Below are 46,987 nucleotides of genomic sequence, written 5' to 3'. Positions count from 1 at the left end.
CGCCCACTCCGCCCCTGCCGCTCCCGCCGGCGCCGCCCTGGCGCCGGCGGGAGCGGCAGGGGCGGAGTGGGCGGGCGTGCTGGCGGCCAGCGCCAGGCCAGCGGCGAGCTGTGCGAAATTGAAGCGACTGTTCATGGCGTCCATCCCGGTTCAAGAGGGGTCAGAAGCATTCCTGGGAAGCGTGCAGGCCATTGATGACCTTGACGCATTCGCGTTGCGGCGCCGGCGCCGGACGCGGGGTCTGCAGGCGCGGCCGCGGAGCCGGCACCGGCATCGCCACCGGCCGCAGCGGCGTGGCGGCCGGCAGCAGGTTCTGCTTGGTGGCGCCGGCGGTCTGCGCCGCGGCCGGATCGACCTGGTTGCGCAGGGCCAGCGACAGGGTGCCGACGCTGCGCGCCAGGTCGAGCTGCTCGGCCTGCTCGGGCGTGACCTCGAGCGTGACGGCGTTCACCACCTTCGGCTTGGAATCGTCGCGGTTGACTTCCTGCGCCACGGCCAGCACCAGGATCCGTTCCAGCACGATCTTCGAGATGCTCTGCTGGCGCGGGCCGGCGGCCTGGCCCTGGGCCTGGGGTGGCGGCTCGGTCTCGGTGCTGACGATGATGTCCACGTAGTTGCCCGGCAGTGCGAAGCCGGCCACGCCGATCACATCGTTGACGCGGACCGTGATGGCGCGCTTGCCTTCGGTGATCAGGGCCGACAGCCCGCCCAGGGTGCCGGCCGGCGCCAGCTTGGCTTCGCTCACCGGGTCGCCCATCAGGATGCTGGTCTTGATCACCCGGCCGCTCAGCTTCTGCGGATCGTCGAACGCGCCTTTCGGCACGCTGTGGGCCGGCCACTCGACCAGCTTGAGCATCTCGGGCGTCAGGCGCTGCCCGAGGCTGATGTCGGAAGCCGCGACCACGATCTTGCTGGCAGTGGCCGCGGGTTGCGTCAGCAGCCATTTCGAGGCCATTACCACGGCTGCCAGTCCGAACAGGATCGCGAGGGTCATCACGATCACGGCACGCTTGTTTTTCATCGCATCTCTCCCAGGTTGCTTGGCTCCAGTGCCGCCCTGGGGCCGAACAGGCTGCTCCAGGCCTGGGCCACGCTGTCCGCGTCGAAACGCGGCTCGCGGCCGGCAAAGCCGGCGAAATCGGCGATCCGCGACAGCAGCTCATGAGGCCAGGCTGCGAGCAGTGGACGCCGGGTGCGGCGGTGCAGTTCGTTGATCAGGTAGTCGATCGTGTGTTCGTCGGGCTCGATGCCGCGCAGCCGGCACTGGCGCCACACCAGGGCGCGGTATGCCGCTTCCGACAGCGGACCGAGCGCGATCCGGTAGCCGATGCGGCGCAGGCAGGATTCGTCGAGGACCGATTCGGGCGCCAGGCTGGTAGCCAGCACCAGCGCGACGTCGAACGGCAGCGCGTGGCTGGCGCCGCCGGGAACCGCGACATGGTCGACGCCGCGCTCGAGCGCTCCCAGCCAGCGCTGCACCACCTCCGCGGCCGGCACGCGCTGGCGGCCGAGGTCGTCGAGCACCAGCAGGCCGTTGTTGGCCAGCAGGTGCTGCGGTGCGCACAGCACGCCGCTGGGGGCGTCGCTGCGCAGCTCGAGCATGTCGCGCGCCAGTTCGGCGCCGACGTGCACCAGCGGACGCTGGCACAGGGCCCAGCGCGCGTCGCAGCTGCGCCGCTCTTCCGCCAGGCGCGGCTGCAGCGGCGCCGCATGCAGGGTCGGGTCATACACCTGCACGATCTCGTGATTGACCAGCACCGCATAGGGAACCGCGACCGGGTCCGGGCGCAGCCGCGCGAAGCGGTGGGCCAGGGTGGTCTTTCCGCTGCCGGACGGGCCATACAGCATCAGCGGACGGTTCGAATGCAGCGCCGCGCCGATCAGCTCGCGCACCGCGGGTTCGATCCCGTCCTCCGCCAGTACGGCCTTCAGGCCGGCGGGCGTGACGCGCGGGGCGTCAGGATGGCGCAGCGACTGGCGCTCGACCATCGTGCGGTAGATTGTCAGCGCCACCGGCGCCGGACCGACGTAGCGCGATTCGGCCAGGTACTCGGCGGCGGCGCGCTGGCCGAAGGCGGTCAGCTGGTAATGCACGTCGATGTCGGAATCGCCGCACCAGGCCACTTCGGCCTGCTGCTCCGCGACCAGCTGCTGCAGCACCTCGCGCACCACGCTGATCGACAGGCGCAGGCGGCCGGTCAGCAGCGAAAGCGGGGTCTTGCCGCTTGCGTGCAGGGTCTTGACCACCAGGGCGATGACGAAACGGGGTTCGAGGCCGGTGTCGCGCACGGTGCGCGGCTGGCGCGGCAGGATGGGCCCCGGCTCGCTGTCGGGCCCGCCGCCGTTCGCAAGCCGTCCTTCGGGGACGGCCGGCGGCGCGCACGCTGATAACACTTCCATAGGGAAACCTCCTGCGGGGGTGCGGATATTTCTTACACTTGTTAAATTGATTCTAGCCATCAGCTTCCTTGCGCCATTTGACGGTCAGCAAGGAAGAAGACATGGAGAAAATGTCAAGCCTGACTGCTCAGCAAAACGTAGATCGTGCCGGCCGCGATCGCCACGCCATACGGCATCGACCCGACGCTTTCCGCTGCGTCGCTTCTAGGCAAGCGCCAGACGGCGCGCCGCACGATGCCCCCCAGGTTCGCCAGCGCCAGCCGCAGCCGGCCCCGGAAGACGATGATGGCGAGGGCCATGACGCCGCCGGCGCACCAGGCGATGATCGCAATGTGGAAGGCGACGGCCGGTCCGGTGAATGCGCCCACCGTGGCCATCATCTTGACGTCGCCGGCCGCCATGCTGCGCAGCAGGTAGAAGGGCAGGAACAACAGCAAACCCAGCAGGGCGCCGCCGAGACAGGCCAGCAGGGCGCCGGCAGGATCCGGCGAGATCGCGTGCAGGACCAGTGCGCCGACCAGGCCGGCCAGCAGAAGCAGATTCGGGATGCGCCGGCTGACCAGGTCATTGATCGCCGCAGCGGCGACCAGCAGCAACAGCAGCGTATCGAGATAAGGTGCGACAAGCATGGTTCGCTCCCCCAAAAAAAAGCCCCCGGGGCCGGACGGCACCGGGGGCTTGCGCAACGATCAAGGACGTTTCTTGAGCTCGGTGCCGATGTAGTTGAAGATACCTTTGAGCTCGGTGCTCATCGCAGTGGCTGCGCCTGCAATCGCGACGCCGACCAGTGCAGCGATCAGGCCGTATTCGATGGCCGTCACACCGCCTTCATCAGCGACAAAAGCTTTGATGGCAGAGGTAATGGTGTTCATGAAAAACTCCTTATGGTGGTTGAAAGACGTACTGCTGGAACTACTGGACTTGCTTCACGACGTACTACACGACGTACTGCACAACACACTTCACGGCATTCCCGACAGGGCCGCTGCCCTGGTCCCGGCTGGCGCCAGGGCAGCGGCGCCCATCATGGAGCGGGCCGCTCCGCAAGCTTGGTACCGACGTAGGTGAACAGGGCCTTGAGGTCCGTACTCATCGCGGTCGCCGCAGCGGCGATGGCGACCCCGACCAGTGCAGCGATCAGGCCGTACTCGATGGCCGTCACACCGCCTTCGTCGGCGAGAAAGGCCTTGGCGGCGGAGGTAATCGTGCTCATGACAACTCCTTGTAATAGTTGATAAACAGGTTGAAGACTCACTGACGGACGGGGCCCCGTCTTGTGCTGCCTTTGCTGCGTCAGTCAGTGAGTTCACTGTAACGAATAGTGCCGTGTGGCAAGTTGACTTTGGGCAAGCTTTCCATGTGGAAATTAAAAAGAGCGGCTTGTGGGCGTGACGTCTTTGTCTTCGCCAAGCTTCTGCCGAACGACGCGCAAACATCGATAAATCTTGTTAAGAATAGTTGCCTGGAATACAAAAAAGCCTTATCCTGTTTCCTTGGCCGCCACTCCGCCCGCGTCTGTGCGGCACCGAAACGCTGTGCATTTCCTGACACTGTTCCTGTAGACGACATGGATTCCCTGCTGCGACACATGGTGGACATGACTGGCCACCGCGATCACACGATGCTCGACATCTCCGTGATTTCGGCGGTGCAGGAGCTGGCCGGTGCGGTCCAGACCCGGGTGCTGGCCATTGCCACGGTCGCGGGCCAGAAGTTCGTGCGTTCGCGCGCCTGCATCCGTGCCGGCGGCGTGGCCTGCCCGGAAGAGCAGGACGGCGCTGGCCCCGGTGAGCCGATCACGTCCTTCCCGGAACTGGCGCACTGCCTGGAAAACCATGATTCGCGTGCCCAAGGCATGGGCCCGGACGGCTTGCGCCGACTATGGCTGCCGATCTGGTTCGGCGACAAGGCCGACACCTGCCTCGAGATCACCCACGAGCATGGCTTCACGGCCGACTCGGTGCACACGATCAGCGGCATCGTCAGCGTCTACCGCAACTTCCAGAATTTGCTGGACTACAGCGAGCGCGACTCGCTGACGGGCCTGCTCAACCGCAAGACCTTCGACGACCAGCTGGCGCGCATGCTGCACGGCGCCGACGCCGAGACCCTGCTGCCGGGACGGCTCGAGCGGCGCCAGCACGTGGCCGAGGAAAAGCAGTGGCTGGCGGTGGTCGACGTCGACCATTTCAAGACGGTGAACGACCGCTTCGGCCACCTGTACGGCGACGAAGTGCTGATCCTGGTCGCCAACCTGCTGCAGACCTCGTTCCGCTCGCAGGACCGGGTGTTCCGCTTCGGCGGCGAGGAATTCGTGGTGCTGCTGCGCTCGACCACGCTGGAGAATGCGCGCAAGATCATCGACCGCTTCCGCACCAATGTGGAAAGCCACGTGTTCCCGCAGGTCGGGCAGGTCACGGTGAGCGTCGGCTTCACCAGCATCAGCGCTGCCGATTCGCCGGTGGTGACCCTGGGCCATGCCGACCAGGCGCTGTATTTTGCCAAGGCCAATGGCCGCAACCGCGCATGCCATTACGAGGAACTGGTGGCGAACGGCCTGCTCCAGACCATCGCCACCAACGACACCGCCGAGTTCTTCTAAGCGAGGGACTGCGCGTAGTCCAGCGCGTCTTCCAGGCGGTCGTCGCCCCAGAACAGTTCGCCCTGCACCATGAAGCTGGGCGCTCCGAAGATTCCCAGGCGGCGCGCCTCCTCGGTCTGCGCGCGCAGGGCCGCCTTGTTGTCCTCGCCCTGCGCCGCATGCAGGACGGCGGCCGGATCAAGCACCAGTCCGCCCAGGGCCGCTAGTACCGTTTCATCGTTGTCGATCTCGGCATCCTGCGACCAGTTGCGCAGCATGATGCGACGGCAGTACTCCCCCATCCAAGGCTGGTCGGCGCCGAACAGCGCGACCCGCAGCGGCAGCAGGGCGCGGCGCGGGAAGTTCGATGGCCGGGTGAAGGGGACGCCGTATTTCGCCGCGCGCCGCGCCATGTCGCGCCACACGTACTCGCCCTTTTCTTTCTGCTCGTTGAAAGGCGAGTTTTGCCAGCCCAGTTCGCGGAAGATCGGCCCGAGCAGAAAGGGCTTCCAGCGCAGCGCCACCTGCGCCCGACTCGCAAGGGCCTCGATGCGCATGACCGAGAGATAGCTGTAGTTGCTGCCGAACTCGAACCAGAAATCGATGGGTGGATGCATGCTGGCCGCGCTCCTTGGGTATAGTGTGACGCAGTATGACAGGAGGATCGTATGGAGAAGGTCGTGATCGTGACGGGCGCCGGGCGCGGCATCGGCGCCGCTATCGCCAGGCAGGCGGCGGCGGGCGGGTATGCGGTGGCAGTCAACTACCGCAGCGACGAAGCGGCGGCCGAGGCGCTGGTCGCGGCAATCCGCGGCAGTGGCGGACGGGCGGCCGCGATCCAGGCCGACGTCGCGCTGGAAGCGGAGGTCGCGCAGCTGTTCGCCCGCGCCGAGGAGGAACTGGGCCCGGTGACGGCCCTCGTCAACAATGCCGGCATCACCGGCCGCATCGCGCGCTTCACGGAGACCGACCCGGCCACCATCGAGGCGGTGTTTCGCACCAATGTGTACGGCACCATGCACTGCTGCCGCGCCGCCATCGACGCCTTCCGCAGGAGCGGCGCGCGCGGCGTGATCGTGAACCTGTCCTCGGTCGCAGCCGCCACCGGCAGCCCGCGCGAGTACGTGCATTACGCCGCCAGCAAGGCGGCTGTCGAGACGTTCACATTGGGACTGGCGCGCGAGCTGGCGCCGGAGGGCATCCGGGTATGCGCGGTGGCGCCGGGATCGACGCTGACCGGCATCCATGCAGCGGCGGGAGAGCCTGGCCGGCCGGCACGGGTGGCGCCGGCGATTCCCATGGGACGCCTGGCCACGCCCGACGAGATCGCCGAAGCCGTCATGTGGATGCTGTCGCCCGCGGCTTCCTACGTGACCGGCACGACGCTGCGCTGCGCCGGCGGTCTCTAGACAATCAGGCGATGTTCATGAACTGCAGCGGGTTGACGTTCCACTTCTCGGCCGACTCGTGGCGCAGGATCTTGTCGCCGCCGCCGAAGCCGAGCGCCTTGGACAGGTCGAGGGTCTGCGGCTTGATGTAGGTCTGGTTCTTGGTGCTGAAGAAGACGTTGACCTTCGGCGTGAGCAGGCTGGTCTCGTGCGGTTCGATCACCACGCCCAGGCGGCCGGATTCGAGCAGCACCAGGGTGCCGACCGGGTAGATGCCGACGCAGCGCATGAATTCCTGGGCCAGGGTCGGATTGAAGTGGAACTTGCTCCACTCGTAGATCTTGCGCAGCGCTTCGGCCGCCGGCATACCCTTGTGGTAGCAGCGGTCGGAGGTGATGGCGTCGTAGACGTCGACGATCGCCGCCATCTGCGCCAGTTCGCTGATCGTGCCCTCGCCCTGCTTGTCCGGATAGCCGCTGCCGTCGCGCCGCTCGTGGTGGTGCAGCGTGATGTCGAGCGGGATCGGGCCGATCTCCGGAGTCTTGACCAGGATGTCGTAGCCGTCCTTCGGATGGCGCTTGATGATGTCGAATTCTTCGTCGGTCAGGCGTCCCTGCTTGTTCAGGATGGCGTCCGGCACTAGCGCCTTGCCGGTGTCGTGCAGCAGGCCGCCCAGGCCGGCCTGGTAGATCGTGTCCTCGTCCATGTTGCGCGAACGGCAGAAGGCCACCAGCAGCGCGCACACGCTGACCGAATGCAGGAAGGTGTAGTCGTCCTTGTTCTTGATGCGCAGGAGGCCCAGCAGGGCGCCGGAATTGCGCAGGATCGATTCGGTCACGCTCTCGACCACCGGTCCCACCTTCTCCAGCTCGACCGCCTTGCCCAGGCGCGCGTCGGCCATCACGGTGCGCACCAGGCCGGCGGCCTGCTTGCGGATGTTGGCGGCACGCGCCAGCTCTTCGCCCAGCGAGACGCGGGTGATCACGATCGGCTTGGCCGCGATCGCCGTCACTTCCGCCTCGGTGGCGGCTTCGGCCTGCGCCAGGGTCGGCGCGTCGTCCACGTCCATGCCCTTGCTGCAGTCGATGACCACGGCGCGGATCTTGGCGGTGCGGATCTTGTGAATTTCTTCGTCGGTCGTCAGCAGGAAGCGCGCACGCACGAACGGATGATCCATCCAGCTGCAATCGAGGTCGTGGATATACATCCCGATCTTCAACTGTGATGCATCCACCTTTTTCAACATGTCGCTACTCTGCTCTGTAATAATGTCGGCGCCCGTCGGCCAAGATGCAGTATAACAATTTTGTTACACGTACTCATCTTTTGTTGCTTACCAGATACACCTCCAAAAGATGGAATTTCGTCAACTCCGGTATTTTGTCGCCATCGTCGACCACGGCTCGCTGTCGCGCGCCGCGCTGGTCCTGCACGTGGCGCAGCCGGCGTTGACGCAGCAGCTGCGCCAGCTGGAGGAAGAACTGGGCGCGCAGCTGCTGCATCGTTCGGCGCACGGCGTGCTCAGCACCGACGCCGGCAAGATTTTCTACGAGCATGCGCAGGCGATCCTGAAGCAGGTGGCCGATGCGCGCTCGGCGGTGGTGCAGTCGACCACACGGCCCTCGGGCAGCGTCTCGCTCGGCCTGCCGCACAGCATATCGGGGGCGCTGGCGCTGCCGCTGCTCACCGCCACCCGCACCCGCTACCCGGAAATCACGCTGCAGCTGACCGAAGAGATCACGGGCAGCCTCACCGAGCAGCTGAAATCCGGGCGCCTGAACCTGGCCGTGCTGTTCGACGAGGTCCCGGCCGGTCACTTCACCGCTACCCCGCTGGTGCAGGAAGACCTGATGTTCATCTGCCGCAGCGGCTCCGGCTTCGCACCGGGTGCGGACAGCCTCACGCTGGAACAGGCGCTGGCCAGTACCCTGATCCTGCCGGCGCGCCAGCACGGCGTGCGTCCCCTGGTCGAAGGGGCGGCGGCCAGCGCGGGCCTGGCGCCCGGCACCATCCTCGAAATCAACTCGCTGGCGATCCTGCGCTCGGCCCTGCTGGCCGACCTGGGCGCTACCCTGCTCCCGGTCGCGCCGCTGCTGGCCGACATCGAGCGCGGCGCGATGACGGCCTGGCCGGTCGCCGAGCCGGCGCTGACCCGCCACGTGACCCTGTGCGCCTCGCGTAACATCCCGCTGACGAATGCTTCCGCGGCGATCGCGAAGCTGGTGCGCGAAGTGACCGAAGACCTGTGCGCGCGCGGCGCCTGGCCGGGCGCCCGCCTGATCTCCGCTTGAGCGCATAACGATCATCAGATTTTCTTATACCCCCATCCGCATTCCCTATTGGCCTTGGGCGGGCGAAGTCCCTACACTCCACGCGGTCAAAATGCCCCCGCCTACCCGGCGCCAGGTGCAGCACCGAACCACACAATGGAGACACCCCATGCCTGATACCGTCACGCCACAAGCGGCGACGCCGGACTATTCGTCCCGCCTGAACACTGTCACCCTCGACGACAAATATACCGCTAGAGCCGGCAACATCTTCCTGTCCGGTATCCAGGCCCTGGTGCGCCTGCCGATGATCCAGCGCGAGCGCGACGCCGCCGCGGGCCTGAACACGGCGGGCTTCGTATCCGGCTACCGCGGTTCGCCGCTCGGCGGCCTGGACGAGACCCTGTGGAAGGCGAAGGGCCACCTGGAAGCGAACCACGTGCAGTTCGTCCCGGGCGTGAACGAAGACCTGGCCGCCACCGCCGTCTGGGGCACCCAGACCGTGGACCTGATCGGCCTTGCCAAATATGACGGCGTGTTCGCCATGTGGTACGGCAAAGGCCCGGGCGTGGACCGCTGCGGCGACGTCTTCAAGCACATGAACCATGCCGGCACCGCGCAACACGGCGGCGTGCTGCTGGTGGCCGGCGACGACCACGGCGCCTATTCCTCGACCCTGCCGCACCAGTCCGACCATATCTTCTCGGCCTGCATGATCCCGGTGCTCTACCCCTGCAACGTGCAGGAATACCTGGACCTGGGCGTGCATGGCTGGGCCATGTCGCGCTACTCGGGCTGCGCGGTGGCCTTCAAGGCCCTGGCCGATACTGTCGAGTCGAGCGCCTCGGTCGACGCCAATCCCTTCCGCGTCGAAGTGAAGTACCCGAAGGACTTCGCGATGCCGGAAGGCGGGCTGAATACCAAGCTGTCCTCGGTGCCGCTGGGCCAGCAGGCGCGCGCCCAGGAAGCGCTGATGCAGGACTATAAAATCTACGCGGCCCTGGCCTATGCGCGTGAAAACAAGCTGAATCGCACCACCATCGACAGCCCGGACGCGAAGCTGGGCATCATCGCCTCCGGCAAGTCCTACCTCGACGTGCTGGAAGCGCTGGAAGAACTGGGCATCGACGAAGCCATGGCCGCGAAGGTCGGCCTGCGCCTGTACAAGGTCGCGATGATCTGGCCGCTGGAACCGGAAGGCGTGCGCGAATTCGCACAAGGCCTGGAAGAGATCCTGGTGGTCGAAGAAAAGCGACAGGTGGTCGAGTACCAGCTCAAGGAACAGCTGTACAACTGGCGCGACGACGTGCGCCCGCACATCGTCGGCAAGTTCGACGACAAGGGCGAATGGGTCGCCCCGCGCGGCGACTGGCTGCTGCCCCCGAAGGCAGACTTCTCGGTGGCGCAAGTGGCGCGCGTGATCGCGGGCCGCATCGCGCGCCTTATCACCGACGATAGCACCCGCGACCTGATCCGCGCACGCCTGGCCTTCCTGGAAGCGAAGGACGCGGTCCTGCAGAAGGCGATCACCACGCCCTTCCGCCCCGCCTTCTACTGCTCCGGCTGCCCGCACAACACCTCGACCAAGGTGCCGGACGGTTCCTTCGCGCTGGCCGGCATCGGCTGCCACGTGATGGCGACCTCGATCTACCCGGAGATGAACAAGCTGACCACCCACATGGGCGGCGAAGGCGCGCCCTGGATCGGCCAGGCCGCGTTCTCGCAAGTGCCGCACGTGTTCCAGAACCTGGGCGACGGCACCTACTTCCACTCCGGCTACCTGGCGATCCGCGCCGCGGTGTCGGCCAAGGTCAACATCACCTACAAGATCCTGTACAACGATGCGGTCGCGATGACCGGCGGCCAGCCGGTCGACGGCCAGACCTCGGTGCCGATGATCGCCCAGCAGATGGCGGCCGAAGGCGTCAAGCGCATCGCGCTGGTGACCGAAGACCTGTCGCGCTACGCGGACCGCTCGAACCTGCCGGCGATCGTCACCCTGCACGACCGCAAGCACATGGACGACATCCAGCGCGAGCTGCGCGAACTGCCGGGCGTCACCGTCATCATCTATGACCAGACCTGCGCCGCCGAGAAGCGCCGCCGCCGCAAGAAGAAGGAATTCCCGGACCCGAACCAGCGCATGGTGATCAACGAAGCCGTGTGCGAAGGCTGCGGCGACTGCGGGATCCAGTCGAACTGCGTCTCGATCCTGCCGAAGGAAACGGAATTCGGCCGCAAGCGCCAGATCGACCAGTCGTCCTGCAACAAGGACTACTCCTGCGCGAAGGGCTTCTGCCCGAGTTTCGTGACCGTCGAAGGCGGCGCGCTGAAGAAGAGCAAGTCGGGCGTGAGCAAACAAGGCGCTGACGATGGCTGGGGTCTGCTTCCGGAACCGAGCCTGCCGAGCGTCGAGCATCCCTACAACATCCTGATCAACGGTATCGGCGGCACCGGCGTGATCACCGTCGGCGCGCTGATGGGCATGGCCGCCCACCTCGAAGGCAAGGGTGCGTCGGTGCTGGACATGACCGGCATGAGCCAGAAGAACGGTTCCGTCACCTCGCACGTGAAGATCGCGGCGACGCCTGATCGCCTGCGCGCCCAGCGCATCGCCACCGGCGAAGCGGACCTGATCCTCGGCTGCGACATCCTCACCACCGGCGCCGCCGACGCGGTGTCCAAGATGCGTCCGGGCCGCACGCTCGCCATCGTCAACCTGCACGAGCAGCCGACCGGCACTTTTGCCCAGCAGCGCGACTGGGAATTCCCGTCTGGCGATGTGCGCTCCCTGATCCTGGAAGCGGTGGGCGGCGAGTCCGGTGTCGACTTCGTCGATGCGACCAAGCTGGCGACCGCGCTGATGGGCGACTCGATCGCCACCAACCTGTTCCTGATGGGTTACGCCTGGCAGAAGGGCCGCATCCCGCTGTCGGAAGCCGCCCTGCTGCGCGCGATCGAACTCAATGGCGTGGCCGTTGCCTCCAACAAGATGAGCTTCCTGTGGGGCCGGCGCGCCGCCGTGGACTTCCAGCGCGTCGAGAAGCAGGCCATCCCGGCGCAAACCGTGGTCGTGCAGATGCCGCAAAGCCTGGACAGCGTGATCAGGAAGCGCGTCGAGCACCTGACCGGCTACCAGGACGCCGCGTATGCGGCCGTGTATGAAGACCTGGTCTCGCGCGTGCGCGCTGCCGAATCGGGCAAAGGCCTGGGCAACAAGCTGTCGATGGCGGTGGCGAAGAACTACGCCAAGCTGATGGCCTACAAGGACGAATACGAAGTGGCGCGCCTGTACACCGACGGCCGCTTCGTCGAGCAGCTCAAGACCCAGTTCGAAGGCGACTTCTCCCTGAAATTCAACCTGGCGCCGCCGCTGTTCGCGAAGAAGGACGCCAAGGGCCACATGGTCAAGGCGCAGTACGGCTCCTGGATGTTCGGCGCCTTCAGGCTGCTGGCCGGGATGAAAGGCCTGCGCGGCGGCGCCTTCGACATCTTCGGCAAGACCGCCGAGCGCAAGATGGAGCGCGCCCTGATCGGCGAATACCGCGAGATGGTCGAGTCGCTGCTGGCCAATCTGGATGCGGCCAACCATGCGGATGCCGTCGAACTGGCCGCGCTGCCGGAACAGATCCGCGGCTTCGGCCACGTGAAGGAAAAGGCCGTGGCCGAATTCCATGCACGCAAGGCTGAGCTGCTGTCCGGCAACATCAAGCGCCGCGCCGCGTAATTCCTGCCGGGGTGGGTTATGACCCACCCCGGCACATCCCGTACTCGGCTTGACGTTAACGTTAACGTCATATACCGTAGCAAGCTACTCCTGTCCTCCCGATTCCCAAGGACCCACACCCATGAACGACATCACTCCCGCCGCGAAACTCGACCTGCCGGAGCAGCCGAAGCTGGCCAACAAGGTGCGCTTCGTCACCGCCGCTTCCCTGTTCGACGGCCATGACGCCTCGATCAACATCATGCGCCGCATCCTGCAGTCGAACGGCGCCGAAGTGATCCACCTCGGCCACAACCGCTCGGTCGACGAAGTCGTCACTGCGGCACTCAGCGAAGACGTGCAGGGCATCGCCATCTCGAGCTACCAGGGCGGCCACGTCGAATACTTCAAGTACATGATCGACCTGCTGCGCCAGCGCGGCGGCGCCCACATCAAGGTCTTCGGCGGCGGCGGCGGCGTCATCGTCCCAAGCGAGATCGAAGAACTGCACGCCTACGGCGTCACCCGCATCTTCAGCCCGGAAGACGGCCAGCGCATGGGCCTGGTCGGCATGATCCGCTCGATGCTGGAAAGCTGCGACGTCGACCTCTCCTCCTACGCCCCGAGCTCGATCGAGGCGCTGAAACAGGGCGACATCGCCGAGCGTCACCGCCCGCTGGCCCAGCTGATCACTGCACTGGAAAACGGCAAGGCAGACGTCAACCTGCGCAAGCAGATCGTGGAAGCGGCCGACACCATCAAGGCGCCCGTGCTGGGCATTACCGGCACCGGCGGCGCCGGCAAGTCCTCGCTGACCGATGAACTGATCCGCCGCATCCGCCTCGACCAGGGCGACCGCCTCAACATTGCGGTCATCTCGATCGATCCGTCGCGCCGCAAGTCGGGTGGGGCCCTGCTGGGCGACCGCATCCGCATGAACGCGATCAATCCGTGGAACGGGCAGGCGCGCGTGTTCATGCGCTCGCTCGCGACCCGCGAAGCCGGTTCCGAGATCTCGCAGGCGCTGCCTGACGTGATCGCAGCCTGCAAGGTCGCGGGCTTCGACCTCGTCATCGTCGAGACCTCGGGCATCGGCCAGGGCGACGCCGCCATCGTGCCGCACGTCGACACCTCGATGTACGTGATGACCCCGGAATTCGGCGCCGCTTCCCAGCTCGAGAAGATCGACATGCTGGACTTCGCCGACTTCATCGCGATCAACAAATTCGACCGCAAGGGCGCCCAGGATGCGCTGCGCGACGTCGCCAAGCAGTACCAGCGCAACCGCGAACTGTGGAGCCGCCAGCCGGACGAGATGCCGGTGTTCGGCACCCAGGCCTCGCGCTTCAACGACGACGGCGTGACCGCCCTCTACCACGGCCTGCTGCCGAAGCTGGCGGAACTGGGCCTGAAGGTGGAAGCGAGCAAGCTGGCGCCGCCGACCCAGAAGTACTCGAGCGGCAAGAACGTGATCGTGCCGCCCGCACGCGCGCGCTACCTCGCCGAGATCGCCGACACCGTGCGCGGCTACCACCGCAACGTCAAGAAGCAGGTGCAACTGGCGCGCGAGCGCCAGCAGCTGAGCGAAACCAAGCGCATGCTGGCCGCCGCCAATCGCGACGTGGTGCTGGACGACCTGATTACCGAGCGTGACAACGCCATGGAAGGCGGTGCGAAAAAACTGCTGGCCATGTGGCCGGACATGCAGGCCGCCTATGCCGGCGACGATTACGTCGTGAAAATCCGCGACAAGGAAATCCGTACCCGCCTGGTCCAGAAGACCCTGTCGGGCAACCCGATCCGCAAGGTCGCCCTGCCGAAGTTCGAAGACCATGGCGAAGTCCTGCGCTTCCTGATGCTGGAAAACGTGCCGGGCTCCTTCCCCTACACGGCCGGCGTGTTCGCCTTCAAGCGCGAGGGCGAAGACCCGACCCGCATGTTCGCGGGCGAAGGCGACGCCTTCCGCACAAACAAACGCTTTAAGCTCGTGTCAACGGGCATGGAAGCAAAACGGCTGTCCACCGCCTTCGATTCGGTGACCCTGTACGGCGCCGACCCGGCCCTGCGTCCGGACATCTACGGCAAGGTCGGCAACTCCGGCGTGTCGATCGCGACGCTCGACGACATGAAGGTGCTGTACGACGGCTTCGACCTGTGCAGCCCGAGTACGTCCGTCTCGATGACCATCAACGGCCCGGCCCCGACCATCCTGGCGATGTTCATGAACACCGCCATCGACCAGCAGATCGACAAGTTCGTGGCGGACAACGGTCGCCAGCCGACCGACGACGAAGCGGCCAAGATCAAGGATTGGGTCCTGATGAACGTGCGCGGCACGGTGCAGGCCGACATCCTGAAGGAAGACCAGGGCCAGAACACCTGCATCTTCTCGACCGAGTTCTCGCTCAAGGTGATGGGCGACATCCAGGAATACTTTGTCCATCACCAGGTGCGCAACTTCTACTCGGTGTCGATCTCGGGCTACCACATCGCCGAAGCAGGCGCGAACCCGATCTCGCAGCTCGCCTTCACGCTGTCGAACGGTTTCACCTTTGTCGAAGCCTACCTGGCGCGCGGCATGCACATCGACGACTTCGCCCCGAACCTGTCCTTCTTCTTCTCGAACGGCATGGACCCGGAATACACGGTGCTGGGCCGCGTGGCGCGCCGCATCTGGGCAGTGGCGATGCGCGACAAGTACGGCGCCAACGAGCGCAGCCAGAAGCTGAAGTACCACATCCAGACCTCGGGCCGCTCGCTGCACGCGCAGGAGATCGACTTCAACGACATCCGCACCACGCTGCAGGCGCTGATCGCGATCTACGACAACTGCAACTCGCTGCACACCAATGCCTACGACGAAGCGATCACCACGCCGACCGACGAATCCGTCCGCCGCGCGCTGGCGATCCAGCTGATCATCAACCGCGAATGGGGCCTGGCGAAGAACGAGAACCCGAACCAGGGCGCCTTCATCATCGACGAACTGACCGACCTGGTCGAAGAACAGGTGATGCAGGAATTCGAGCGCATCGCCGAACGCGGCGGCGTGCTGGGCGCGATGGAAACCGGCTACCAGCGCGGCAAGATCCAGGAAGAGTCGATGCTCTACGAGCACCAGAAGCACGACGGCACCCTGCCGATCATCGGCGTGAACACCTTCCGCAATCCGAACGGCGCGGGTGCCCCGGCGACCATCGAACTGGCCCGTTCCACGGACGACGAGAAGCAGTCGCAGCTGACCCGCCTGGAAGCCTTCCATGCGCGCAATGCTGACAAGGCGCCGGCCGCGCTGGCCGCCCTGCAGCAGGCCGCGATCGACAACGAGAACGTGTTCGCGAAGCTGATGGACGCGGTGCGCGTCTGCTCGCTGGGCCAGATCACGACCGCGCTGTTCGAGGTCGGTGGGCAGTATCGCCGCAACATGTAAGTCTCCAACGGCATCCTCCCGCGGCAGCGTCGTGGCCTTGCGCCACCACGCTGCCGCTGTCGTTTTGTCCAATCCCGTGGCCGCCGACCGCGCCGCTGGCCTAGAATGGACTTGCCACCAACAGCGGAGTCCACGCATGCCGATCCAGCCCGAGCAGCTCGCAGCCCTGATGCGCGAAGTCGAACAGGAAGACCCGATCGATTTCGCCGACCTTCCCTTTCCCGAAGACGAACTGCGCGAGCTGGTGGCGAACCACCTGTGCGAAATGGCCGGCGCGATGGAGAACTTCTCAACCGAAGACCGCCTGATGACCCTGCTCGCCGTCTCGGCCAAGCTGGTGCTCGAAAACCTGGTCCTGCACGTGCAGTTGTTGCGCCGCCACGGCCTGCCGGTGGGCGAGAATGTCGAAGCCCTGCTGAGCCGCTTGCGCAAGCCGTAATGCTCCTCGAATGAGGCCTTACCCCCTCGCGTGGGGCTGCAAATCGCAGCGAACTGCTGCTATCTTTCTGCAAATCAACAGTCATCCCCGCTCAAGCTCGCACAATAGCAACAGACGAAAGCTATTTGCGCGTACGGATGAGTTGACGGCGTTTCTGGCGTATTCCTTGGGGTATTATTAACAGTCGGGAAACTTCGCTTGCCCCCAATCCAATGTTTACGCAAGCGCCTTCATCAAAGGGAAACACAATGCCGGGTACTCTCTCCAAGAAACAACTTGCCGTTGCCGTCGTTTCTGGCGCCATCCTGCTGAGCGCAGGCATGGTCGGCTGCAGCCGTACGCAGACGACGGAAGAGCTGCTGACGGAAGCACAGAATTATGTCCAGAAAGGCGACCGCAAGGCGGCGCTGATCCAGCTTAAGAACGCAGTGGCGCAGAGCCCGGAAAACGTCGAAGCGCGCCTGCGCCTCGGCAACCTGTCGCTGGAAACCGGCGACATGGCGTCGGCAGAAAAAGAATTCCGCAAGGCGGCCAGCCTGGGTGCTGCGCCCGAAAAGACCCTGCCGCAACTGGCGCGCATTCTTTTCTTCCAGGGCAAATACAAGGACATCCTCGACGAAGTGACGCCGGAGAAGGCCAAGGGCTCGGCCGAGCTGCTGGCCCGCCGCGGCGACGCCCACCTCGGGCTGGGCGAGCGCGACAAGGCCAAGGAAGCCTATGACGCGGCCCTGGCCGTTAACTCGAACTCGGGCGACGCCCTGATCGGCATGGCGCGCCTGGCGGTGATGAACAATGACCTGCAGACTACCGAGCGCCTGGTTGACGAAGCCACCACCCGCGACGCGCGCAATGCCGAAGCCTGGATGATGAAGGGCAACCTGCTGCGCAGCACCGGCAAGTCCAAGGAAGCCCTGGCCGCATATGACAAGGTGCTGGAGATCAACCCGGTGCACCGCAGCGCCTACGTCGAGAAAGCCTATGTCCACATCGGCACCAACGACCTGGCCGCGGCCAAGGCCGACCTCGACGCTGCCCGCAAGGAGATTGGCAGCGACCTGAACATCACCTACGCCCAGGCCCTGCTCGACTACACGGGCGGCAAGAATGCCGAAGCAAAAGATTCCCTGCAAAAGATCCTGAAAGTCGCCCCCGAGCACATGCCAAGCATTCTGCTGTCCGGCGCCGTCGAGCTGAACCTGGGCGGCAACCAGCTGGCCGAACAGCACCTGCGCAAATACCTGGAATCGAATTCGAACAATGTCTACGCCCGCAAGCTGCTGGCCCAGGTCCTGCTGAAATCGAACCAGCCGACCGAAGCCGCCGCGGTGCTCTCGCCAGCCCTGAAGGAAGGCGGCCAGGATGCCCAGCTGCTGGCGCTGACCGGCCAGTCCTACCTGCAGTCGCGCGATTTCGCCAAGGCCTCGGCCTACCTGGAGCAGGCCAGCGCGCTGGCCCCGGGCGCGGCCAGCATCCGTACTTCGCTCGGCCTGTCCAAGCTGGGCCAGGGCGATTGGGACAAGGCGATTGGCGAGCTGGAACGCGCCGCCACCCTCGACCCGAAATCCACCGATGCCGGCGTCGCCCTGGTCCAGGCCGAGCTGCGCCGCGGCCAGTACGACAAGGCCCTGGCGGCCGTGCAGGCGCTGGAAAAGGCCCAGCCGGACAACCCGCTGGTCCACAACATGAAGGGCGGCGTCTACCTGGGCAAGCAGGACATGAAGAGCGCCCGCGCCGCCTTTGAAAAAGCTGTGGCGCTGAACCCGACCTATTTCCCGGCCGTGTCCAACCTGGCACGCCTCGACATCGCCGAGAACAACCCGGCCGGCGCCCGCAAGCGCTTCGAAGCCATGCTGGCCAAGGACAAGAAGAACATCGATGCGCTGAGCGCCCTGGCCGCAATGGAACTACAGCAGGGCCGTAGCGCGGAAGCCGGCACCTGGCTCGAGAAGGCGCAGTCGGAAAATCCGCAGGCGATCGCGCCGGCAATCAACCTCGGCGCCCACTACCTGCGCAACAAGCAGGCCGACAAGGCGCTGGCGCTGGCACGCAAGATGGTGGCGGTACAGCCGTCCAACCCGGAACTGCTGGACCTGCTGGGCCAGGCGCAGATTGCGACCAAGGACTATCCGGCAGCGCTCGAGACCTTCAGCAAGCTGGCGGCGGCCACGCCGAAGTCGCCGGCGGCGCAGATGCGCCTGGCTGCGGTGAACATGCTGATGAAAAACGATACGGCGGCTTCCGACAACCTCAAGCGCGCGTTGTCGCTGGAACCGAAGTTCATGCAGGCACGCGTGGCCCAGGTGGAACTGGCCATGCGTAACAACAAACCGGAAGAGGCGCTGGCGGTCGCCCGCCAGGTCCAGAAGGACGAGCCGAAGGCCGCGCTTGGTTTCCAGCTGGAAGGTGACCTGCTGTTGGCACAGCAGAAGCTGGCCCCGGCCCTGGCGGCCTATGAAAAGGCCTATGCATTGAGCAAGGCCCCGGCCGACCTGATCAAGATCAGCGAAATGCTCAAGCGCAGCGGCAAGGAGGGCGAAGCCCAGGCCCGCCTGGTGAAATACCACGCCGCCAATCCGAAGGACCAGATTGTCGGGCTGGTGGTGGCCGACAGCTACTTGGCCAAGCGCGAGTACAAGCAGGCGATCGCCAGCCTGGAGGGTGTGCTGAAGGCCAATCCGTCGAACGCCGCCGCGCTCAACAACCTGGCCTATGCCTATCAGCAGGAAAAGGATGCGCGCGCCTTGCCGACCGCCGAACAGGCCTACAAGCTGGCAGGCCAGAACCCGGCAATCATGGATACGCTGGGCTGGATCCTGGTTGAAAAAGGCGATACGGCGCGCGGTGTCGACCTGCTGCGCAAGGCGGTCGCCGCGGTGCCGGACGCACCGGACCTGCGCTACCACCTGGCGGCCGGCCTGGCCAAGGCCGGCGACAAGGCCGGCGCCCGCAAGGAACTCGAAAAGACTCTCGCATCCGGCAAGCCGTTCGCATCGATGGACGACGCCAAGACCCTGATGCGCCAACTGTAAGCCCAGGGCGGCGGCCAAGGCCGCCGCCCTCCCGTTCCGTCTCAATCCTGAAGCCTGACCATGACTTCCATTACCCAAGAACAAGAAGAGTGCGAACCAGTCCGGAGCGGCTTTGTCAGCCGCCTCGTCGACCATCTGGTCGGCAAGCGTGACATCCTGATTCCCTACTTTTCTTTTCAGAGGGTCATGAAAGGGAATATGGAATCCTATGTGCTCAAGGAGATCTACAAGCTCCGCTACGAAGTCTATTGCCTGGAACGGCATTACCTCGAAGCGGGCGATTTCGATAACGGCCAGGAAACCGACGAGTACGACGACTGCTCGACCCACTTCGCGGCCTACACGCTGAACCAGGACATCGTCGGCACAGTGCGACTGGTCCAGCCACATGATGGCCAGCCCTACCCCTTCGAAACGCATTGCAGCCCGTTTCCGGAATTTTCCTATCCGCCACGCGAAAACGCGGCCGAGATCTCGCGCTTGGTCGTCAAGAAGACGCACCGCCGGCGCCGTGGCGACTCGATGGAGGGTATTTCGCAGGATTTCATGGAAAAAGGCAGCACGAAGACGATTAAGCCGAAGTCAACCGTGCGGCGCGACAAGCGTGGCAATAGTCCGCTATTATTGCTCGGAATGTACCGAGAGATGTACCGCCATAGCCGCCAGAACGGGATCCGTTACTGGTATGCGGCGATGGAAAGGTCACTGGCGCGCTCGCTGGAGAAAATGGGGTTCAAGTTTGTGCCGATTGGTCCGCAGGTCGATTATTACGGCCCGGTCACCCCTCACATGGTCGACTTGAATGACCTGAACGAGCGCTTGAAGAGGGAAAACAAATTCCTGGCAGCGTGGTTCAACGATGAACCGATCCCCCTATGGATCCTGGTGAAAACCTTGATCGGAAATTTCTGGGAGGAACGAGCCAAGAAAAAATAACTAGGGTCCAAGACTGGACGATTACCAAAAGATGGACAACGGAAAAGCCCGCGTCGATCCAGACGCCTTCCTGTCCCGTGTTGAATTCGGGGCACATCAAGAAACAATCGACCACGACAATCGCAAGATTTTCCGCGCCTTCCGGCCCGGCCACAGCGCCAACAACGTTCCGGGCGATATTTTCCGGTTGCGGCACCAGGTGTACTGCCTGGAATGCGCCTTCCTCCAGCCCGACCAGTATGTCGACGGCATGGAACTCGACGACTACGACGATTCCTCGACCCATTTCGCCGCCTATACGATGGACGAGAAGCTGGTCGGCGCCGTGCGCCTGGTCCAGCCGCAGGAGCCGAAACCCTATCCTTTCGAGCTGCACTGCGAAGTGTTCACCGATTTCGAGATGCCGGACCGCGAGCAGGCGGCCGAGATCTCGCGCCTGGTCGTCAAGAAAAGCCACCGGCGGCGTCGCGCCGACAGCGTGCTGGGGGTACCGGGTTTCATGCCAAGCAACGAGCCGGCCATCGAATTCGATCCGGCGGTCGACCGGCGCGACCGCACCTCGCCGATGTTACTCCTGGGGATGTACCGCGAAATGTTCCGCCACAGCGAGGAAGCCGGCATCCGCTACTGGTTCGCGGCAATGGAGCGTTCGCTCGCCCATGCGCTGAAGAAGATGGGATTCCGCTTCATGGCCATCGGCCCCGAAGCGAATTATTACGGCTCGGTCACGCCTTATGTGCTCGACCTGCACGACCTGCGCCGCAAGCTGGTCATGACCAATCCCACGCTGGCGGCCTGGTTCAGCGAGAAGCCGCCCGTGGTCGAACACGCGCACCCGACGCGCGTGCACGTGGTGCGCAAAGCGGAATTAGGCAGCGATATTAACTAGCTTGGTGGTGTGGTTGCGGAAGCTGTGCACCACCATGTTCGGCGAGGCCGGCACATCCATTCCCGCCAGCATGTCGTGCATCATCGCCACCGCCAGCGCCGCTACCGTGAAGCTGCCCACCGCGATCTGCGATGCCGGGCAGGGACGGCCGTCTTCCATGATGGTCAGGGCCTTGGCCACCTGCTCCACCACCTGGCGGTCGAGGTGGGCGCCGATGCGGCCCATGATCTTGCCGAACACGTTCGCATAGCTGGCATCGCCCTCGCCCTGGGCGTGCTGGACGTCGTGCGCGATGACGTCGGCCAGCGAAGCGCTGGTGCCGGCCGGGAAATACAGCACGCCGGCGCCGAAGCCGATCGACAGCGCGGTGAACACCGCCTTCTTCTGCTCGCGCGCATTGGTATGCAGGGCCAGGATGGCTTCCAGGTCGAGGAAGTCGATGGTGTCGAAGATGATGTCGACGCTGCCGACCAGCTGCTGGGCGTTGGTGGCGTCGAGGTTGGCCTGCACCGCTTCCACTTTCGCTTCCGGATTGATGCGCAGGATGTGCTTCTTCAGCGCCTGTACCTTCGGGCTGCCGATATCGTCGAAGTCATAGAACTGGCGGTTCAGGTTATGCGCGTCGACGGTATCGCCATCGATCAGGATGAACTCGGAAAAACCCATGCGCGCCGCGCAGATGGCGGTCGATGCACCCAGGCCGCAACCGGCAATCAGAAGGCGCGTGCTGCGGATCTTTGCCTGGGTCTCGCTCGAGACATAGCCATTGTTACGGGTGGTAAAAGTATCGTAGTCGAAAGCATTGGTCATGGAAGCCCCTGTAGAGAATGCCGGGGTGCTACGCGCGCCGCCGGTTTGCTATTAACGCTAGGCATCTTGCCATTTTTCGGGCACAGCAGCCAGCTTTTCCGGCGCTCCCGGCCGTTCTGTCGGCATTACTTACAACGGCATGCGAGGCGGCCGCGGAATATGCACAGCAAATAAACAAAAGACCGGAAGCAGGCCCGAATATTTCTTCCAATGCAATCTTTTTTTTACTATATCGTTTCCTTTTGTTAACTAACCCTCTTGAGCCTGTCGGTTTACTTTACAGCGCGCTTCACGTGGGGACATGCATATTTAGCTGATCCGGTAGATATCCCTAAGAATCAAGTACTTACCGAGGGTTTTTGACGGCTGGCACACCCCTTGCTTAATATCCATTGTCGCTCCCCGAAGCAATACACCAACACTCTGGAGATTAGAATGAAACTGAAACACCTGATTACGTCGCTGGCCCTGGGTTTCGCTGCAATCTCGGCATCGGCAACTCCGCTGGACGCACTGACCGGCAACCTGAACATCAAACTGACCGGCCTGACCACCGAATCGAACCGTAGCGCCGGCAGCAACGAAAGCACCTGGGGCGTCGGTAACATCACCTCGATCAGCGGTACCGGCGGCCAGCAGTGGTACGCAGGCGCATCGGATGGTTCCTACCTGTACTACATGATCTACGGTATCGCCGACCAGAACATCGTCTTCGATTCGACCACCGGCAAGTTCAGCATCTATAACATCGGCGCCACCGGCGGCGCAGGCGATGGCCAGATCCACCTGGACATCTACCGTTCGAACGTCAACCTGCTGGAACTGACCTCGAACTACAACGCTTCGCCAAGCCAGCGTACCGGTTTCGACAGCTTCTCGCTGTTCGCCGGCATGGAAAAATACCTGGAAGTCGTGTTCGGCACCGGCAAGCAGCTGGTTGACGTCGAAGGCGGCACCAACCCGAACGCCGACGAACGCCTGGCCACCCTGACCCAGACCGCTACCTCGGCAACCCTGCCGGCAGCCGGCGAAGGCCAGTTCTTCGGCGACGTCGTGGGCGGCACCGCTGCTGCACAGTGGAACACCAACGGCCAGTTCGGTCACGACCTGGACGGCAAGTTCACCCTGAGCACCAACGGCGCGAACTTTGGTTCGGGCACCTGCTCGCCGGCAGAAGTGGCCAACAACACCTGCTTCACCGGCCTGATCAACGACCCGATCCGCGCCAACAAGGTTCCGGAACCAGGTTCGCTGGCTCTGCTGGGCCTGGGCTTCGCCGGTCTGGCTGGCCTGCGCCGCCGCAAGGCAGCCAAGTAATTCAGCTGCAGCATTCCCGCCTCGCGGCGGGATGCCAAAGCAAAGACAAAGGGCGGAACCCGCAAGGGTTCCGCCCTTTGTCGCATCAGGATTCAGGCGGTGCGCCCGGATTCCTGGATGGCGCCGCCCAGCTGGCCGATCAGCTCGGTCGCGGCACTGACGATCTGCGGCGCGGCAAAGCCGGCGCGGGTCATCTCTTTATAGAAGGAACGCGCCAGGATACGCGCCACGTCTTCCGGATTCTGGTAGGCGGTGGCGTCGGCGCCGCTTTGCTGCGCTTCGCGCACCAGCGCCATCTGGGCAAAGCGCGAGGCCAGCAGGCCCTGCAGCTGGATGGTCTGCACCGATTTGCCGATGAACAGCGCGGTCACCTCGAGCAGCTGGAGTTCGGTCTCGCTGAAGGCAACCCCGGTGACGTTCAGTACGCCCACGATGCGCCCGTCGATGCGCACCGGCGCTGACATCAGGGCCGGCACCGCGGCGCGCCGGCGCCGGGCCAGGCTGGCGAATTCGGAGCGGGCGATGTCTTCCACCAGCAGCGCGCGGCCGCTGGCCAGCACCCGGCCGCAGATCCCCTCGCCGCTGCCGACCAGGGCGTCGGCGGCATCCGGCGGCATGTCGCCGGCGCTGGCGCAGACCCGCATGCGCAGGTCGTCCGGTGCGTCGCTGCTGAGCAGCATGACCGAGCAGCTGGTCGCGCCGACCAGGCGCCGCGCCAGCTCGGCATGGCTGACGAGGTTGTCGTCGAGGGAGCCGCTGGCCAGCAAGTCCTGCACATCCTGCAAGCGCAACAGGTGCTTCGCATCATTGTTCATGGATCGCCTTTCCAGGGTCAACGCGCTGCCGGCAGAAGCCGCCTGTTGATGATAGGTTAATTCAATCCTTGCAACAAGTCAGATCGCCTGCGCCGGCTCATCCTGCGTGCGCGGTGATAGGACGGCCTTGTGGAACAGGTGGCGCGCCAGCATCAGCGGTGGCATGCGCAGCCAGTTGCCGCGCAGGTAGAGCGCGCCAAGGGCAAGCGGGCTCAAACGGTCGGCGCAGCTGGGATGGGGCGGCAACAGGGCGCGCAGGAATAGCGCGTCCATCAGGGCCAACAGCGGCGCCGTGGGGCGGCCGGCCGCAGCCGCATCGGCCAGCACCTCGGCCGGCACCGGGGTGCCGAGCAGGCGGCCGCAATAGCGCAGCGCGTAGAAGAGCGGGCGCGCCAGCTGCAGCTGCACGGCGCGCGCCACCAGGCCATCCCAGAAGCCGGGCGCGGCGCCGAAATGCAGCAGCAGCCGGTGCAGGTCGAGCAGGTCGCGCAGGCCGTGGTGCCACTCGCCTTCCGAGAACAGGTGGGTGGCGCTGTGCAGCAGCATGTCGTGCGGGGCCAGCGTGTGCAGTCCCGGGCGGCCCGGGATCGGCAGCGCGGCCGCGCGCAGCAGCGCCGGATCCGGGCGCACCCGCGCCGTCTCCGGCAGGATCGCATGGTGCACGTCGATGGTATTGCCGCGCCGGATATGCTCCATCGGCGGCAGTTCATGCATCCATTCGCGGTAGTAGCGCTGGTCGTAGGCATCCTGGTGGGTGCCGGCCCAGCCGTGCATCAGGAGCGCCGCCTCGACCTCGGCCAGGCGCTCCTTCGGCACCAGGATGTCGACGTCGGAAAACATGCGCCCTGCTGCGGGCGGCAAGCCGGCCATGACATAGGCGCTCCCCTTGAGCAGCAGCAGCGGCAAGGCGAGGCCGTCCAGGGCGTGTCCGATCCGGTCGACCTCGAAACGCAGCGCACGCCGGTGGCGCTCCAGCAGCACCCAGGCCCAGGCGAAGTGTTCGCGCGCCGCCGCCGGCACGGCCTCTGCCAGGCCGGCGTCCTCGAGCAGCAGGCCCAGGGTCGCGACCAGGTCGCCGTGCCCGGCCTGGCGCAGCAGCAGGTCCCAGCCGCCGGCATCCAGGCTGCGCACCCGTTCCGGCGCGCGCAGCACCTCGACCAGCACCGGCAGGGCGCTCATGACTCCCCCGCCAGGCGCTCGAACAAGGCGATCGCCTCGTCCAGCTCGCTGTAGCAGAAATCGAAGCCGGCGCAGGCGTCGACCAGGCGCGCCAGCGCGTCGAAGCCGGTCGCGCCCAGCACCGTGTAGTTGAAGGCGTTGTCTGCCACCCGGGTGAACAGCCGCGCCTTCGCTACCCCCTCGATCCGGACCGGCGCGCCGGCCTCGTAGCGCGGAAACACGATATGGCTGGCCTGCGCCGTCGTCTCCGCCGCGGCGACGCTGGCCCGCGGCGCGCGCATGTGGGCGATCGTGCCCTTGCTGGTTTCCGGCACCGCTGGACCGAACACGGCTTGCGGATCCCAGGCCTGGATCACGCCGATCGAGGCATTCTTCAGGCTGACCGGGCGCGGCAGCGGCACCAGGGCCAGGTCATGCGGGCGTACCAGGGTCAGTTCGTCGGACAACAGGCGCCAGCCGCGGCACACCAGCGCAGCGCACAGGGTACTCTTGCCGGAGCCGGGCGGCGCCGGGAGGATGAAGGCGCGTCCGTTGCGCTCGAGCACGGCGGCGTGGATGACCAGGTAGCTGTGCGCCTTGTTCGACACGCACCAGTTCATCACCCATTCGAACATTGGATGGGCCTGGCTAAGGGGCAGCGGCTTGAAGGGCCGCAGGCCGTCCTGGTCGAAGCGCACCTGGGGCCGCAGCCAGCGGCGCCAGCCGGGGGTAGACGCGAAATGCAGCTGAAAGTCGGCGAAGCCCTCCTCGTCGACCGGATAGTCGGCATATAAAAGGGAGATCGTGTCGACCAGCGCCGGGATGTCGGTGCGGATGCGGCTGCGAAACGGGCCGGTGCGCAACACCAGGCCGGGACCGTCAAAGCGCCGGCGCAGCTCGCCCGGCGACAGCGAGGAAAGGCTCAGCATGCTTCGACCAGGTCGAGGCGGACCAGGCTGTCGAGCAGTTCGGCCAGCTGGTCGGGCAGTTCAGTCTCGTCGACATTGAAGGCGGCGCGCAGGCTGTCGGCCAGCGCATCCTGGCCCGCGGGTCCATCGCGCAGCACCTCCAGCACGCACAGCGCCGCCGTTCCCAGGTGATGGGTGGCGCCGGACAGCTCATTGAACAGGACCGCTTCGTCGTCCCACTCGCGCCAGCGCAGGGACTGTCCCGGAATGACACGCCACATCGGCCAGGGCCGTCTCAATCGTGCGTGGCTTCCAGGTAGCGCTTGGTCTGCTCGGCGCTCCAGAACACGCCCTTGGCCGGCTGGTAATAGCCCTGGTTCTGGATCTGGTTCCACATCTGCTGCAGGGTCGGTACCGACAGGAAGCCGATGCGGCCCGACAGCACGTTCAGGTAAGTAGCGACCAGTTGCATGCCGAAGTTGTACTTGTCGAAGTCGCAGCCGCGCACGATTTCGTACAGGGTCTTGGTCGCGTAGGTCTTGGCGTACTTCGCGCTGCAGCCGAATACGTCATCGAAATCCTTGCCGATCGAGCAGGGCCAGGCGCCGGTGTGATTCTTCCAGAAACCTGGCGACTTGCCGACGCACTTGGGCGGCGACTTGGCGTAATTGCTGTTGAGGCCGCCGGAAAGCGCACCGGAAGGCGAAACGCACACCATGGTGTTCATGGTGGCCCGGCTGTCCAGGGACCACAAGACGCTGGCCGCGCCCAGGCCGGCCTTGGTCAAGCGGCGCCGCGCGCTGCCACGCGAAGTCAGGGTCGGCGCCTCGGAAGCACGCGTTTGTTGGTCTTCGGTCGACACGGGTTCGATCCTCTTGGTTGGTTACGCAGGGATAGCTGCATTTCAATTAAGCAAGAAATATGCCTTCCCGCTATCGCTGTTTGAAAAGCCTTTCAAAAACAGGGACCTACGGCGATCAGCAGCAAGCCTATCCCGGCAGTCTAACGACTCGCGCAGCTGCTGTGTAAAAAGTTTCGACAGTTAATTAGAAAAAGCTTTCGGGCACGACCAGAATGTCGCCGGGACGCATCGTCATGTTGGCCGAGATATCGCCGTCCTTGATCAGGTCATCGAGACGGACTTGCATTTTCTGCTGCTTGCCGTCGATCGTGCGGATGATCGTGGCGCGGTTGCCTGCGGCGAATTCAGTGACGCCGCCGACGGCGATCAGGACATCCATCAGCGACATGTCTTTGCGATATGGCAGCGCTTGGGGACGGGTCGCCTGGCCGATCACGCGGATCTGGTCGTTGTAGTTGCCGACGAAATTGGTCACCACCACGGTCACCACCGGCTGCTGGATGAACTTGGCGAGCGCGCCTTCGATGTCGCGCGCCAGCTGGGTCGAGGTCTTGCCCGCCGCCGGCAGGTCTTCCACCAGCGGCGTGGTGATCTTGCCGTCCGGACGCACCGGCACCGACATCGAGACTTCCGGATTGCGCCAGACGATGATGTTGATATTGTCACCCGGACCGATCAGGTATTCCGGGTTGATGGCCGGCGTGTTGTCCACGACTGTTGGCGTACTGGTGCAGCCGCCCACTACCAACAGGCAAGTAATGGCAACAGCCTGGGCTGCGCGCTTGATCTGGTGCGTCATTTTCGTGCTCACGTCAAGAAATCCCCTGGTTTGCGTGGGCCGCAGCCATCCGTTCCGGGGCCGCTGGCGGGCGCTCTTTATGTCGAGCCCTATTTTATACCATAGCACTTAGGCAACCTCGTGCACGCCTGAAATACTAAGGGCTTCTTTGCAACAGTTCGCGTACATAACGCACCGGAATCGCATAGGTGATCCCGCTCGGGTCCGACACCGCGCTTTCCTTTAGTCCTTTCAGGTACACCATGTTGATGACGCCGACTACTGCGCCCTTGTCCGGATCATAGAGGGGACTGCCGCTGTTCCCAGGATACGCAGTGCCGTCCAGCTGAAAGATCCCGAAAGGATTGCGCTGGAGCTGGGAAATAGCGCGCGCATCGAGTTGGCGCGAATTGAGCGAAGGCCGCACCGCCGGCGTGATCGCCGCCAATGTGGCGCGGTGGGTGGCGGCATGCAGGCCGAGGCGCATGCCCAGCGGATAGCCGGTAAACGCCAGCAACTGACCTTCGGACACGGTATCGTCGCCGTCCAGCACCATGGCCGGCAGCGCCGCGCCGGACAGGCGCAGATGGGCGAGGTCGTGCTCGCGGTCCAGGCCGACCAGGCGCGCAGCCCGGAAGCCGATCGTTTCCACACCATTCCCCACAACGATACCGAGCTCTTCCATACGTGCCGAGTCCATACGCTCGGGAATCACGTGCGCGTTGGTGATGATGCTTAATCCATCTCCGACGACGAAGCCGGTTCCCGTAAAGACAACCGCCGGCTGGCGCGTCTTGAGCTGGGTGCCGATACCGACTACCGATGGCTTGATCCGGGCCACGGTCGCCGGTAATGTGTCCGCCGCAGATGCGGCCGAAGCCGGCAGAGCCGCCGCGCCAAGCCCTGCGAAGCTCAGCAGAAGCGTGCTGCTGCAGCGCCGCAAACACTTCCTAATAGAAATCAATTGTGTGGCCACTTTTGCATTCTCGACATTAAAATAGGCATTTGATACAGAGCAATTGTTGTTATTAAGGGCCGCATGCGGGCACGATGCTCGGCACGCTTAGCTTGACTGTGGAAAACATTTTATCAGCTGTAACGTTGCCATATTGGAACGAATTCCTGATAATTGAAGCAAATTGTGCGCCAAAATCGTTGATCTTGGGAATTTGTGTTGCATGTGACGGCTTTTTCGTCGCCTGATCTGTACATTTTTCCGGCCCGCAATTGCAATTGCTCAGTCAACAAGCGATCATGCAGTTTGTTTATTGATTGGTAGACTTGCGCGCGCGCAAGTCGTTAAGGCGAGATTCATGACATGGCAGATATCACAGCCGCAATCCTTACCTTCCTGAAAGCAATTGGGAAATACCGCTGGCATGCGGTCTTCATTACCTGGGTCGTTGCCGTCGTCGGCTGGGCAGTGGTGCTGAAACTGCCTAACCAGTACGAGGCCTCGGCCCGCGTCTATGTGGACACCCAGAGCATCCTCAAGCCGCTGCTGTCGGGCATGACCACACTGCCTGCCGTCGAGCAGCAGGTGATGTTCATGCGCGGCACCCTGTTCAGCCGCCCGAACGTCGAAAAAGTCATGCGCATGGTCGACCTCGACGTCAAGGCCACCGACAGCAAGCAGCACGACAAGCTGGTCGATGAGCTGATGTCGAGGATCAGGCTCGGCGGCACCGAGCGCGACGACATCTACACCATTACCTATACCGGACCTGACCCGAAACTGGGCAAGGACGTGGTACAGGCCTTCCTGCAGATCTTCGTCGAAGGCGGTTCGACCGGCAAGAAACAGGATTCCGACAAGGCGGTCCAGTTCATCGATGACCAGATCCGCAACTATGAGGAAAAGTTGGCCGCGGCCGAGAACAGCCTGAAGGAATTCAAGATTCGCAACGTCGGCATGCTGCCGTCGGAAGGCGGCGGCGATTACGGCGCACGCATGGTGGCTGCCAGCGAGGCGCTCAACAGTGCGCGCCTGGAGCTGGCCGAGGCCGAGCAGGCGCGCAATGCCTTGCGCCGCCGCGTCGCGGGCGAAACTGCGCCGGGCGAGACCGTGGCGCCGCTTGCCAATCCGGAACTGGACGAGCGCATTGCCGCCGTCACCAAGACCCTGGACAGCCTGCGCACCCAGTACACCGAAGCCCACCCCGACATCGTCGCCAATGCGCGCCTGCTCGACCAGTTGATCGCACGCAAAAAGGATGAGGCGAAGAACCGCAAGCCGAGCGCCGACCCGGGCGCCGGCTACAGCCCGATGTACCAGCAGCTGAACGTATCGCTGGCGGACGCCGAGGCGCGTGTCGCCTCGCTGCAGGCGCGCGTGGCCGAGTTCTCGAACCGTGTGGCCCAGCTGCGCTCGCGCAGCAGCCAGGCGCCGGAGGTCGAGGCCCAGCTTGCCCAGCTCAACCGCGACTATCAAGTCAACCGCGAGAACTACCAGAAACTGGTCGAACGCCGCGAGTCGGCCAAGCTGTCCGGCGACCTGTCCTCAGTCACCGACGTGCTGAGCTTCCGTGTGATCGATCCGCCGAGTGTGCCCACCACGCCAACCGGCCCGAACCGCCTGCGCCTGTTCTCGCTGGTGTTCGTGGCCGCCCTCGGCGCCGGCCTGGCTGCCGCTTTCCTGATGAGCCAGCTGCGCCCGACCTTCCTCAGCCAGGCCACCCTGCGCGACGCCACCGGCTTGCCGATCCTCGGTTCGATCAGCATGAACTGGACGGGCGCACAGACCATCCGCCGCAAGCGCCGCCTGTATGCACTCGGCACCGCGATGCTGGTGCTGTTCGGCCTGTATGGCGCCGGCGTCGCCGCCATCCTGGTGCGCCCGACCGGCCTGTAACGAATACAAGGAGCAGACGTGAGCATTATCGAAAAAGCGGCGCGCCGCATCGACCTCGAGCGCGGCCAGGCGCCGGTCCCGACGGCTGCGCCGGCACTGGACAGCGGCATCGAGATCCTGGAACCCGCGCCGAGCACCCCACCGGCCCTGCCCCCCGTGGCGAGCGCTGCCGTGGATACGGCCCCGGCGGCCCCGGTCCTGCCGGCGCTCGATGCCGCCCGCGCGGCGCCCGTGCGCCACAACACCCGCAAGGTCGAGCTCGATCTGGCGAAGATGCGCGAGATGGGCATGGTCACCGCCGCCGGCGGCCGCACCAGCCTGCTCGAAGACTTCCGCATCATCAAGCGTCCGCTGCTCAAGCGCGCTTTCGAGGAGCAGGCGGCCAAGGGCAATCCAGGCAACCTGATCATGCTGACCAGCTCGCTGCCGGGCGAAGGCAAGACCTATTGCGCGATCAACCTGGCGATGAGCATCGCGATGGAACTCGACCACACCGTGCTGCTGGTGGACGCCGACGTGGCGCGTCCCTCGGTGCTGCGCACCCTTGGCCTGCCGGCCGAGCGCGGCCTGATGGACCTGCTGGTGGACGACAAGCTCGACGTCTCCGACGTCCTGCTGCGCACCAATGTCGACACCCTGAGCATCCTGGCGGCCGGCACGAGCACGCCGCGCGCCACCGAACTGCTGGCCAGCTCGACTATGGCCAACCTGGTCAACGAGATCGCCAACCGCTATCCGGACCGGATCGTGATCTTCGATTCGCCGCCGCTGCTGCTCACCAGCGAAGCACGCGCGCTGGCCTCGCACATGGGCCAGATCGTGGTGGTGGTCGAAGCCCAGGGCACGACCCAGCACGCGCTCAAGGAAGCGCTGCACCAGCTGGAAGGCTACGACAACGTCAACCTCATCTATAACAAGACCAGGGACATTCCCGGCATCGAAGAAACGTATGACTATCACTATGGCTAAAGACGGACGCCTGCGCGCCGTCTTTCGGCCGCGCCTGGCTCCGCTGGCGATCGCGGCGATGCTGGCCTCGGCGCCCAGCCATGCCGACTGGCGTGTCCAGCCGACACTGAACCTGAACGAAAGCTACACGGACAATATTGCGCTCAACGACAAAGCGAACGAGAAGGCGCAACTCATTTCCGAGCTCAATCCGGGACTGATCGTCACCGGCACCGGGCGCCGTTTCCAGTTCAACACGGTGGCGCAGTGGCACCATTTCGCCTACAGCAACGACCGGCTGGACAATACGCTCGACCATACCTTCGACTTTGCGCTCAATGGCCGCGGCGAGCTGCTCGACGACTTCCTATTCGTCGACGTCGCCGCGACCCAGACACCGCGTAGCGTGCTGGCCTTCGGCCCACAGGTGGAGGGCGCGCCCTACCTCGGCGACAACCGCGTCGACGTGCGCACCTGGCGCATCGCGCCCAGCCTGCGCCACCGTTTCGGCAATGTCGCGCAGCTGGACATGAGTTACTCGCGCGACGGCGTCGACGCGGGCGAGTTCGACCCCTTCAGCAATACCATCGGCGACACCGTGTCCGCCAACCTGAGCAGCGGCCCATCGCAGCGCTCGCTGGGATGGAGCCTGAACCTCATGCGCCAGGAGCTCGATAGCGACTTCGGCGGCAATACCTCGACCGAGATGGCCTCCGCCTCGCTGCAGTACGCACTGACCCGGCGTCTGGCACTGACCGCCAGCGCCGGCTACGACAGCTATGATTTCCCAACCCTGCGCGAACGCAACGCGGGCCGCAACTGGTCGGTCGGATTCGACTGGTCGCCCTCGCAACGTACCCGCGTGAATGCCTCCATCGGCCGCCATTTCTACGGCCAGACCGGCAGGCTCGACGCCAGTCATCGCAGCCGCCATACGGTCTGGAAGATCATCTACGGCGACGGCATCACGACCAGCCGCCAGCAGTTGCTGCTGCCCTCGACCATCGACACGGCAGCCCTGCTCGACAGCCTGTTCGCGGCCAGCATCAGCGATCCGCTGCTGCGCCAGCAGGCCGTCGCCAATTACATCCGCAATGCCGGCCTGCCGCCGAGCCTGGCCAACGACATCAACTACCTCAGCAACCGCTACATCCGCCAGCGCCAGCTGCAGGCCGTGAGTGTCTACACCAAGGGGCGCAGCACCGCCGCCGCGACCCTGTTCAGGACCGAACGCATCGCCCTGTCGAGCCAGCAGAGCGACAGTCCGCTGCTGGGCAACCAGCTGGCGAACCTGAACGACAACGTGCGCGAGCAAGGGGTGAACCTGAACTACACCTACAAGCTGAATCCCCGTTCGAACCTGAACGCGGCGACTTCGTATTCGCGCAGCCGTTCGATCACCACCGGCATCGAAGACGAGCGGAGCTACTTCCGCATCGGCTATACCCGCGAACTCGGCAAGTCGCTGCGCGGCGTGGTCGAACTGCGCCACCAGCGCGGCACTTACGGCTTCAATGACAGCAGCTATCGCGAGAACGCGATCAGCGCCGGCATTTCCGCACAGCTCTAGGAGCCAGCAAGCATGTACGAAACCTATTACGGACTGTCCGCTAAACCCTTCCAGCTGCGGCCGGACCCCCACTTCTTCTTCGGCAGCAAGGGCCACAAGCGCGCCATGGCCTACCTCGAGTACGGCCTGTCGCAGGGCGAGGGCTTCATCGTCATCACCGGTGAAGTCGGCGCCGGCAAGACGACCCTGGTACGCAACCTGCTCAACAAGATCCCGACGGACCAGATCGTGGCCGCCCACATCGTCAACACCAGTCTCGATCCGGAAGACACGCTGCGCATGGTGGTCTCCAGCTTCGGCCTGCCGTATGAAGGCGCCAGCAAGGCCGAGCTGCTGAACCGCCTGGAACAGTTCCTGCGCGGCGTCGACCGCCAGGGCAAGCGCGCCCTGCTCGTCATCGACGAAGCCCAGAACCTGAACGCGCGCACGGTGGAAGAACTGCGCATGCTGTCGAACTTCCAGACCGACGACCGTTCGCTGCTGCAGACTTTCCTGCTCGGCCAGCCGGAATTCCGCGCCACCCTGCACAGCCCCGGCATGCAGCAGCTGCGCCAGCGCGTGATCGCCAGCTACCACCTGGGCCCGATGGATGCGCAGGAAACCCGCGCCTATGTCGAGCACCGCCTGGCCACGGTCGGCTGGAAGGGCGATCCCGCCTTCGACGAGGGCGCGCACGCGGCGATCTACGCCTACAGCGGCGGCATCCCGCGCAAGACCAATACGCTGATGGACCGGGTGCTCCTGATGGGCTACCTGGAAGAGATGCACGCCTTCACCGAAGCCGACATCACTGAAGTGGTGCGCGACATCTCCGAGGAATACCAGCTGCCCGACGCGGTCGGCACGCCGGACGCCGGCGCCCTGCCCCAGGACGGGCTGCGCAGCATGGACCAGCGCACCGGCGACCGCCGCGCCGCCAGCGTCGAGGTGCTGGACGAACGGATGATGCGCCTCGAAAAGTCGATCGTCTCGGTACTGTCGATCCTGAAGAAAATCGTCGCCACGCCCCAGGGCGCGGCGGCCCAGCACATGGACAACCAGGAATGAAACTCTACGCCCCCGCTCCGCGTCCCCTGCCGGCTCCCGGAGAGCGCATCAAGAATGCGATGACCTGCGACGTCGAAGACTACTTCCAGGTCTCGGCCTTTGCCCCCTACATCGACCGCGACTCCTGGCCGTCGCGCGAATGCCGGGTCGAGGCCAACATGGAACGCATCCTGGCGATCTACGAGCGGCACGGCGTGAAAGCCACCTTCTTCACCCTGGGCTGGATCGCCGAGCGCTACCCCGCCATGGTGAAGCGCATCGTGGCCGCCGGCCACGAGCTGGCCAGCCACGGCTACGGCCACCTGCGCGCGTCCGACCAGACGCGCGCCCAGTTCGACAACGACATCCGGTCGAGCAAGGCGCTGCTGGAAGACATCGGCGGCCAGGCCGTGCTGGGCTACCGCGCACCGAGCTTCTCGATCGGCCACGCCAACCTGTGGGCCCTGGAGGCCCTGCAGGAAGCCGGCTACCGCTACAGCTCGAGCATCTACCCGATCGCGCACGACCACTACGGCATGCCGGATGCGCCGCGCTTCGCGTTTTACCCGCACGGGCCGGACGGCCTGCTGGAAGTCCCGGTCACCACCGTCAACATGCTGGGCCGGAACCTGCCGGCCGGCGGCGGCGGCTACTTCCGCCTGCTGCCCTACGCCCTGTCGCGCTGGATGATGCAGAAGGTGAACCGGGAAGACCGCCAGCCGGCCCTGTTCTATTTCCACCCCTGGGAACTCGACCCGGGCCAACCGCGCCCGCAGGGCCTGGACGCCAAGTCGCGCTTCCGCCACTACGTGAACATCGAGCGCATGGAGAGCCGCCTCGAGCAGCTGGCGCGCGATTTCGCGTGGGACCGCATGGACCGCATCTTCCTCGAACAAAAATAAGCCTCAGCCATGAACTCGATCATCGAAGCCGCCCAGGCCAAGCGCGCCGCCCCGGTGCTGGCCACCGGACCGCAAACCCTGCACCTCCTGCAGCCGCACGAATACGGCCGCTGGGACGCTTTCGTGCGCGCCTGCCCGGACGCCACCTTCTTCCACCTGTCCGGCTGGCAGAAGGTGATCGAGCAATCCTTCGGCATCAAGACCTGGTTCTACTACGTCCAGCAGGATGGCCAGATCCAGGGCGTGCTGCCCCTCGCCGAGATCAAGAGCCGCCTGTTCGGCCACTCGCTGGGCGCAATGCCCTTCTGCGTCTACGGCGGGCCGGCCACGCTGGACGAGGGCGCGCGCCGCCTGCTCGACGAGGCCGCCGACAAGCTGGCGCGCGAACTGGGCGTCGGCCACCTGGAATACCGCGGCATGCAGCGCATCCACCCGGACGACCCAAGCTGGCATACCAAGGAGCTGTACGTCACCTTCCGCAAGGAGATCAGCCTTGATGACGAAGCCAACCTGAACGCCATCCCGCGCAAGCAGCGCGCCATGGTGCGCAAGGGGATCAAGCTGGGCCTGAAGGGTGTGGTCGAGGACAACGTCGACCGCATGTTCGAAGCCTATGCCAACAGCGTGCTGCGCCTGGGCACCCCGGTATTCCCGAAAAAATACTTCGCCCTGCTGCAGCAGACCTTCGGGGACGAATGCGAGGTGCGCAGCATCTACACGAGCGACGACCGCCTGGTGGCCTCGGTGCTCTCCTTCTACTGGCGCGACGAAGTGGTGCCCTACTACGGCGGCGGCATGGACCTGGCGCGCGAAGTGGCCGGCAACGACTTCATGTACTGGAACCTGATGCAGGCAGCGGCCGCGCGCGGTTGCCGCATCTTCGACTACGGCCGCAGCAAGCTGGGCACCGGCGCCTACGACTTCAAGAAGAACTGGGGCTTCACCGCCGAGCCGCTGCCGTATGAATACAAGCTGTATGCGTCCGACAAGCTGCCGGATAACAATCCGCTGAACCCGAAGTACCAGCTGTTCATCAAGATGTGGAAGAAACTGCCGCTGCCGGTGGCGAACTTCCTCGGCCCCTACATCGTGCGCAACCTGGGATAAGACGTGGAAGACCTGCTGCTCCTGATCCACCGGATCCCCTACCCGCCCAACAAGGGCGACAAGATCCGCTCCTACCACCTGCTCAAGCACCTGGCGCGCGACTACCGGGTGCACCTGGCTACGTTTGTGGACGACGCCGACGACTGGCAGCACGTGCCGACCGTGGAGAAGATGTGCGCCAGCAGCCATTTCGCCAGCCTGAACCCCCTGCTTTCGCGGGTGCGCAGCCTTGGCGCGCTGGTCAAGAACCGCTCGCTCTCGCTCGACTACTACCGCGACGCCACCATGCAGCGCTGGGTCGACCAGACCGTCAGCGCGCACAAGATCGAGCGCGTGCTGGTATTCTCCTCGGCCATGGCGCAGTACGCCGACAAGTACCCGAACGCGCGCCGCGTGGTCGACTTCTGCGACGTCGACTCGGACAAATGGCGGCAGTACGCCGAGAAGAAATCCTGGCCGATGAGCTGGCTGTACCGCCACGAGGCGCGCCAGCTGCTGTCCTACGAGCGCCAGGTGGCGCGCGACTACGACGCTTCGCTGTTCGTGTCCGAGCCCGAGGCAGCCTTGTTCCGCCAGCTGGCGCCCGAGAGCGATGCGCGCATCGGCTTCTTCAGCAACGGCGTCGACACCGACTACTTCTCGCCGGCGGCCGCCGGCCCCTCGCCTTTCAAGGAAGGCGAACGCGCCATCGCCTTTACCGGCGCCATGGATTACTGGCCCAACGTCGACGCGGTGCAGTGGTTCGCCGCGGACGTGATGCCGCTGCTGCGCGCGCGCTTCCCCGACCTGGTGTTCTACATCGTCGGCGCCCGCCCGACCCCGGCCGTGCTGGAACTGGCCAGGCAGCCCAACATCGTGGTGACCGGCACCGTCCCCGACGTGCGCCCCTACATCGCGCACGCGCGCGCCGCGGTGGCGCCGCTGCGCATCGCGCGCGGCATCCAGAACAAAGTGCTGGAAGCGATGGCGATGGCCACCCCGGTGGTGGTGTCGCCGCAGGCGCTCGAGGGCATCGAGGCCGAACCGGGCAAGGAGCTGGTGCTGGCGCAGGACGCCGCCGGCTTCGCCGACGCGGTCGCTGCGTTGCTGGCGCGCAGCGGCAATGACATTGGCCTGGCCGCACGCGCCAGGGTCGAACGCAAGTACAGCTGGCCGAGCAACCTGGCCTGCATCGGGGAGCGACTCGAATGCATCTGACACCTCCACCCGGCGTGATCAAGGCCGGCATCGACGCGCCCGCGCAGCCGGCGCGCGCCAACTACCTTCCGCTGGCGCTGGCGCTGCTGGCGCCCTTCCTGCTCTACCTGGGCACCGTGCGCTCGATGGTGGACACCTGGAACAGCTCGGAAACCTTCGCCCACGGCTATGTGATCATGCCGATCAGCCTGGCCCTGATCTGGCGCCAGCGCGCCTGGTTCGGCCAACTGCCGGCCCAGCCATGGCGCCCGGCCCTGGTCCTGCTGGCCGGCGCCGGCGCTGCCTGGCTGGCCGGCCGCATCGCCGACGTGCAGGTGGTGATGCAGTACGCCTTCGTGTCGATGTTCCCGCTGGCGTTTCTCGCCCTGCTGGGACCGCGCCTGGCTGCGAAATTCACCTTCCCGCTGCTGTTCCTGCTGTTCGCGGTGCCCTTCGGCGAGATCTTCGTCGGGCCCCTGATCAACTACACCGCCGACTTCACCGTGTGGGCGGTGCAGGCCACCGGCATCCCGGTCCTGCGCAACGGCACCCGCTTCGAACTGCCGAGCGGCAGCTGGTCGGTGGTCGAGGCCTGCAGCGGTATCCGCTACCTGATCTCCTCGATCACCCTGGGCTGCCTGTACGCCTACCTGACCTACCGCTCGAATGTGCGGCGCGCCGTCTTCATCGGCCTGTCGATCGTGGTCCCGATCGTCGCCAACTGGCTGCGCGCCTACGGCATCGTGATGATCGGCCACATGAGCGGCATGGAACTGGCCACCGGCGTCGACCACCTGGTCTACGGCTGGCTGTTCTTCGGCGTGATCATGTTCATCATGTTCTGGATCGGCAGCTACTGGCGCGAGGATGAGCAGCCCATCGCTGCCGCGCCGGCCGCCGGCCGGGTGCAGGGCGCCGCCCGCCCGCTGATGCCGATGGCGCTGGCCGTCGTCGCCTTGTGCGCCGTGTGGCCGGCGTTTGCCGCCTTCAACGAACGCGCCAACCACAATGCGCAGGAAGTGGCCCTGCCCGAACCGAAGCTGGGCTGGCCCTACGCCGCCGGCTTCGCCGACTGGGAAGTGCGCTACATGGAACCGGATGCGCGCCTGGCGCGCGCCTACAGCGCGCCGGACGGCCGTCCGGTCAAGCTGCAGCTGCTGTACTACCGCAACCAGAGCAAGCAGAAGGGCCTGATCAGTTCCGTCAACCGCCTGGCGGGCGAAAAGGACGTCTGGCACGAGACCGCCTCCAGCGTCCGCACCGAAAGCGCCGGTGCACGCACGCTGGCGCTGCGCGAAACCGTGCTGGACGGCGGCGAGAGCCCGCTGGTGGTCTGGCACCTGATGTGGATCGACGGTCAGTACACCGCCAGCAACGTGGCCGGCAAGCTGCGCCAGGCCCAGGCCAAGCTGATGTTCCACGGCGACGACGGCGCCCTGGTGGCGATCGCCGCCCCGGCTGCGGACGGCGAGGAAGCGGCGCGCGCCGCGCTGCGCGCCTTCCTGGCGCAGAACTTCAACGCGGTCGACGCCGCGCTGGTGGCGGCCCGGGGACGCTGAAGCATGGACGCTAAGATGGTGAACGGGGCCCTCCCGCAGCCGCCGCTGGTGGCGCACCTGATCTACCGCCTCGACATCGGCGGGCTGGAGACGCTGCTGGTCGACACCATCAACCGCATGCCGGCCGGACGCTACCGGCACGCGGTGATCTGCCTCACCGACTACACCGATTTCGCCCAGCGCATCACGCGCCCCGATGTCGAGCTGTTCGCGCTGCACAAGCCGGCCGGGCTGGCGCTGGGCACGCATGCGGACCTGTTCCGCCTGCTGCGCCGGCTGCGCCCGGACATCCTGCACACCTATAACCTCGGCACCATCGAGTACGCCGCCACCGCCTGGGCCGCCGGGGTGCCGGTGCGGGTGCATGCCGAGCATGGCCGCGACGCGCGCGACCCGCAGGGCGTCAACCCGAAGCACAATCTGCTGCGCCGCCTGGTACTGCCCTTCATCGACCGCTACGTGCCGGTCTCGCACGAGCTGCGCGGCTGGCTCGAGCGCGTGGTGCGCATCCCGGCGCGCAAGATCCAGCTGATCGACAATGGCGTCGACACCGAACGCTTCCGTCCGGGCGTCGCCGGTCCCCTGGAGGCCTGGCAGAGCGACCCCGACGCCTTCGTGATCGGCACCGTCGGCCGCCTGCAGGACGTGAAGGACCACGCGACCCTGGTCGAGGCCTTCGTCCAGCTGCGCGCCCTGCTGCCACAGGCGAAGCTGCGCCTGGTGCTGGTCGGCGACGGCCCGCTGCGCGGCCAGCTCGAAGCGCAGGTACGCGAGCGCGCCCTGGAGGACAGCGTCTGCTTTGCCGGCGCGCGCAGCGATGTGGCGCCGGTGATGCGCAGCTTTTCGCTGTTCGCCCTGTCCTCGATCGCCGAAGGCACCCCGGTCACCCTGCTGGAAGCGATGGCAAGCGGCCTGCCGGTGGTCGCCACCGCGGTGGGCGGCATCCCCGACCTGGTCGAGCAGGGCGTGAGCGGCACGCTTGCGCCGGCGCGCGACCCGCAGGCGCTGGCCGCCGCCATCGCCTCCTATGTCATGGACCGCGCCCTCGCGCAGCGCCACGGCGCCGCCGGGCGCGCCCGGATCGAACAGCAATACAGCATGCAGGCCATGCTGGCCGCCTACGTCGCCCTGTACGACGAACTGTGCCAGACCAAGACAACACCAAGAAATAAGGCGATCACCCCATGTGCGGAATAGTTGGAATTTTTGACACGCAGGGCAGCCGCGCCATCGACCGCGACCTGCTGCACCGGATGAACGAAAGCCAGTTCCACCGCGGGCCGGTGGAAGGCGACCTGCACCTGGAACCGGGCCTCGGCTTCGGCCACCGGCGCCTGTCGATCATCGCGCTCGAAGCCGGACTGCAGCCGCTGTTCAACGAAGACGAGACCCTCGCCCTGGTGTTCAACGGCGAGATCTACAACTTCCGCGAGCTGCGCGCCGAGCTGCAGGGCCTGGGCCACGTGTTCCGCACGCCCTCGGACAGCGAAACCATCGTCCACGCCTACGAACAGTGGGGCGAAGCCTGCGTGGGCCACCTGCGCGGCATGTTCGCCTTCGCGATCTGGGATCGCCCGAATCAGACCCTGTTCCTGGCGCGCGACCGCATCGGCATCAAGCCGATGCACTACGCGCTGCTGGAGGACGGCATGTTCGCCTTCGGTTCGGAACTGAAGTCGCTGCTGACCCTGCCCGGTCTGAAACGCGAGATCGACCCGCTGGCGGTCGAGGAATATTTCGCCTACGGCTACGTGCCCGAGCCGCGCACCATCTTCAGCGGTGCCAGGAAGCTGCTGCCGGGCCACACCCTGACCCTGCGCGTCGGCCAACCGGTGCCGGAATCGAAGCAGTACTGGGACGTGCCCTTCACCGCCCACGCCCCCATGAGCGAAAACGCCATGGAAGAAGAGCTGGTCGCGCGCCTGCGCGAAGCGGTGCAGAGCCACCTGATCTCGGACGTGCCGCTGGGCGCCTTCCTGTCGGGCGGCGTCGATTCCAGCGCTGTGGTGGCGATGATGGCTGGCGTGAGCGACGGCCCGGTGAATACCTGCTCGATCGCCTTCAACGACCCGGCCTTCGACGAATCCGACTACGCGCGCCAGGTGGCTGTGCAGTACAAGACCACGCACCAGTGCGAAACCGTCGACAAGGACGACTACGGCCTGCTCGACACCCTGGCGGCGCTGTACGACGAACCGTATGCCGACAGTTCGGCGATCCCGACCTACCGCGTGTGCCAGCTGGCGAGGAAGCGTGTCACCGTGGCCCTGTCGGGCGACGGCGGCGACGAAAACTTCGCCGGCTACCGCCGCCACCGCATGGCCATGGGCGAGAACCGCGTGCGCTCGATGCTGCCGCTGGCCGTGCGCAAGCCCATCTTCGGCGTGCTGGGCGCCGTTTATCCGAAGGCCGACTGGGCGCCGCGCGTGTTCCGCGCCAAGACCACCTTCGAAGCGCTGGCGCGCGACCTCACCGAGGGTTACTTCCACGGCGTGTCGATCAACAACGACCGCATCCGCAGCCAGCTGTTCTCCAGCGGCTTCAAGCAGAAGCTGCAGGGCTACCGCGCGGTCGAGGTGATGCGCGGCTATGCGAAGAACGCCCCGACCGACGATCCGCTGTCGCTGATCCAGTACCTGGACATGAAGACCTACCTGCCGGGCGACATCCTGACCAAGGTCGACCGCGCCAGCATGGCCCATGCGCTGGAAGTGCGCGTGCCCCTGCTCGACCACCAGTTCGTGGAATGGGTCTCCGGCCTGCCGTCCGGCTCCAAGCTGCGCAACGGCGAAGGCAAGCACGTGTTCAAGAAGGCGCTACAGCCCTTCCTCTCGGACGACATCCTGTACCGCAAGAAGCAGGGCTTCTCGATTCCGCTGGCGGCCTGGCTGCGCGGCCCGCTGGCGGACGCCATGCGCCGCGCCGTGCTGAACCCGGCCCTGCTCGACACCGGCATCTTCAACCCGGCCTTCCTGAAGCAGATGGTGGACGAGCACCAGTCCGCAGCCAAGGACCACAGCACGACCCTGTGGTCGGTGCTGATGTTCGACGCCTTCCTGCGCAAGAACGGCGCCGCTGCGGCGACCGAACCCGCGCCGGCCATCGCCGTCGCCGCATAAAACAAGAACGACCAACGCAACAAGCGCAACCGGAACCACAAGAACATGCGAGTCCTCCACGTCCTCGATCACTCGATCCCCCTGCACAGCGGCTACACCTTCCGTACCCGCTCGATCCTGCGCGAACAGCGCGCGCTCGGCTGGGAAACCTTCCACGTCACCGGCTCCAAGCAGAACTCGGGCGAACAGCTCGAGGAGACCGTGGACGGCCTGCACTTCTACCGCACCCCGACGTCAAAAAGCGCGCTGGCCAAACTGCCGGTGCTGAACCAGAAGGAAGTCATCGACGGCCTCACCCGGCGCCTCGAGGAAATCATCCCGCAAGTGAAACCGGACGTGCTGCACGCCCACTCGCCCAGCCTGAACGCGGTCGCCGCCCTGCGCGCCGGCAAGAAGTTCGGCATTCCGGTGGTGTATGAAGTGCGCGCCTTCTGGGAAGACGCCGCGGTCGACCATGGCACCAGCAGCGAGAACGGCCTGCGCTACCGCGCCACCCGGGCACTGGAAACCTGGGCCCTCAAGCGCGCCGACGCCGTCACCACCATCTGCGAAGGCCTGCGCCGCGACATCGTCGCGCGCGGCATCCCGGCCGAGAAGGTCACGGTGATCCCGAACGCCGTCGACATCGACAAGTTCTCGGTGGGCGGCAGCGCCGACCAGGAACTCAAGAGCAAACTCGGCCTGCAGGGATCGCGCCTGATCGGTTTCATCGGTTCCTTCTATGCCTACGAAGGCCTGGACGTGCTGCTGCGCGCGGTGCCGCGCCTCTCCACCGACATCCCGGACCTGCGCGTGCTGCTGGTCGGCGGCGGGCCGCAGGACGCCCAGCTGCGCCAGCTGGCCCAGGACCTGGGCATCACGGACAAGGTGGTGTTCACCGGCCGCGTACCGCACGAGCAGGTGCAGAAGTACTACGACCTGCTCGACGTGCTGGTCTACCCGCGCCTGTCGATGCGCCTGACCGACCTGGTCACCCCGCTTAAGCCGCTGGAAGCGATGGCCCAGGGCCGTATCCTGGCCGCGTCGGACGTGGGCGGCCACCTCGAGCTGATCGCCGACGGCAAGACCGGCGTGCTGTTCAAGGCCAACGATCCGCGCTCGCTGGCCGACAAGGTCGCCGCCCTCCTGCACGCCGACACCCTGTGGCCGGCCCTGCGCGCGGCCGGCCGGCACTACGTCGAGACCGAACGCAACTGGCCGGTCAGCGTGGCGCGCTACCAGAACATCTACGGACGCCTGGCCAAGCGTCCAGCCACCCGCTCGGCCGAATCGCAGGCTGCATGAAGATCCTGACTTTCAGTACGCTGTTCCCGAACACGGAGAAGCCGGGCCACGGCATCTTCGTCGAAACCCGCCTGCGCCACCTGGTCGCAACCGGGCAGGTGGAGGCGCGCGTGGTGGCGCCGGTGGCCTGGTTCCCTTCGACGCACCCACGCTTCGGCAACTACGCGAAGATGGCGAAAGTCCCGCGCGCCGAAGTGCGCCACGGCCTGCAGGTGGAGCACCCGCGCTATGCCGCGATCCCGAAGCTCGGCATGAACGTGGCGCCCTTCCTGCTGGCGCAGGCCGCGCGCCCGGCGATTGCGCGCCTGATCGACGAAGGCTTCGACTTCGACCTGATCGACGCCCACTATTTCTACCCGGACGGCGTGGCCGCGGCCCTGCTGGCGCGCTGGTTCAACAAGCCGCTGGTGATCACCGCGCGCGGCTCCGACATCACGCTGCTGCCGCAATACACGCTGCCGCGCCGCATGATCAAGTGGGCCGCCAACCGGGCCGACGCCGTGATCACGGTGTGCAATGCGCTGCGCGACGAAGTCGTGGCGCTGGGCGTGCCCGCGAACCGCGTGACTTCGCTGCGCAACGGCGTCGACCTGCAGCTGTTCCGCCCCACCGAGCGCCAGGCGAATAGCATGTTCACCCTGCTCACGGTCGGCCACCTGGTGCCGGTCAAGGCCCAGGAACTGATCATCGCCGCCCTGCCGCTGCTGCCCGGCGTGCGCCTGGTGGTGGCCGGCGACGGCCCGAACCGCGCCATGCTGGAAGCGCTCGCGCGCACCCACAACGTGGCCGAGCGCGTGGAATTCCTCGGCGCCGTGCCCCAGGCCCAGCTGCGCGCACACTACGGCGCGGCCGACGCGCTGGTGCTGGCCTCCTCGCGCGAAGGCTGGGCCAACGTGCTGCTCGAAGCCATGGCCTGCGGCACCCCGGTGGTGGCCAGCCGCGTCTACGGCACCCCGGAAGTGGTGGCGGCGCCCGAAGCAGGCGTCCTGATGCGCGAGCGCAGCCCGCAGGGCGTGGCCGACGCCGTCAATGCGCTGCGCGCCAACTACCCCGACCGCGCCGCGACGCGCCGCTATGCCGAAGGCTTCAGCTGGGACGACACCAGCGCCGGCCAGCTGCGCCTGTTCGCGGACGTGCTCGCCGGACGCGCGCTGCCCCGTCGCGCGGCGCTTTCCTCGACCCCGTATTGAACTGAACCGGAAATACCATGGAATCCTTGTTGTGGATGCTGGACCTTCTTGCCGTCGCCTACCTGTGCTTCTGGGCGCTGCGTGAAGACCAAAAGGAAAACGCGAAGCCCGACGCCGACACCCCTGCGCGCCACGGGAAAGGCTAGGCGATGCGCGATCTCTTCCTGCTGGCGATCCTGCCGGCACTGCTGTATTTCATGTTCAAGCGCCCCTTCATCGCGCTGGGCATGTGGCCGTGGACCGCGCTGTTCTTCCCGAACGGCTGGGTGTACGGCGCCGCCAGCAGCATCCGCTACAACCTCTTGATCGCCGGCGTGACGATCCTGACCTATGTCTTCAGCAAGCACAAGCCGAAGTTCCAGCTGAGCGGGCTGGGCGCCATGGTGCTGCTGTTTTTCGTCTGGACCACGATCAGCACGATCATGGCGATCGGTAACCAGGAAGTCGCCTGGGATTACTGGAACCGCTTCTGGAAAGTTATCGCCCTGTTCATCTTCGTCCTGCTCATCGTCGAGAAAAAGCTGCACCTGGATATGCTGCTTTGGGGCGTGGTCCTGTCGGTCGGCTTCTACGGCAATCTCGAAGCGCTGAAATTCATCGCCAGTGGCGGCGGCCATGCGATCGCCGGCATGAGCGGGCACGTGCTGGGCGACCGCAACGAGCTTGCAGTCGCCTTCGTCATGACGCTCCCGATCTGCGCCTACCTGCTGGGCGAATACGGCCAGCGCTCGCGCATCATCCAGATCGGCCTGCTGGGCAGCATGGCGCTGCTGGTGTTCGCGGTGATCGGCACCCAGTCGCGCGGCGGCTTCATCTCGATGCTGGCGGTGGCGGGCTACCTGTTCGTCAAGAGCAAGCGCAAGTTCTTGTTCGGCAGCCTGGCGGCCGTCCTGGTCGTCGCCGCGTCCTTCGTCGTCACTTCCGAATGGACCGACCGCATCAACACCATCGAAACGGCGAACCAGGACGATTCCTTCATGGGCCGCGTGGTGGCCTGGAAGCTCAGTTTCATCCTGGCGACCCAGAATCCCATCTTCGGCGGCGGCTTCAAGGCGCTGGAAAACTTCGCCATCTGGCGTGCCCTGATCAAGGACTTCGACGCTTACTCGTGGTTCTACACCGGCGACGCGGTGCCGGTCGAATTCGCGCGCGCCGCCCACAGCGTGTACTTCCAGGTGCTGGGCGACCAGGGCTTCGGCGGCCTGTTCATCTATGTCACCATGCTGGCGATGGCCTTCTTCAAGGCGGCCAAAGTGGCGCGCATCGCCAGGCGCCAGCTCGGCAACCATTGGGTGGGCACGGCGGCATCGATGATCCAGCTGAGCATCTTCGCCTTCGCACTGGGCGGCGCCGCCCTCAGCTTCGCCTACTTCGATCTCATCTTCACCCTGTTCGCACTCGTGATCGTGCTGGAACGACGGCTGCTTCCGGCGGCCCTGGCACAGGTCGCGGGTGCGGGCAAAGCCGTACCGCTGCACAGGACGGCGCCGGTCGCGCCGCCGGTGCGCCTGCCAGAGAAAGTCGCTCGATAGTGAACTCACTTCCCCTCAGCATGCGTTGCGCGGCGCCGCTGATCCGCACCGCCGGCAATGCGCTTGCTCCCGCCGAAGCCGGCAAGCGGCGCCTGTGCATCGTCAACTACCACCGGATCCTGCACAAGCCGGACCCCTTGCTCGACTCGGAGCCGACGGTCGACACCTTCCGCTGGCAGATGGACCTGCTGGCCTCGTGCTTCAATGTGCTGCCGCTCGGCGAAGCGATCACGCGCCTCGGCAACGGCAGCCTGCCGCCGCGCGCGGTCGCCATTACTTTCGACGACGGCTACCGCACGGTGCACGAGCTGGCCCTGCCGATCCTGCGCGAACGTGGGCTGCCGGCGACCGTGTTCGTCACCAGCGGGCACATCGAAGACGAAAGCAGCATGTGGAACGACGTGATCCTGGAAGCGGTCCGCCGCTCGCACGACAGCGCGATCGACCTGCGCGACATCGGCATGGATGTCTACCCGCTCGCCGACACGGCCCAGTGCAAGGCGAGCGCGGCGGCCATGACCGAACGCTGCAAGTACCTGACGCCGGAAGCGCGCGACACCATGCTGCGCCGGCTCCAGCAGCTGGCCAGGGAGGATCTGACCCAGCACCTGATGCTGACGGCGGACATGATCCGTGAACTGATGCAGTACCGGATCGAGATCGGCGGCCATACGGTCACCCATCCGATCCTCGCCAGGCTCGACGACGACCGGGCGTTCCGCGAGATCGCGGACGGCAAGCACCACCTCGAGCGCGTCACCGGACGCCCCGTCGAACTGTTCGCCTACCCGAACGGCAAGCAGGGCGTCGATTTCGACCAGCGCCACGTGGAGATGGTCAAGTCGGCCGGCTACCGCGCGGCCTTCACCACGGCGGTCGGCGCCGCCTCCGGCCGCGACCACCCCTACCAGCTGCCGCGCAGCCGTCCCTGGGACGCCAGGCCCCTGATGTTTGCCTTGCGCCTGCTGCGCTGGCTCGGAGAAGAACAATGACTGCACCGGTACCTG

41 protein-coding genes (1 of these 41 running past the window's edge) are annotated in these 46,987 nt (G+C 65.5%); 26 read left to right on the top strand and 15 right to left on the bottom strand.

The annotated features are described in order from the left end of the window. Positions 1 to 160: 160 nt before the first annotated feature. From cpaB to LK539_RS14215, 5 genes are all read right to left on the bottom strand, one after another. Positions 161 to 1,021, bottom strand: a complete 861-nt coding sequence (cpaB, locus tag LK539_RS14235; protein ID WP_227801624.1) for a Flp pilus assembly protein CpaB — start codon at positions 1,019 to 1,021, stop codon at positions 161 to 163. Further along, entirely contained in the window at positions 1,018 to 2,400 is a 1,383-nt protein-coding gene (locus LK539_RS14230) for an ATP-binding protein (RefSeq protein ID WP_227801622.1), read from the bottom strand. The genes cpaB and LK539_RS14230 overlap by 4 nt, the downstream gene beginning before the upstream one ends. Positions 2,401 to 2,513: 113 nt before the next feature. Beyond that, positions 2,514 to 3,029, bottom strand: coding sequence for a prepilin peptidase (locus LK539_RS14225; RefSeq protein WP_227801621.1), 516 nt, complete (start codon positions 3,027 to 3,029; stop codon positions 2,514 to 2,516). A gap of 60 nt (positions 3,030 to 3,089) precedes the next feature. Next, positions 3,090 to 3,272: a Flp family type IVb pilin gene (locus tag LK539_RS14220; RefSeq protein WP_227801620.1), complete on the bottom strand. Its 183-nt coding sequence runs from the start codon at positions 3,270 to 3,272 to the stop codon at positions 3,090 to 3,092. 152 nt (positions 3,273 to 3,424) lie between these two features. Continuing rightward, positions 3,425 to 3,613, bottom strand: coding sequence for a Flp family type IVb pilin (locus LK539_RS14215; protein ID WP_227801618.1), 189 nt, complete (start codon positions 3,611 to 3,613; stop codon positions 3,425 to 3,427). A gap of 354 nt (positions 3,614 to 3,967) precedes the next feature. Between LK539_RS14215 and LK539_RS14210 the strand changes: the two genes are divergently transcribed. Continuing rightward, positions 3,968 to 5,002, top strand: a complete 1,035-nt coding sequence (locus LK539_RS14210) for a GGDEF domain-containing protein (protein WP_227801617.1) — start codon at positions 3,968 to 3,970, stop codon at positions 5,000 to 5,002. Here LK539_RS14210 and LK539_RS14205 read toward each other — a convergent pair. Then, a complete protein-coding gene (locus LK539_RS14205) occupies positions 4,999 to 5,598 on the bottom strand; it encodes a 2-hydroxychromene-2-carboxylate isomerase (RefSeq protein WP_227801616.1) in 600 nt (199 codons plus the stop codon). The genes LK539_RS14210 and LK539_RS14205 overlap by 4 nt on opposite strands. 51 nt (positions 5,599 to 5,649) lie before the next feature. Here LK539_RS14205 and LK539_RS14200 point away from each other — a divergent pair, with 51 nt between their 5' ends. After that, positions 5,650 to 6,390 (top strand): SDR family oxidoreductase, encoded by a 741-nt coding sequence (locus tag LK539_RS14200; RefSeq protein ID WP_227801614.1) that lies wholly within the window; start codon positions 5,650 to 5,652, stop codon positions 6,388 to 6,390. 4 nt (positions 6,391 to 6,394) lie between these two features. On the opposite strand, the gene LK539_RS14195 is transcribed toward LK539_RS14200, so the two are convergent. Then, on the bottom strand, positions 6,395 to 7,615 hold the full coding sequence (locus LK539_RS14195) for an HD-GYP domain-containing protein (protein ID WP_227801612.1): 1,221 nt from the start codon (positions 7,613 to 7,615) through the stop codon (positions 6,395 to 6,397). Between the two features lie 109 nt (positions 7,616 to 7,724). On the opposite strand from LK539_RS14195, the gene LK539_RS14190 reads away from it, so the two are divergent. From LK539_RS14190 to LK539_RS14160, 7 genes are all read left to right on the top strand, one after another. After that, the gene (locus tag LK539_RS14190) at positions 7,725 to 8,660 is read left to right on the top strand and encodes a LysR substrate-binding domain-containing protein (RefSeq protein ID WP_227801611.1); all 936 of its coding nucleotides are present in this window, start codon (positions 7,725 to 7,727) and stop codon (positions 8,658 to 8,660) included. 148 nt (positions 8,661 to 8,808) lie between these two features. Continuing rightward, the gene (locus LK539_RS14185; RefSeq protein WP_227801610.1) at positions 8,809 to 12,366 is read left to right on the top strand and encodes an indolepyruvate ferredoxin oxidoreductase family protein; all 3,558 of its coding nucleotides are present in this window, start codon (positions 8,809 to 8,811) and stop codon (positions 12,364 to 12,366) included. A 121-nt stretch (positions 12,367 to 12,487) separates the two neighbouring features. Next, the gene (gene icmF, locus LK539_RS14180) at positions 12,488 to 15,775 is read left to right on the top strand and encodes a fused isobutyryl-CoA mutase/GTPase IcmF (protein ID WP_227801608.1); all 3,288 of its coding nucleotides are present in this window, start codon (positions 12,488 to 12,490) and stop codon (positions 15,773 to 15,775) included. A 136-nt stretch (positions 15,776 to 15,911) separates the two neighbouring features. Then, a complete protein-coding gene (locus tag LK539_RS14175; RefSeq protein WP_227801607.1) occupies positions 15,912 to 16,214 on the top strand; it encodes a hypothetical protein in 303 nt (100 codons plus the stop codon). 248 nt (positions 16,215 to 16,462) lie between these two features. Then, entirely contained in the window at positions 16,463 to 19,243 is a 2,781-nt protein-coding gene (gene prsT, locus LK539_RS14170) for an XrtA/PEP-CTERM system TPR-repeat protein PrsT (protein ID WP_227801606.1), read from the top strand. 60 nt (positions 19,244 to 19,303) lie between these two features. Next, positions 19,304 to 20,179 carry a PEP-CTERM/exosortase system-associated acyltransferase gene (locus LK539_RS14165; RefSeq protein ID WP_227801605.1) on the top strand — a complete coding sequence of 292 codons (876 nt, stop codon included), beginning with the start codon at positions 19,304 to 19,306 and terminating at the stop codon, positions 20,177 to 20,179. A 31-nt stretch (positions 20,180 to 20,210) separates the two neighbouring features. Beyond that, positions 20,211 to 21,068, top strand: a complete 858-nt coding sequence (locus tag LK539_RS14160; protein ID WP_227801603.1) for a PEP-CTERM/exosortase system-associated acyltransferase — start codon at positions 20,211 to 20,213, stop codon at positions 21,066 to 21,068. Here LK539_RS14160 and LK539_RS14155 read toward each other — a convergent pair. Then, positions 21,048 to 21,878 carry a ThiF family adenylyltransferase gene (locus LK539_RS14155; protein WP_227801602.1) on the bottom strand — a complete coding sequence of 277 codons (831 nt, stop codon included), beginning with the start codon at positions 21,876 to 21,878 and terminating at the stop codon, positions 21,048 to 21,050. The genes LK539_RS14160 and LK539_RS14155 overlap by 21 nt on opposite strands. 435 nt (positions 21,879 to 22,313) lie before the next feature. Between LK539_RS14155 and LK539_RS14150 the strand changes: the two genes are divergently transcribed. Then, a complete protein-coding gene (locus tag LK539_RS14150) occupies positions 22,314 to 23,195 on the top strand; it encodes a PEP-CTERM sorting domain-containing protein (RefSeq protein WP_227801601.1) in 882 nt (293 codons plus the stop codon). 92 nt (positions 23,196 to 23,287) lie between these two features. Here LK539_RS14150 and LK539_RS14145 read toward each other — a convergent pair whose 3' ends face one another. From LK539_RS14145 to LK539_RS14115, 7 genes are all read right to left on the bottom strand, one after another. Further along, the gene (locus tag LK539_RS14145; protein ID WP_227801600.1) at positions 23,288 to 24,010 is read right to left on the bottom strand and encodes a GAF domain-containing protein; all 723 of its coding nucleotides are present in this window, start codon (positions 24,008 to 24,010) and stop codon (positions 23,288 to 23,290) included. Between the two features lie 78 nt (positions 24,011 to 24,088). Beyond that, a complete protein-coding gene (locus tag LK539_RS14140) occupies positions 24,089 to 25,189 on the bottom strand; it encodes a nucleotidyltransferase family protein (protein ID WP_227801599.1) in 1,101 nt (366 codons plus the stop codon). Next, complete coding sequence (locus tag LK539_RS14135; protein ID WP_227801598.1) at positions 25,186 to 26,097, bottom strand: HprK-related kinase A; 912 nt, start codon at positions 26,095 to 26,097, stop codon at positions 25,186 to 25,188. Before LK539_RS14135 ends, LK539_RS14140 begins: the two co-directional genes overlap by 4 nt. Next, the gene (locus tag LK539_RS14130) at positions 26,091 to 26,357 is read right to left on the bottom strand and encodes an HPr-rel-A system PqqD family peptide chaperone (RefSeq protein ID WP_227801597.1); all 267 of its coding nucleotides are present in this window, start codon (positions 26,355 to 26,357) and stop codon (positions 26,091 to 26,093) included. Before LK539_RS14130 ends, LK539_RS14135 begins: the two co-directional genes overlap by 7 nt. A 14-nt stretch (positions 26,358 to 26,371) precedes the next feature. Further along, positions 26,372 to 26,938 (bottom strand): hypothetical protein, encoded by a 567-nt coding sequence (locus LK539_RS14125; RefSeq protein WP_227801595.1) that lies wholly within the window; start codon positions 26,936 to 26,938, stop codon positions 26,372 to 26,374. Between the two features lie 184 nt (positions 26,939 to 27,122). Then, positions 27,123 to 27,737: an XrtA/PEP-CTERM system exopolysaccharide export protein gene (locus LK539_RS14120; protein WP_227801639.1), complete on the bottom strand. Its 615-nt coding sequence runs from the start codon at positions 27,735 to 27,737 to the stop codon at positions 27,123 to 27,125. Between the two features lie 136 nt (positions 27,738 to 27,873). Continuing rightward, a complete protein-coding gene (locus LK539_RS14115; protein WP_227801594.1) occupies positions 27,874 to 28,692 on the bottom strand; it encodes a trypsin-like peptidase domain-containing protein in 819 nt (272 codons plus the stop codon). Positions 28,693 to 29,034: 342 nt separating this feature from the next. Here LK539_RS14115 and LK539_RS14110 point away from each other — a divergent pair, with 342 nt between their 5' ends. The 16 genes in view from LK539_RS14110 to LK539_RS14040 are tightly spaced (at most 45 nt apart) and all read left to right on the top strand, a layout consistent with a single transcriptional unit that may run on beyond the window. Further along, a complete protein-coding gene (locus LK539_RS14110) occupies positions 29,035 to 30,567 on the top strand; it encodes an XrtA system polysaccharide chain length determinant (RefSeq protein WP_227801593.1) in 1,533 nt (510 codons plus the stop codon). 18 nt (positions 30,568 to 30,585) lie between these two features. After that, positions 30,586 to 31,536 (top strand): XrtA-associated tyrosine autokinase, encoded by a 951-nt coding sequence (locus LK539_RS14105; RefSeq protein WP_227801592.1) that lies wholly within the window; start codon positions 30,586 to 30,588, stop codon positions 31,534 to 31,536. Next, a complete protein-coding gene (locus LK539_RS14100; protein WP_227801591.1) occupies positions 31,517 to 33,085 on the top strand; it encodes a TIGR03016 family PEP-CTERM system-associated outer membrane protein in 1,569 nt (522 codons plus the stop codon). The genes LK539_RS14105 and LK539_RS14100 overlap by 20 nt, the downstream gene beginning before the upstream one ends. 12 nt (positions 33,086 to 33,097) lie before the next feature. After that, the gene (locus LK539_RS14095) at positions 33,098 to 34,132 is read left to right on the top strand and encodes an XrtA/PEP-CTERM system-associated ATPase (RefSeq protein WP_227801590.1); all 1,035 of its coding nucleotides are present in this window, start codon (positions 33,098 to 33,100) and stop codon (positions 34,130 to 34,132) included. Beyond that, positions 34,129 to 35,013 (top strand): XrtA system polysaccharide deacetylase, encoded by an 885-nt coding sequence (locus LK539_RS14090; RefSeq protein WP_227801588.1) that lies wholly within the window; start codon positions 34,129 to 34,131, stop codon positions 35,011 to 35,013. The genes LK539_RS14095 and LK539_RS14090 overlap by 4 nt, the downstream gene beginning before the upstream one ends. A 9-nt stretch (positions 35,014 to 35,022) precedes the next feature. Continuing rightward, positions 35,023 to 36,120, top strand: coding sequence for a FemAB family XrtA/PEP-CTERM system-associated protein (locus LK539_RS14085; RefSeq protein WP_227801587.1), 1,098 nt, complete (start codon positions 35,023 to 35,025; stop codon positions 36,118 to 36,120). Positions 36,121 to 36,123: 3 nt separating this feature from the next. Further along, a complete protein-coding gene (locus LK539_RS14080) occupies positions 36,124 to 37,317 on the top strand; it encodes a TIGR03087 family PEP-CTERM/XrtA system glycosyltransferase (protein ID WP_227801586.1) in 1,194 nt (397 codons plus the stop codon). Further along, the gene (gene xrtA / locus LK539_RS14075) at positions 37,308 to 38,855 is read left to right on the top strand and encodes an exosortase A (protein ID WP_227801585.1); all 1,548 of its coding nucleotides are present in this window, start codon (positions 37,308 to 37,310) and stop codon (positions 38,853 to 38,855) included. The genes LK539_RS14080 and xrtA overlap by 10 nt, the downstream gene beginning before the upstream one ends. A gap of 3 nt (positions 38,856 to 38,858) precedes the next feature. Then, a complete protein-coding gene (locus LK539_RS14070; RefSeq protein WP_227801584.1) occupies positions 38,859 to 40,052 on the top strand; it encodes a TIGR03088 family PEP-CTERM/XrtA system glycosyltransferase in 1,194 nt (397 codons plus the stop codon). Continuing rightward, positions 40,040 to 41,974 (top strand): XrtA/PEP-CTERM system amidotransferase, encoded by a 1,935-nt coding sequence (locus LK539_RS14065; protein ID WP_227801583.1) that lies wholly within the window; start codon positions 40,040 to 40,042, stop codon positions 41,972 to 41,974. The genes LK539_RS14070 and LK539_RS14065 overlap by 13 nt, the downstream gene beginning before the upstream one ends. A gap of 45 nt (positions 41,975 to 42,019) precedes the next feature. Continuing rightward, complete coding sequence (locus tag LK539_RS14060) at positions 42,020 to 43,258, top strand: TIGR04063 family PEP-CTERM/XrtA system glycosyltransferase (protein WP_227801582.1); 1,239 nt, start codon at positions 42,020 to 42,022, stop codon at positions 43,256 to 43,258. Beyond that, complete coding sequence (locus LK539_RS14055) at positions 43,255 to 44,448, top strand: glycosyltransferase family 4 protein (RefSeq protein ID WP_227801581.1); 1,194 nt, start codon at positions 43,255 to 43,257, stop codon at positions 44,446 to 44,448. Before LK539_RS14060 ends, LK539_RS14055 begins: the two co-directional genes overlap by 4 nt. 17 nt (positions 44,449 to 44,465) lie before the next feature. After that, complete coding sequence (locus LK539_RS24435; RefSeq protein ID WP_267877533.1) at positions 44,466 to 44,594, top strand: hypothetical protein; 129 nt, start codon at positions 44,466 to 44,468, stop codon at positions 44,592 to 44,594. A 3-nt stretch (positions 44,595 to 44,597) separates the two neighbouring features. Next, complete coding sequence (locus LK539_RS14050) at positions 44,598 to 45,980, top strand: putative O-glycosylation ligase, exosortase A system-associated (protein ID WP_227801580.1); 1,383 nt, start codon at positions 44,598 to 44,600, stop codon at positions 45,978 to 45,980. After that, positions 45,980 to 46,972 carry a polysaccharide deacetylase family protein gene (locus tag LK539_RS14045; RefSeq protein ID WP_227801579.1) on the top strand — a complete coding sequence of 331 codons (993 nt, stop codon included), beginning with the start codon at positions 45,980 to 45,982 and terminating at the stop codon, positions 46,970 to 46,972. The genes LK539_RS14050 and LK539_RS14045 overlap by 1 nt, the downstream gene beginning before the upstream one ends. Then, positions 46,969 to 46,987: the 5' portion of a glycosyltransferase family 4 protein gene (locus LK539_RS14040; RefSeq protein ID WP_227801578.1), read on the top strand. 1,142 nt of this gene lie beyond the right edge of the window; only the first 19 of its 1,161 coding nucleotides appear in the window; it begins with the start codon at positions 46,969 to 46,971; its stop codon lies off the right edge, out of view. The genes LK539_RS14045 and LK539_RS14040 overlap by 4 nt, the downstream gene beginning before the upstream one ends.

The sequence above is a fragment of the Massilia sp. IC2-476 genome, assembly GCF_020707295.1.
Taxonomy (GTDB): domain Bacteria; phylum Pseudomonadota; class Gammaproteobacteria; order Burkholderiales; family Burkholderiaceae_D; genus Telluria.
The sequence above is the reverse complement of the archived record's forward strand: the minus strand, read 5'-3'. Positions and strand labels throughout refer to the sequence as shown.

What these genes read in the sequence shown, in the direction of transcription:
- cpaB (WP_227801624.1), bottom strand. Translation starts at nt 1,021, where the DNA reads ATGAAAAACAAGCGTGCCGTGATCGTGATGACCCTCGCGATCCTGTTC.
- LK539_RS14230 (WP_227801622.1), bottom strand. Translation starts at nt 2,400, where the DNA reads ATGGAAGTGTTATCAGCGTGCGCGCCGCCGGCCGTCCCCGAAGGACGG.
- LK539_RS14225 (WP_227801621.1), bottom strand. Translation starts at nt 3,029, where the DNA reads ATGCTTGTCGCACCTTATCTCGATACGCTGCTGTTGCTGCTGGTCGCC.
- LK539_RS14220 (WP_227801620.1), bottom strand. Translation starts at nt 3,272, where the DNA reads ATGAACACCATTACCTCTGCCATCAAAGCTTTTGTCGCTGATGAAGGC.
- LK539_RS14215 (WP_227801618.1), bottom strand. Translation starts at nt 3,613, where the DNA reads ATGAGCACGATTACCTCCGCCGCCAAGGCCTTTCTCGCCGACGAAGGC.
- LK539_RS14210 (WP_227801617.1), top strand. Translation starts at nt 3,968, where the DNA reads ATGGATTCCCTGCTGCGACACATGGTGGACATGACTGGCCACCGCGAT.
- LK539_RS14205 (WP_227801616.1), bottom strand. Translation starts at nt 5,598, where the DNA reads ATGCATCCACCCATCGATTTCTGGTTCGAGTTCGGCAGCAACTACAGC.
- LK539_RS14200 (WP_227801614.1), top strand. Translation starts at nt 5,650, where the DNA reads ATGGAGAAGGTCGTGATCGTGACGGGCGCCGGGCGCGGCATCGGCGCC.
- LK539_RS14195 (WP_227801612.1), bottom strand. Translation starts at nt 7,615, where the DNA reads ATGTTGAAAAAGGTGGATGCATCACAGTTGAAGATCGGGATGTATATC.
- LK539_RS14190 (WP_227801611.1), top strand. Translation starts at nt 7,725, where the DNA reads ATGGAATTTCGTCAACTCCGGTATTTTGTCGCCATCGTCGACCACGGC.
- LK539_RS14185 (WP_227801610.1), top strand. Translation starts at nt 8,809, where the DNA reads ATGCCTGATACCGTCACGCCACAAGCGGCGACGCCGGACTATTCGTCC.
- icmF (WP_227801608.1), top strand. Translation starts at nt 12,488, where the DNA reads ATGAACGACATCACTCCCGCCGCGAAACTCGACCTGCCGGAGCAGCCG.
- LK539_RS14175 (WP_227801607.1), top strand. Translation starts at nt 15,912, where the DNA reads ATGCCGATCCAGCCCGAGCAGCTCGCAGCCCTGATGCGCGAAGTCGAA.
- prsT (WP_227801606.1), top strand. Translation starts at nt 16,463, where the DNA reads ATGCCGGGTACTCTCTCCAAGAAACAACTTGCCGTTGCCGTCGTTTCT.
- LK539_RS14165 (WP_227801605.1), top strand. Translation starts at nt 19,304, where the DNA reads ATGACTTCCATTACCCAAGAACAAGAAGAGTGCGAACCAGTCCGGAGC.
- LK539_RS14160 (WP_227801603.1), top strand. Translation starts at nt 20,211, where the DNA reads ATGGACAACGGAAAAGCCCGCGTCGATCCAGACGCCTTCCTGTCCCGT.
- LK539_RS14155 (WP_227801602.1), bottom strand. Translation starts at nt 21,878, where the DNA reads ATGACCAATGCTTTCGACTACGATACTTTTACCACCCGTAACAATGGC.
- LK539_RS14150 (WP_227801601.1), top strand. Translation starts at nt 22,314, where the DNA reads ATGAAACTGAAACACCTGATTACGTCGCTGGCCCTGGGTTTCGCTGCA.
- LK539_RS14145 (WP_227801600.1), bottom strand. Translation starts at nt 24,010, where the DNA reads ATGAACAATGATGCGAAGCACCTGTTGCGCTTGCAGGATGTGCAGGAC.
- LK539_RS14140 (WP_227801599.1), bottom strand. Translation starts at nt 25,189, where the DNA reads ATGAGCGCCCTGCCGGTGCTGGTCGAGGTGCTGCGCGCGCCGGAACGG.
- LK539_RS14135 (WP_227801598.1), bottom strand. Translation starts at nt 26,097, where the DNA reads ATGCTGAGCCTTTCCTCGCTGTCGCCGGGCGAGCTGCGCCGGCGCTTT.
- LK539_RS14130 (WP_227801597.1), bottom strand. Translation starts at nt 26,357, where the DNA reads ATGTGGCGTGTCATTCCGGGACAGTCCCTGCGCTGGCGCGAGTGGGAC.
- LK539_RS14120 (WP_227801639.1), bottom strand. Translation starts at nt 27,737, where the DNA reads ATGACGCACCAGATCAAGCGCGCAGCCCAGGCTGTTGCCATTACTTGC.
- LK539_RS14110 (WP_227801593.1), top strand. Translation starts at nt 29,035, where the DNA reads ATGGCAGATATCACAGCCGCAATCCTTACCTTCCTGAAAGCAATTGGG.
- LK539_RS14100 (WP_227801591.1), top strand. Translation starts at nt 31,517, where the DNA reads ATGACTATCACTATGGCTAAAGACGGACGCCTGCGCGCCGTCTTTCGG.
- LK539_RS14095 (WP_227801590.1), top strand. Translation starts at nt 33,098, where the DNA reads ATGTACGAAACCTATTACGGACTGTCCGCTAAACCCTTCCAGCTGCGG.
- LK539_RS14090 (WP_227801588.1), top strand. Translation starts at nt 34,129, where the DNA reads ATGAAACTCTACGCCCCCGCTCCGCGTCCCCTGCCGGCTCCCGGAGAG.
- LK539_RS14085 (WP_227801587.1), top strand. Translation starts at nt 35,023, where the DNA reads ATGAACTCGATCATCGAAGCCGCCCAGGCCAAGCGCGCCGCCCCGGTG.
- xrtA (WP_227801585.1), top strand. Translation starts at nt 37,308, where the DNA reads ATGCATCTGACACCTCCACCCGGCGTGATCAAGGCCGGCATCGACGCG.
- LK539_RS14070 (WP_227801584.1), top strand. Translation starts at nt 38,859, where the DNA reads ATGGACGCTAAGATGGTGAACGGGGCCCTCCCGCAGCCGCCGCTGGTG.
- LK539_RS14065 (WP_227801583.1), top strand. Translation starts at nt 40,040, where the DNA reads ATGTGCGGAATAGTTGGAATTTTTGACACGCAGGGCAGCCGCGCCATC.
- LK539_RS14060 (WP_227801582.1), top strand. Translation starts at nt 42,020, where the DNA reads ATGCGAGTCCTCCACGTCCTCGATCACTCGATCCCCCTGCACAGCGGC.
- LK539_RS14055 (WP_227801581.1), top strand. Translation starts at nt 43,255, where the DNA reads ATGAAGATCCTGACTTTCAGTACGCTGTTCCCGAACACGGAGAAGCCG.
- LK539_RS24435 (WP_267877533.1), top strand. Translation starts at nt 44,466, where the DNA reads ATGGAATCCTTGTTGTGGATGCTGGACCTTCTTGCCGTCGCCTACCTG.
- LK539_RS14050 (WP_227801580.1), top strand. Translation starts at nt 44,598, where the DNA reads ATGCGCGATCTCTTCCTGCTGGCGATCCTGCCGGCACTGCTGTATTTC.